Annotated in this window: 40 protein-coding genes and 2 pseudogenes; 11 read left to right on the forward strand and 31 right to left on the reverse strand. The window is 60.1% G+C overall.

Features of this window, described 5'->3' with window-relative positions:
* Positions 1 to 226 precede the first annotated feature (226 nt).
* Positions 227 to 376, forward strand: a complete 150-nt coding sequence (locus tag Q7L05_RS06895) for a hypothetical protein (protein WP_175452470.1) — start codon at positions 227 to 229, stop codon at positions 374 to 376.
* 111 nt (positions 377 to 487) lie between these two features.
* Positions 488 to 1,339, forward strand: a complete 852-nt coding sequence (locus Q7L05_RS06900) for a PA4780 family RIO1-like protein kinase (protein ID WP_303903919.1) — start codon at positions 488 to 490, stop codon at positions 1,337 to 1,339.
* Between the two features lie 42 nt (positions 1,340 to 1,381).
* Here the strand turns inward: Q7L05_RS06900 and Q7L05_RS06905 are convergent, their stop codons facing one another.
* The 11 genes and pseudogenes from Q7L05_RS06905 to Q7L05_RS06960 form a co-directional block, all read right to left on the reverse strand.
* Positions 1,382 to 1,918, reverse strand: a complete 537-nt coding sequence (locus tag Q7L05_RS06905) for a VIT1/CCC1 transporter family protein (RefSeq protein WP_303903922.1) — start codon at positions 1,916 to 1,918, stop codon at positions 1,382 to 1,384.
* A gap of 90 nt (positions 1,919 to 2,008) precedes the next feature.
* Entirely contained in the window at positions 2,009 to 4,417 is a 2,409-nt protein-coding gene (locus Q7L05_RS06910; protein WP_303903925.1) for a glycoside hydrolase family 65 protein, read from the reverse strand.
* Between the two features lie 24 nt (positions 4,418 to 4,441).
* The gene (locus Q7L05_RS06915) at positions 4,442 to 7,174 is read right to left on the reverse strand and encodes a cation-translocating P-type ATPase (protein ID WP_303903928.1); all 2,733 of its coding nucleotides are present in this window, start codon (positions 7,172 to 7,174) and stop codon (positions 4,442 to 4,444) included.
* Between the two features lie 15 nt (positions 7,175 to 7,189).
* Positions 7,190 to 7,963, reverse strand: a complete 774-nt coding sequence (gene otsB, locus Q7L05_RS06920) for a trehalose-phosphatase (RefSeq protein WP_303903931.1) — start codon at positions 7,961 to 7,963, stop codon at positions 7,190 to 7,192.
* A gap of 6 nt (positions 7,964 to 7,969) precedes the next feature.
* A pseudogene (locus tag Q7L05_RS06925) lies at positions 7,970 to 8,710 on the reverse strand (HAD family hydrolase).
* A gap of 5 nt (positions 8,711 to 8,715) precedes the next feature.
* Complete coding sequence (locus Q7L05_RS06930) at positions 8,716 to 9,702, reverse strand: type I glyceraldehyde-3-phosphate dehydrogenase (RefSeq protein WP_303903933.1); 987 nt, start codon at positions 9,700 to 9,702, stop codon at positions 8,716 to 8,718.
* A gap of 284 nt (positions 9,703 to 9,986) precedes the next feature.
* On the reverse strand, positions 9,987 to 10,919 hold the full coding sequence (locus Q7L05_RS06935; protein WP_303903936.1) for a 1-phosphofructokinase family hexose kinase: 933 nt from the start codon (positions 10,917 to 10,919) through the stop codon (positions 9,987 to 9,989).
* A gap of 208 nt (positions 10,920 to 11,127) precedes the next feature.
* Positions 11,128 to 12,249, reverse strand: coding sequence for a DUF11 domain-containing protein (locus Q7L05_RS06940; protein ID WP_303903938.1), 1,122 nt, complete (start codon positions 12,247 to 12,249; stop codon positions 11,128 to 11,130).
* Between the two features lie 405 nt (positions 12,250 to 12,654).
* Positions 12,655 to 13,862, reverse strand: a pseudogene (locus Q7L05_RS06950) (cation:proton antiporter).
* 93 nt (positions 13,863 to 13,955) lie between these two features.
* Positions 13,956 to 15,092 (reverse strand): CgeB family protein, encoded by a 1,137-nt coding sequence (locus tag Q7L05_RS06955; protein WP_303903944.1) that lies wholly within the window; start codon positions 15,090 to 15,092, stop codon positions 13,956 to 13,958.
* Positions 15,093 to 15,129: 37 nt separating this feature from the next.
* Positions 15,130 to 16,275 (reverse strand): glycosyltransferase family 4 protein, encoded by a 1,146-nt coding sequence (locus tag Q7L05_RS06960; RefSeq protein WP_303903947.1) that lies wholly within the window; start codon positions 16,273 to 16,275, stop codon positions 15,130 to 15,132.
* A gap of 171 nt (positions 16,276 to 16,446) precedes the next feature.
* Here Q7L05_RS06960 and Q7L05_RS06965 point away from each other — a divergent pair, with 171 nt between their 5' ends.
* Positions 16,447 to 16,641 (forward strand): hypothetical protein, encoded by a 195-nt coding sequence (locus Q7L05_RS06965; protein WP_303903949.1) that lies wholly within the window; start codon positions 16,447 to 16,449, stop codon positions 16,639 to 16,641.
* Here the strand turns inward: Q7L05_RS06965 and Q7L05_RS06970 are convergent.
* The 14 genes from Q7L05_RS06970 to Q7L05_RS07035 all read right to left on the reverse strand — a co-directional run bounded on the left by Q7L05_RS06970 (position 16,610) and on the right by Q7L05_RS07035 (position 33,790).
* Positions 16,610 to 17,782, reverse strand: coding sequence for a CgeB family protein (locus tag Q7L05_RS06970; RefSeq protein WP_303903952.1), 1,173 nt, complete (start codon positions 17,780 to 17,782; stop codon positions 16,610 to 16,612). The genes Q7L05_RS06965 and Q7L05_RS06970 overlap by 32 nt on opposite strands.
* Positions 17,779 to 18,906 (reverse strand): CgeB family protein, encoded by a 1,128-nt coding sequence (locus Q7L05_RS06975; RefSeq protein WP_303903955.1) that lies wholly within the window; start codon positions 18,904 to 18,906, stop codon positions 17,779 to 17,781. The genes Q7L05_RS06970 and Q7L05_RS06975 overlap by 4 nt, the downstream gene beginning before the upstream one ends.
* A gap of 20 nt (positions 18,907 to 18,926) precedes the next feature.
* Entirely contained in the window at positions 18,927 to 20,213 is a 1,287-nt protein-coding gene (locus Q7L05_RS06980; RefSeq protein ID WP_303903958.1) for a TIGR04295 family B12-binding domain-containing radical SAM protein, read from the reverse strand.
* Positions 20,210 to 22,102: an SDR family NAD(P)-dependent oxidoreductase gene (locus tag Q7L05_RS06985; protein ID WP_303903961.1), complete on the reverse strand. Its 1,893-nt coding sequence runs from the start codon at positions 22,100 to 22,102 to the stop codon at positions 20,210 to 20,212. Before Q7L05_RS06985 ends, Q7L05_RS06980 begins: the two co-directional genes overlap by 4 nt.
* A complete protein-coding gene (locus tag Q7L05_RS06990; RefSeq protein ID WP_303903964.1) occupies positions 22,099 to 23,211 on the reverse strand; it encodes an NAD-dependent epimerase/dehydratase family protein in 1,113 nt (370 codons plus the stop codon). Before Q7L05_RS06990 ends, Q7L05_RS06985 begins: the two co-directional genes overlap by 4 nt.
* Before the next feature lie 492 nt (positions 23,212 to 23,703).
* Positions 23,704 to 24,039, reverse strand: a complete 336-nt coding sequence (locus tag Q7L05_RS06995) for a Na+/H+ antiporter subunit G (protein ID WP_303903967.1) — start codon at positions 24,037 to 24,039, stop codon at positions 23,704 to 23,706.
* Between the two features lie 10 nt (positions 24,040 to 24,049).
* Positions 24,050 to 24,322, reverse strand: a complete 273-nt coding sequence (locus Q7L05_RS07000; protein WP_411293323.1) for a K+/H+ antiporter subunit F — start codon at positions 24,320 to 24,322, stop codon at positions 24,050 to 24,052.
* Positions 24,319 to 24,804: a Na+/H+ antiporter subunit E gene (locus Q7L05_RS07005; protein ID WP_303903970.1), complete on the reverse strand. Its 486-nt coding sequence runs from the start codon at positions 24,802 to 24,804 to the stop codon at positions 24,319 to 24,321. Before Q7L05_RS07005 ends, Q7L05_RS07000 begins: the two co-directional genes overlap by 4 nt.
* A complete protein-coding gene (locus Q7L05_RS07010) occupies positions 24,801 to 26,327 on the reverse strand; it encodes a monovalent cation/H+ antiporter subunit D (RefSeq protein ID WP_303903972.1) in 1,527 nt (508 codons plus the stop codon). Before Q7L05_RS07010 ends, Q7L05_RS07005 begins: the two co-directional genes overlap by 4 nt.
* Positions 26,324 to 26,659 carry a Na+/H+ antiporter subunit C gene (locus tag Q7L05_RS07015; protein ID WP_303903975.1) on the reverse strand — a complete coding sequence of 112 codons (336 nt, stop codon included), beginning with the start codon at positions 26,657 to 26,659 and terminating at the stop codon, positions 26,324 to 26,326. Before Q7L05_RS07015 ends, Q7L05_RS07010 begins: the two co-directional genes overlap by 4 nt.
* On the reverse strand, positions 26,659 to 29,466 hold the full coding sequence (locus tag Q7L05_RS07020; RefSeq protein WP_303903978.1) for a monovalent cation/H+ antiporter subunit A: 2,808 nt from the start codon (positions 29,464 to 29,466) through the stop codon (positions 26,659 to 26,661). The genes Q7L05_RS07015 and Q7L05_RS07020 overlap by 1 nt, the downstream gene beginning before the upstream one ends.
* A gap of 923 nt (positions 29,467 to 30,389) precedes the next feature.
* Positions 30,390 to 30,749 (reverse strand): DUF4168 domain-containing protein, encoded by a 360-nt coding sequence (locus tag Q7L05_RS07025; RefSeq protein ID WP_303903981.1) that lies wholly within the window; start codon positions 30,747 to 30,749, stop codon positions 30,390 to 30,392.
* 180 nt (positions 30,750 to 30,929) lie between these two features.
* Positions 30,930 to 32,303, reverse strand: coding sequence for a sigma-54-dependent transcriptional regulator (locus Q7L05_RS07030; RefSeq protein ID WP_303903985.1), 1,374 nt, complete (start codon positions 32,301 to 32,303; stop codon positions 30,930 to 30,932).
* Positions 32,300 to 33,790 (reverse strand): ATP-binding protein, encoded by a 1,491-nt coding sequence (locus tag Q7L05_RS07035; protein ID WP_303903987.1) that lies wholly within the window; start codon positions 33,788 to 33,790, stop codon positions 32,300 to 32,302. The genes Q7L05_RS07030 and Q7L05_RS07035 overlap by 4 nt, the downstream gene beginning before the upstream one ends.
* A gap of 178 nt (positions 33,791 to 33,968) precedes the next feature.
* On the opposite strand from Q7L05_RS07035, the gene Q7L05_RS07040 reads away from it, so the two are divergent.
* From Q7L05_RS07040 to Q7L05_RS07055, 4 genes are all read left to right on the forward strand, one after another.
* Entirely contained in the window at positions 33,969 to 34,316 is a 348-nt protein-coding gene (locus tag Q7L05_RS07040) for a hypothetical protein (RefSeq protein ID WP_303903990.1), read from the forward strand.
* 173 nt (positions 34,317 to 34,489) lie between these two features.
* Positions 34,490 to 34,792 carry a hypothetical protein gene (locus Q7L05_RS07045; protein WP_303903993.1) on the forward strand — a complete coding sequence of 101 codons (303 nt, stop codon included), beginning with the start codon at positions 34,490 to 34,492 and terminating at the stop codon, positions 34,790 to 34,792.
* A 296-nt stretch (positions 34,793 to 35,088) separates the two neighbouring features.
* The gene (locus tag Q7L05_RS07050; protein WP_303903996.1) at positions 35,089 to 35,982 is read left to right on the forward strand and encodes a cytochrome c oxidase assembly protein; all 894 of its coding nucleotides are present in this window, start codon (positions 35,089 to 35,091) and stop codon (positions 35,980 to 35,982) included.
* Positions 35,983 to 36,070: 88 nt separating this feature from the next.
* Positions 36,071 to 36,622 (forward strand): SCO family protein, encoded by a 552-nt coding sequence (locus Q7L05_RS07055; RefSeq protein ID WP_303903999.1) that lies wholly within the window; start codon positions 36,071 to 36,073, stop codon positions 36,620 to 36,622.
* Between the two features lie 177 nt (positions 36,623 to 36,799).
* Here Q7L05_RS07055 and Q7L05_RS07060 read toward each other — a convergent pair whose 3' ends face one another.
* The 6 genes from Q7L05_RS07060 to Q7L05_RS07085 form a co-directional block, all read right to left on the reverse strand.
* A complete protein-coding gene (locus Q7L05_RS07060) occupies positions 36,800 to 37,315 on the reverse strand; it encodes a hypothetical protein (RefSeq protein WP_303904002.1) in 516 nt (171 codons plus the stop codon).
* A gap of 356 nt (positions 37,316 to 37,671) precedes the next feature.
* Positions 37,672 to 38,466, reverse strand: coding sequence for a metal ABC transporter permease (locus tag Q7L05_RS07065; RefSeq protein ID WP_303904005.1), 795 nt, complete (start codon positions 38,464 to 38,466; stop codon positions 37,672 to 37,674).
* A complete protein-coding gene (locus Q7L05_RS07070) occupies positions 38,463 to 39,029 on the reverse strand; it encodes an ATP-binding cassette domain-containing protein (protein WP_303904008.1) in 567 nt (188 codons plus the stop codon). Before Q7L05_RS07070 ends, Q7L05_RS07065 begins: the two co-directional genes overlap by 4 nt.
* A complete protein-coding gene (locus Q7L05_RS07075) occupies positions 39,026 to 39,931 on the reverse strand; it encodes a metal ABC transporter substrate-binding protein (protein WP_303904010.1) in 906 nt (301 codons plus the stop codon). The genes Q7L05_RS07070 and Q7L05_RS07075 overlap by 4 nt, the downstream gene beginning before the upstream one ends.
* 14 nt (positions 39,932 to 39,945) lie before the next feature.
* Entirely contained in the window at positions 39,946 to 41,337 is a 1,392-nt protein-coding gene (locus tag Q7L05_RS07080) for a TonB-dependent receptor (RefSeq protein WP_303904013.1), read from the reverse strand.
* A 35-nt stretch (positions 41,338 to 41,372) separates the two neighbouring features.
* Positions 41,373 to 41,699 (reverse strand): hypothetical protein, encoded by a 327-nt coding sequence (locus Q7L05_RS07085; RefSeq protein ID WP_303904015.1) that lies wholly within the window; start codon positions 41,697 to 41,699, stop codon positions 41,373 to 41,375.
* A gap of 165 nt (positions 41,700 to 41,864) precedes the next feature.
* On the opposite strand from Q7L05_RS07085, the gene Q7L05_RS07090 reads away from it, so the two are divergent.
* From Q7L05_RS07090 to Q7L05_RS07105, 4 genes are all read left to right on the forward strand, one after another.
* Entirely contained in the window at positions 41,865 to 42,989 is a 1,125-nt protein-coding gene (locus tag Q7L05_RS07090) for a GGDEF domain-containing protein (RefSeq protein WP_303904018.1), read from the forward strand.
* A gap of 528 nt (positions 42,990 to 43,517) precedes the next feature.
* The gene (gene oxyR / locus Q7L05_RS07095; protein WP_411293324.1) at positions 43,518 to 44,414 is read left to right on the forward strand and encodes a DNA-binding transcriptional regulator OxyR; all 897 of its coding nucleotides are present in this window, start codon (positions 43,518 to 43,520) and stop codon (positions 44,412 to 44,414) included.
* A 304-nt stretch (positions 44,415 to 44,718) separates the two neighbouring features.
* A complete protein-coding gene (locus tag Q7L05_RS07100; protein WP_092994260.1) occupies positions 44,719 to 45,138 on the forward strand; it encodes a rubrerythrin family protein in 420 nt (139 codons plus the stop codon).
* 64 nt (positions 45,139 to 45,202) lie between these two features.
* A complete protein-coding gene (locus Q7L05_RS07105) occupies positions 45,203 to 46,549 on the forward strand; it encodes a heterodisulfide reductase-related iron-sulfur binding cluster (RefSeq protein ID WP_303904027.1) in 1,347 nt (448 codons plus the stop codon).
* The last annotated feature ends 114 nt before the right edge of the window (positions 46,550 to 46,663 follow it).

Here is a 46,663-nt window from a genome sequence, read left to right on the forward strand (position 1 = left end):
CAGGCGAACGGCCGGGTGGGAAGGGCCGGGGCGGTCCCCGTCGTGGCGGTCCCGGTGCCGGGCGGAGGCGCTCGCTGAGCGCCTAGCGCTCTAGCAGCCTGTTGGACTCTGGCTGCTGACGGGTGTCGGGCTGCTATCCATTGAAGCCCGACACCGACTAGGCTTGTTCGTAGGGCAGAGGCGAGGCTTCTGCCCCGAACAATGAATCACTGACAGTGAGGTATGCATGGCAAAACCCAATTTTCAATTCGCAAAACGCCAGCGCGAGCTGGAGAAAAAGAAGAAAAAAGAGGAAAAGCTGCAACGTAAGGTCGAAAAGAACAAACCTTCCGATGCAGAAGGCGAAGAGCAATCATCCGAGAATGCCGACGAGTAGCACCGGGCCGGCCGGGGTGTCGTACCCGGATTTTAGTACCGGTTTCCGCACCCTTTTATCCTGCAGTACTGTGAACATTCGCAGTCATCTCCCCAAATCATTCGGAGCACCATGAAGACCCCCAAGCGGATCGCACCCCTGATCGAGGACGGACTCGTCGACGAAGTGGTTTATCAGCTCAAAAGCGGCAAGGAAGCCTCGGTCTTCGTGGTCCGCTGTGGCGATGAAATCCGCTGTGCCAAGGTTTACAAGGAGGCGAACAAGCGCGGCTTCAAAAGTCACACCCAATACCAGGAGGGGCGCAAGGTGCGCAACAGCCGTCGCGCCCGGGCAATGGCCAAGGGCAGCCGCTTCGGGCGCGGCGAGCAGGAGACCGATTGGCAGAATGCCGAGGTGGATGCACTCTACCGCCTGGCCGCCGCCGGTGTGCGTGTGCCGAAGCCGCATCTATTCATCGACGGTGTGCTTCTCATGGAGTTGGTCACGGACGGCGACGGCAGTGCGGCGCCAAGGCTCGACGATATTATGTTCACCCATGCCGAGGCAGTGGAGTACCATCGCAACCTCATGGGGCAGGTAGTGCGCATGCTTTGCGCCGGCGTGATTCATGGTGACCTCTCCGAATACAACGTGCTGGTCGATGCGAATGGGCCGGTGATTATCGATCTTCCGCAGGCCGTCGATGCTGCCGGTAATAACAATGCGTTTCGCATGCTGGTGCGTGATGTGGACAAGATTACCGCCCACTTTGCCCGGTATGCACCGGAGTTGATGGCCACCGATTACGCCCATGAGATCTGGGCCCTCTATGAGAACGGCGAGCTGCACCCGGATACCCGGTTGACCGGAGAGTTTCAGCGCGATGAGCGCCCCGCGGATGTGGATGGCGTCTTGGAGGGCATCGAAGCTGCGCGTGAAGAGGCGGTCCTTCGCCAGCTGCAGGCGGACCTCGAAGAGCACTGATTGAGTTCGCAGAAATCGTCAGCCGTGCACGCGCTGACTGGCTTATACGGCGGTCAGGGCATTGATCTGATAACCCACAGCATACGCGAGTACGGCTGCAAAGCCGCCAATCGCCAACATTTCCAGCGCGGACCAGGTCAGGGAGCGTTTTGTCACCAGGGCGCGCAGCGCACCGACCCCGGCCAGGGCGGCAGCGGTAGCCAGTGCAGCATAAAAGAACAGTGGCGAATCGCGATGAGCCAGTAGATAGGGGAGCAGGGGCACGGCGCCGGCCAGCAAGAATGCCGTGAAGGTAAGGGCAGCTCCAGTGAGGGCGCTTCGGCTTTCCTCCAGCATCGCCCCCTGGGCTTCGCGTGCGTGCTGTTCCGAACGGCTGCCGAGGAAGTCCGATGCGGCCATGGAAAATCCGTCTGCAAACAGTGAAGCCAGTCCAATGGTGAGCACTGCGTTTAGAGACAGCTGCCCTCCGGTGACCCCCGCGACGACGGCGAAAGTGGTGATAATGCCATCATTCGCGCCGTAGACCATGTCTTTGATATAACGGCCGGAACGATTGAGTGACGGTTGCGGATTGCTCATGGACTCAATCCCATTGTTTGAAGTCCCGAAACGAGTGTTTCCGGGATGCCTATAGGAATAGTCGCCAATGAGCGGCTGTGAAATGATGGGCTATCGCCGCATTTGCACCGGGAAATAGTGTCGTTCATCCGGCCGTATAGCTTCCATTCGTCCTTCCACGCCGACTGAAATCGGTGCGGCACGGGATGGCCCGGAATGTATCTCCACGCCGTCCCTCGAGATCTTCAGATCCAGATAGTGGCCTCTATAGCGCAGAGACAGGCGAATGCTGGCCACCTCACGAGGCAGGGTCGGATTAAGCCAGAGTACGTCCTCGCGGGTGACCAGTCCGGTATAGCAGCGCTGCACCATATCGACCGTTCCGGCCATGGCCCCCAGGTGGATGCCTTCAGGGGTGGTGCCCCCCTGCACATCCGATATGTCACTCTGCAGCGCCTCGTTGAACAGGTGCCAGGAGCGCGGCCGGTCTTCACGAGCCAGAACCCAGCCGTGGACAACCCGGCTCAGGGTGGAGCCGTGCGACGTTCGATGCAGATAGTAGTCAATGTTCCGGCGCAGCATGTTGGCATCGAAGTGAACTCCGAGTCGTGTGAACAGTTCCTCCAATTCTTCGCGGGAGAGGAGATAGAACAGCATCAGTACGTCGGCCTGCTTGGAGGCCTGATACCTATTGGGCGTATCCCCTTCGGCTTTGAGGATACGATCGAGACGCTGAATGTTTCCGTACTTCTTCCGGTAGCCCTCCCAGTCAAAAGACTTCAACTGCTCGTAGCCCTCGAATTGGCTGATGATTCCATCTCCATGAAAGGGAACGAACAGCTTGCGGCTGACGTTATCCCAATGTGTCAGCTCATCCTTCCCCAGTTTCAGTGTTTCGTGGATCTCGGCGCAGCGCTCGGTAGGCAGACGGGAGAGCAATTCCGGGGCGCTGGCCAGTATCCAGGCCGCCATGATGTTGGTATAGGCGTTGTTGTTGATCCCCTGCCGATCGGCACCGGGGTAGGCTTCGTGATATTCGTCGGGCCCCATTACACCACGGATTTCAAAGCGTTCCCGAGCGGGGTTCCATTGAGCGATACTGGCCCAGAAGCGGGCAATCTCCAGGAACATTTCCGCTCCGTAGAAGGAGAGGAATTCCAGGTCCCGGGTGACTTGATAGTACTGCCAGATGTTGTAGGCGATCGCGATGCCGACATGATGTTGCAGGTGCGAGTGATCGGGCCCCCAGCGACCGGAGCGCGGGTTCAGATGCAGGCGCTGGCTCTCCTCGCGACCGTTGCTGCCACTCTGCCAGGGATACATGGCCCCGCGAAAACCCGCCGCGCGGGCATTGGCCCGGGCCTCCGGCAGTCGGCGGTAACGGTAACGCAATAGAGAGCGGGTGAGTTCCGGTAGCCGCAGGTTGAGGATGGGAAAGACGAACAATTCGTCCCAGAAAATGTGACCGCGGTAAGCCTCGCCATGGAGCCCGCGAGCGGGGACGCCCACATCGAGATCCATGCTGTTCAGCGAAGCGGTCTGGATGGTGTGAAAAAGGTGCAGCCGCAGTATACATTGGGCGTCATTGCCACTGTTGCCGGGGGCGAACTCCAGCCCTATATCGAAGTGCTTCCAGAGTTGCCGCCAGAGTCGTTGATGAGTCGCGAACGAAGCGTCGAACCCGGGGCAACGCCGCACTGCTTTGCGGGCCTCGAGTGCCGGCGTGTAGATCGCCCGATCGCGAGAACTGTAAAGGGCGGTGATTTTCTCGATGTGCAGGGTTTGGCTGCTCTTCAGATGGGCACTGAAGCTGAGCCTGGCGTACCCGTTTTCCGTATGTGCAGTTGCCTTTCCCGGCACGGCTTTACCATCGATACTCAGTATCAGGCGGACCGCCTGTGCTACCTCCAGACGGGAATCGGTCGTTCGTACCTGAAGGAACAGTCCGCCTTCGGCATCGGCAACCTGTTCCAGGTAGGTAAGGTGCTTGTTGGCCAAGCCACGGTAGCGCAGCACCCCTTCGTTTCGCACCCGGCCCTCGATGGCGGCAACCACTTCAACCTGCCCACTCCAGTTTTCGGCAGTGAGGGTCACTTCCTGGGCCGCCAGGTGGGGTTCATCGATATGCACAAAGCGCCGCTCCTGGTAACGGAGCACACCATCACCGACACGGAAATGCATCTCCCTTACCAGCAGGCCGGAGTCCATGGCCAGATGCTGATGATACACGTCGGCGCATCGGGCAGAGAGCCATTCGCCTCCCTCGGGTCGAAGTTCCAGCAGCAGCCAGTTGGGTAGCCTTACCAGGGATTCATTCTCGATCGCGTGGCCGGCGATACGCGTGGTGAGACGGTTGTATCCGCCGGCCAGGTAAGTGGCAGGATAGTGGTGCTCATCACATTTCGCCTCTGCCGCGGCCCCGCGGCAGGCGAAGTAGCCATTTCCGAGTGTGCACAGTGCCTCGCGCAAACGCTCGTGGTCCGGTTCATATTGGTTGTACTGCAACACCCAATCGTTCATGTGGACCGTCCCTGAATTCAGGATTCATTTCTTTCGCATCTTCCGCCAGATGGCTTTTTCGAGTTCAACAAGCAGAAAAATGACCAGCGCCACCGCTACGATAATGCCCCAGTGAAACGCCTCGAGAGGCGCACTGGCGAACAGGAACTGCATCGGTTCGGTATAGGTCCAAAGCAGCTGAAAAACAATGACCAGTGCCGTGGCCAAAAGCGCCGCAAGACTGCCGAGCAACCCTTTTCGGGAAAGAGAACTCCCCGTGAGCCGTCGCACATTGAACAGATAAACGATCTCCCCGGCTACCAGCATGTTGACGGCCAGGGTGCGGGCCACTTCGACACTTTCTCCCTGTCTGGTTTCCCAAAGGAAGAGACCGAACACGGCGCCGACCAACAGCAGAGAGACGAAAATCACGCGCCAACCGAGGAACCGGTCGAGTATCGGCGCCGCCGGGTCGCGCGGGGCGCGCGCCATGACGTCCGACTCCGCCGGTTCGAAGGCCAGCGCCAGCCCGAGGGTCACGGCGGTCACCATATTTACCCAGAGGATTTGTACCGGTGTGATTGGCAAAGCAGTGGCGAACAGCACCGCTCCGAGGATCGACATCGCTTCGCCGCCGTTTGAGGGCAGCAGGAAGGTGATAGCCTTTTTGACGTTGTCATAGATGGTGCGGCCTTCTTCGACCGCATTGGCAATGGTGGCGAAGTTATCGTCGGCCAGAACCATTTCGGCTACCTCTTTGGCCGCCTCGGTACCTTGAATTCCCATGGCTATTCCGACATCGGCCCGCTTGAGAGCCGGGGCATCGTTGACCCCGTCACCAGTCATGGCGCAGACGGCACCGCGGGACTGAATGGCCTCGACCAGACGCAGCTTGTGTTCGGGAGCCGCGCGGGCAAAGACGTCGATTTCATCGACACGCTGTCGTAGTTCACTGGCGGAAAGGTCTGCGATATCCGCGCCGGTGAGGGCGCTTCCGGTGTGCTGTAATCCCAGTTGCCCGCCGATAGCGCGTGCCGTGAGGGCGTGGTCTCCGGTCACCATTTTTACCCGAATGCCGGCACTGTGACATTTCTTGACCGCCTCTATGGCGGATTCACGCGGCGGGTCAAGCAGACCCGCCAGGCCGAGCAGCACCAGTCCGCTTTCCGCGTCTTTGTCCTCCAGCGTGTCACGTCCTTCATCCGGTTTTTCCGCTACTGCAAGAACACGGAAGCCGTGCTCTGAAAGGGCCCGAATCTTCGCTTTCCAGGCATTATGGTCGAGCTCGCTATCGCCTTCGGGAGATGCCAGCCGCTCGCAACGGGACAGGACGACCTCGGGTGCTCCCTTGACGTGGATGACCGCCTTCCCGCCGGGCTCCCGGTCAAGGGTGGCCATGTACTTGCGCTCCGAATCGAAGGGGATGGAATCGATGCGTTCGAACTGGCGTCGTACCTTATCCGGATCCCAGCCGGCCTTTGCGGCAGCGACAATGAAGGCTCCTTCGGTTGGATCGCCATTGATGACCCACTCCCCGTTGCGTTGCTCGAGCGTGGAATCGTTGCACAGTGTCCCGGCGCGCAGGAGTCGGCCTAGCAGGGGATCGTGTTCCGGATCGATTGGCTCGCCTTTTTGTTCCCCTTCACCGGATTCGCCGGCATGCCGAAATTCCCCCTCCGGTGCGAAGCCGACACCGCCAATTTCGATTTCACTACCGGCGAGCACAACCGCTTTCAGGGTCATCTCGTTACGTGTCAAAGTGCCGGTCTTGTCAGAGAAGATGGTTGATACCGCACCCAGGGTCTCCACGGCCGGCAATCGCCGGATAATCGCATTGCGCTGCGCCATGCGTTGCACGCCAAGTGCAAAGGTGATCGTCACCAGTGCCGGCAGACCCTGGGGGATCGCAGCGACGGCCAAGCCGACGGAAGCGAAGAACATCTCCTCCAGGTCATAGCCATGCACCAGGACACCGTAGAGTGCCATCGCCGCTGCGATGACGATAATCATCACTGCGAGGACTTTGGCGAAGCGGTCGATTTGGCGCAGCAGCGGTGTCTGCACCTGCTCGACCTCCTCGAGCATCTCTGAAATCCTCCCGATTTCGGTACGCCGGCCGGTCTCCACCCCGACCCCCCGAGCACTGCCATCGACCACCATGGTGCCGGCGAAGGCGAGTGAACTGCGGTCGGCGAGGTCCGTTTTCTCGTCGACTGGCTCGGGGCGCTTGCTGACTGCCTCGGACTCGCCGGTCAGTGCAGCCTCCTGAATGCGTAGCCGCCTGGTTTTCAAAAGGCGGAGATCGGCGGGCACGCGGTCGCCCGCCGAGAGGGCGACAATGTCGCCGGGGACCAGCTCTTCGGCTGCTATCGTCGTGCGTCGGCCGTTGCGGAATACAGTGGCCTGGGGCGACAGCATCCCCTTGATGCTCTCCAGCGCCTTCTCCGCTTTGCCCTCCTGAAAAAAACCGATCGCTGCGTTGATGAGCACCACCGCAAAGATGGCGCCGGCATCGACCCATTGTCCAAGCATGGAAGTGACGGCCGCTGCAATGAGCAGAATGATGATGAGGATGTTATTGAATTGATCCAGCAGCCGGCGCCACCAGGGCCGTTGACGCTTCTCCTGCAGATAATTGGGGCCGTGCTCCTCCAGACGGCGACGAGCCTCCTTGTCATCCAGCCCCTCCCGGTTACTGTCGACGCGCTGCAGTACCTCCTCGTCGGACAGCGTATGCCAGGGAATACGCTGTTCTGTCTTGTGGTGGGGTTCGGGCATACCTCTCCGGTCCATTCAGTAGGTACTTGCCAGCAGTCGGTCGAACCAGTGTGCCACTGCAGCGGGATCGGCCAGACGGTATCGGGCGACACTGGGACCCTCGTGCCCTCCAACCAGGATGCCTACCCCATGCGGTGGTAGCGCCTTGAAGGCATCTTCGTCGGTGATATCATCGCCGAAATAGAAGGGCGTTACGGCATCGGGGTCGACTGCGAGTGCTTTCATCAGCCAGAGTAGGGCATGGCCCTTGTCCCATGCCACCGGAGGCTGCAGCTCAATCACCTTTTTGCCGTGAGTTATGCGCAAGTTTTTGCGGTTGGCACTTGCGGTCACGCACTCTCGAATTGCCGGCTGATCCGCCTCGGAGACCCTGCGGTAGTGCACGGCGATAGAGAAGTGCTTGCGCTCCAGCAGGACTCCCGGTTTTCCATCAAAGTGCTCATGCAACTGCCGTTCGGCCGCCTCCAGGACCGGCAGGTAGTCCCGCGCCCGGGGCTGCTCCAGGCGCGTGTCCGGTCCCTGGATATCGAACCCATGGCTGCCGGCATAAAAAAGGCCGTTGATGCCGACCCGCTTTCGCACATCCTCCAGATCGCGGCCGGATACCACGGCCACCCGGAAACGCGTCGCCAGGTCTTTCAGCCTGTCTTGCATAGCCGGTTCCAGGATGGCGGCTTCCGGGTCGTCGACGATGGGCGTGAGGGTTCCGTCATAGTCAAGGAACAGCACAGGAGGACGGCGGTCGAGACCGGCGGCGATTGCATCGAAATTGGCCAGGGCATCCCGCATTCAGGCTCACCGCTTCAGTAGATCATCGGCCGTCAGCTCGTCCAGATCGTTGACGACCCGGTCTGCCCCCCCGGCCAAAAGTGCCTCGCGGTTCCGGCCACGATCGACCCCGATGACCAGACCGAAATGGCCATCCCTGCCGGCCTTGACCCCGGAGACCGCATCCTCGACCACGACGGTTTCAGCGGGATTGCACTTCAGGCGTTTCGCCGCTTCGGTGAACAGATCCGGTGACGGTTTTCCGGCCAGGCCGAGTTATTCGATGTCATTGCCGTCCACCACAGCCTCAAATCGATCCCGCAATTCACAGCGTTCCAGAATGTATCCGCAATTCTTACTGGAGGAGACCACCGCTTGCGAAATGCCGTAATCATGCAGGGAGCGGATGAGTGCCAGCGTGCTGTGGTAGAGCTGAACACCCTCGTTCTCGACCAATTCCCGGAAGCGGGCGTTCTTGGCCTTGCCGAGTCCGTGAATGGTCCAGTCTCGAGGTCCATCGGTACCGGAACCTTCAGGTAGCGTGATACCCCGTATGGCCAGGAAATCACGCACTCCATCGAGGCGCGGCTTCCCATCCATATGCTCGAGGTAATCGTCAGGGAGCGCGAACGGCGCGAATCGCTGTTCGTGCCGCTCGCCCCAAGCCCGCAGGAAGGGGTCGAATGTCGCCTTCCAGGCACGGGCGTGTGTGTCTGCCGTGCGGGTGATGACCCCGTCCAGATCCCAGATGACAGCGCAGGTAGGCAAGCCAATCAGCGTGCGAGCCGTTCCGCTTCACGCACCATCTGCGCGGCGTAGCCCCACTCGTTGTCGTACCAGGCCAGCACCTTGACCAGGTCGCCATCCACTACCCGGGTCATCCGCAAGTCGACAATGGCGGCGTGCGGATCCTGAATGATGTCGGAAGAGACGATGGGTTCGTCCGCCAATCCAAGCACAAGGTTGTAGCGATCGGAGATGTTTTCTTCGCGGAAGATGTTATTGATCTCCTCGACACTGGTCTCGCGTTCGGCGATAAAGGTGATATCGGCTACCGAACCGACCACGATCGGTGCGCGTACTGCGAGCCCGTCGAATTTGCCCTCGAACTGGGGCAGAACCTTGGCCGTGGCCTTCGCCGCGCCGGTGCTGGTGGGCACCAGATTTGCGGCGCCGGCCCGGCCCCGCTCGAGTTTTTTGGAGGGGCTATCGACGATGGATTGCGAGCTGGTGTAGGCGTGCAGGGTATTGAGGATTGCCTTTTTGATACCGATGCGCCGCCCCATGATCTCCATAACCGGAGTAATGCAGTTGGTGGTGCAACTCGCCGTGGAGAAGACGTCTTCGCTGGATTCATTGACACCCGGTACCACGAATTGCATCTCCCCGCCTTTGTCCGGGGCCGAGAGGATCGCCTTTTTGGCTCCCGCCTTGAGATGCTTTTCCGTACCTTTGCGGTTGGTGAAGGCACCGGTGCACTCGAACACGATGTCGATCCCCAGATCGCCCCAGGGCAACAGTTCCGGGTCTTGCTGGTTGAATACGCGAATAGTATGGCCCTCGATCACCAAATCACCGTTCCGGCTGGACACCTCCTTCGGATAGCGGCCATACGCACTGTCATAGCGTAATAGGTAGGCGAGCTGTTCAGGCTGTCCCAGGTCGTTGACCGCGACGAGTTCGAGGTCGGGGCTGTCCGTGATGAGTTTCAGGGTGGCGCGTCCGATGCGCCCCAGTCCGTTGATTGCCACGTTAGCCATGACGAATTCTCCCTTTTTTCAGAAATAGTCGGTAACTGGTCACTTTCCCGTCATTCCCGCGTCATTCCCGCGTCACTCCCGCGTCACTCCCGCGTCATTCCCGCGTAGGCGGGAATCCAGAGAGCAGCGGCATGGCTTCAAATGGATCCCCGCCTGCGCGGGGAAGACGAATGCCTGCACGGGGAAGACGAATGCCTGCACGGGGAAGACGAATGCCTGCGCGGGGACGGCGAATTTCCTGGACCGTGCATGATCACTCGGCCGAACAGTTAAAAGAAAAGACCTCATTCGAGCATGCTCCGATACATCTGCTCGATGGCATCGGAGCTGTACAGTTGGGTGCCGGATGTTGAAACAGCGGCAGCAGCCGCGGCAATTCCGTAGCGAAACGCCTCTACCAGGCTGCTGCCATAAGCCAGTTGATGAGTGAGTACGGCAACGAAACTGTCTCCTGCGCCCACGGGACTGACGCCTTCAATGGGCGGTGGCCGCAGATGCAGGCGGTCCCCGGCGCGACTGACCAGCAAGGCGCCATCGGCGCCTACGGTGACGATCACGACCTGGGCGAGGTCATCATTAACCATCTCCTGCATGGCATCCAGATAGGTATCATGGTTGGCGTCTTGGGGAACTCCGAACTGGCCGAATTCCTTGCGGTTGGGCTTGACCAGGAACACCCCCGCTTCCAGCGCCGGCCGCAGAGCGGGCCCTGAGCTATCCAGTATCACTCGAGTACCACGCTCGGTCGCAGCCCGTGCGGCATAGGCATAAAAATCTTCGGGGACGCCCGGGGGCAGGCTGCCGCTCAGCACCAGGTAGTCTGGTACTGGCTGGAACCCATTGACGGTTTCCAGACAGCGGCGCCACTCCTCCTCGGAGAGCGTCGGGCCGGAAAAGACAAAATGAAACAGCTTTCCGGTGGCCTGCTCCCGGATCGCGAGATCGTTACGCGTATCGCCCTGGATAACGATACGTTGCTGCTTTACCTCGCGTTCTTCCAACAGCCGTTCCAGTTCGATTCCACTCGGACCTCCCGCCGCGTACAGCGCCAGGGCATCGCCACCCAGTGCGTGGATGCCGCCGGCCACATTGATGCCGCCTCCACCCGGTTCGCGGACCTGTACCCCGCAACGGGTTTTGCGACCCACCAGCAGCCGCTCGGCGGTCCCGGAGAGATCCACGGCGGGATTCATGGTCAGTGTGACGATCGCACTCACGGATTGCTCCCTGTTCAGACGGTCACGACATTTCGGGGGTCGTCGGCCACATATCCGTGTCGGAAAGCACGACTTTCATGCCGCCTTATCCATGCAAACAACCGTAGACGACAAAGCGGCAAGGCGGTAGAGAGCACGAGTCCGGTAAGAGCCCTGCGGTGCCGGCCGTTTTCCAAAAAGGAGAAAATTGCAGGCACGGGATGCAGGATCAGAGGCGCCGGGCGGCGAAGAAAACGGGTTTAAGGAGCATGCGGGCCAACGCGGCCAGGCGAGGGTGTCGAGTAACCCGGCGTGATAGAGCCGGGCTGAAGAGATAATATGCCGCCACAAAACGGCGACCCCATGCGAAACGTTGCATGCGATCCCGAGTACGGCGCAGATGGTTCAGGTCTCGCTCCATCGACCGTCCGGCCACTAGTCTTGAAGCGATACAGCCACCGCTGATTTGATCCAAAGCGATACCGACGGCAGCACTATCGGTGGTTTCCGTATCACGGTTGTTATCGAGGTTGGGGTCGGCACGATCTCCACTCACTTCAGCGGTGGCGCTCAGGGAATCGGTGCTCTGTCGGGAAACGGTGATGAAGGTGCGCTCGGTTGCGGTCTCGATGAGGGTTCCCAGATTACAAATCACCTCGATCGGTTTATTCTCGATCCCCTCACACTCCTCACCGATACAGGTATCCCGTGGCGTAAAGCAACTGCCCTGGGTCGAACTGATTTCCGACAGTTCCGACAGCGCCACTTCATCCATTCGAAAAATGGTGGTCACGTTATCGACAGCAAGCGCACTGTTGTTGAATACTTCTAAGGTGAATTGAACGTTGCCATTGTCGATGATGCGGCTACTGAGATTCAGACTCAGATCGGCAGCGTCCTCCTCCGGTACAACGACAACGTCGACTTCATCCCCATCGTTATCGAGGACAGGGTCGTCCTCCCGAGGTTCAATGCTGGCCCGATTGGTGATGATCTGCTGGACCGGCGGAAGGTTGGTAATCGCTCGTGCCCTTGTCTGGATCTGTACTATGCGGTTTTCGTTTTCGGCTATGTTGCCGAGTAGGCAACGGAGCCGTGTGGGGGATTCAATAACGCACCGACTGTCGACCTCGATGAGGGCAACTTGTTCTGGCAAATTATCGACCAGTTCGACACGTTGGGCCGCGTCGGGTCCGAAGTTGGTGACCACGATCCTGTAGTCGATAAACCGATTTTCGACTGCCATTTCCGGTATCGCTGTTTTTTCGACGGAGAGGTCCGCCTCAGCCCGAGCTAAACTGGGGCCCAGTATCACGATACTAACGAGAGCGGCTTGCGTAGAGGTTTTCATCGCCTTTCCCTGGCTAACCAGTTTTCTGAAACGTTAGGAGGCAATTGAGAAATGTGCAACAAATTGCCTTCTTCTTTTCTTATTGCGGCTCCGCCAATACCGGCAGATGGTCGACTCTGATCTCCGGCTGGTTTGTGTCAAGCAGGACCGTGGTATCGACACTCGACTCGAATAGATGAAGGTCGAGACGACCTCGCAATCGGCGTAGTCGCCCGCATTATCGCTGTTCAACGGCTCCAAGCTGTAGCGGAGCTCATGCTGCTGGTGGAGATCGGAAAAAGCCTCTTGCTCCCACTCCTCGATTTAAAAAAAACCGCAATTGTCATGGCTGACTCTATACATCAAACGTTTCCTGTTCGATAAACGTAGAGCGATGCAGCGAATGGCTGCGATCCACTCTCTGCATCATGGATGTTGACGCCAATGGCTGATCAGCGGCCGTAACGCCAGTGGAGAGAGGACTGAAGTGGCAGCAGTCACCAGTACCATGCCGGTATATAGCGAATCCGGCACCACCTCAGGGCCCATCGCTTTCCCGTGATGCATGACCACCATCGCGATCTCCGCCCGCGGTACCATGCTGATGCCGATGAGTACCGCCCCAGTGCCTAAAAGAAACGGCCACGCCAGTAGACCGGCACCCAATAGTTTGCCGGCGATAGCTGCGAGCAACAGCACCAATCCGGGTTGCAGCCCTCCAGTGAACGCGTCTGGGTTGATGTTTAGGCCGATATTGATGAAGAAGAACGGCGAAAAGAATGCGTAAAGGTCGTTGAAGGAGGCTTCGGTCTGGACGGCTTTGGGTCGCGGCTGAAGACCAGTCCGGCAAACAGGGCGCCGATGGCCAGGGAGAAGCCGAGCCAACCGGCGATGGCGGCGATTACAAACCCGAATCCCAGTACCAGAAGCATCAGGCCGGTTTCCAGCTCGAATGAACTCCAGCTGGTCAGCCGTTTCTCCAGATATCGCGCGAACAGCAGACAGCCGGCGGCGAACAGAAAAAACTTGATAAAAAATAGCAGGGCGCCGCTGCCGACGGTGCCCCAAAGGTCACCGTTGGTGTTGCCCAATAGAATGGGCAGGACGGTAAGCAACAGGCCCATGAGGATGATGCCGACGATATCGTCGAGCTCGGCGATGTCCAGCAGAAGGCGGCCGCCAGTAGTATCGAGTGTGCCCGCCTCACGCCATATTCCCACTGACACTCCCACACTGGTGGCAACGAGGGCTGCAGCCGCGACCAGTGAAGGGACAAGCTCGAAATCCAGCCACAGGCGGGCCGTATAGAAGCCCACCAGGCCGGAAACCGCAAGGTTGCCGATGCCGATGACGCTTGCCAGCGGGAGTTCGCGCATCAGCTTGCGGGGGTTGCTCTCCAGACCGACCCGGAACAGCAGGGTGACGATCCCGATGCTGGCAAGTAGGGAGAATGCGTGCTCCACCGGCGGCGATAGCAGCGGCCAGCGCTGGTCGACCATGCGTATGGTGAAGCCGATCAGGATGTAACCTACCAGCGCCGGTAGCCGTAACTTCCGCAGCACTCCATTGACCAGCGCGACGCACACAATCGCCAGGCCGATCAGGGTTAGCCATAGTGTTGGCGTTGTTTCCATTCTGAGACTCTCATGCGGATGCTTTCGGACGGTGAGAAGCTCGTGAGAGAGTGAAGTCCCCCGAAAGTTGGTTGCTGAGAGACTGCTGGCAATCTATACCGGCTTTGCTCCCGGCTGCGCGGCGGTCGTATTGCGCTCCGGAGCAATCAATCCTCTGCTGGCAATCAGGGGCTCCACGTAGGTCTCCAGTTCGGCGGCACGGTGGGCGGCAGTATGCTGGGAAAGGATGCGATTGCGTCCGCGACGGCCAATGTTTCGCAGCTCCTCGGGATCGATTTTTTCGAGGATGTCCAGTACCTCTACCGGGGTGTCGGCAATCAGCAGTTCAGGTCCGATATCGAACAGTTCTTGGAGGCCTTCCCAGTAGTCGCTGATGATGGGAATGCCGCAAGCAGCAGCTTCGAATAGTCGAACACTGGGTGAATAGCCAAGCTGCACCATATCGGCCCGGGTGACATTCAGGGTCACGCGCTGATTATTGTAGAAGCGCCGGTGTTCGGCCGGGGGCAGGTGTTCGATGCGGGTGATGTTGTCGCTCCAGCGGATGGTATCCGGGTACATGGGGCCCGCCACCACGAAACGTCCCGACGGCCAGCGTCTCGCGGGCTCGATGAGCAGACGTTCAAGCGAGGGCTGTCGATCGGCGGCATAGGTGCCCAGGTAACCGAGGTCCCAGGCCGGTGCCATAGTGGCGGGATAATAGATTTCAGGGTCGACCGAGCAATACAGAGGCAGGGCTCGAGGGGCACCGTACTCTCTTTCGAGGCGCCTCAGTGTAGGGCCGCCCGTGAAGGAGAGGTAAAGATCGTATTCGGGAATCAGGTCGGGAGAAATGTACTCCCACTCGTTGCGCTCGAGCTTTTTCAGCGTTACCGGTGTGTCGATATCATAGAAAGCCGTGACACCCTGTGCCTTTTCCTGCACCCATCGGCCCACTTCGGCGCCATCGGTTACATAGGAGCCGACAATGACCAGGTCGGCTTCCACAACCGCTGCTTCGCATCGCTTTTTCAGATCCGCGATATTCTCGTAAAGAATGACTCGCGCATAGGGAGGTTCCGGCATATCCCGGTTCGACGCGTACCAGGGTGCGTTTCGCTCCAGGAAAAGGATGTCGTGGCCACGGGCGTCCAATTCACGGATAAGGCCCCGATAGGTCGTGGCGTGCCCGTTTCCCCAGGAGGAGGTGAGTGACAGGCCGAGGAATACGATGCGCATCGGGTCGTTCATGAATTTTTTCCTTTTCGGTTGTGTGGTTCCCTGCCATTTACCGACGGGACCCACCGGTTTGCGGACTCTCACAGGCCGAAAGATCGGTTTGCTCCCGGCTTCGGGAGCCGAGCAGTTCGGTATACAGATTGGCATAAGCGGCGGTGGTGGCTTCCAGTGAGTAACGGCGTGCCCGTTTTCGAGATGCGGTAGCCAGTCGACTGCGCAGGGCACCATCCCGTGTAAGCTGGAAAAGTCGCTCTTGGATCGCCTCCTGATCATCCGGCCGAACGAATAGCGCGGCACCATCCCATAGTTCGCGCTGGCTGGCGATATCCCCGAGCAGCAGTGCACAGCCGGAGAGAGCTGCCTCCAGTACCGATAGCCCGAAAGGTTCGTAGCGTGCCGGAAATGCATAGATCGCGGACTCGGAGTAAACGGGGCGTAGTCGTTCAGGTGGCAGATATCCCAGGAGTTCGACATTTTGCAAACGGGCGTTCGACCCATTGGGGTGACGGCTTTCACCGGCGATACGGAGCGGCCAGTCCAGTTTGCCCGCGGCCTTGGCAATGGCGTCGATATTTTTTGCTTCATCCCACAGTCGCCCGACCGACAGTGCAACGTGCCGTTTCCGGCCCGAACGGAAAAGCGCCGGATTATGTCCGTTGTAGATGACGCAAGTGCCGGGCAGTGGACCGTAGTGGGTTTGCAGGGCATTGCGCATGGCACGCGTCGGTGCAACCACCCTGTCGGCTGAGCCCAGGCCGTGCCGTACCGCACGGTAGTACCGTTCGAATCGCCGGGGCGGAGGCTCACCGTGGACTGCCTGCCACCACGATAATACGCAGGAGTGCCCGACAACGATGCAGGGAACCTGCCAGTCGAGCGAGGCGTGGGCATACCCGTTGAGATGGACGATGTCAGGACGAAAGCGTTGTTGAACGGTTTTCAGCCAGCGACCGGCCGCGGCAACATCGTCCCAGGGATCGTCCATCCACTCCAGTCGGTAGCGGCTTTCGAATATCTGCAGACGGGGAATACCTCTCACCTGCTGCCACTGCGGCCCGGAAAGCGGCGCCCCCATGGTGGCAAGGGCTACTTCCGCTCCGGCCTTGCTCAGACTCTCAGCGAGATCCACGGAATAGGTCCAGACTCCCCCGACGGTGTCGCTGGTCATCAATATGCGAAGCCCATTCGGCACCATTAATCAGCTCCCGCGCTGCTGCCGTTCTGTGGCAGGGCCGGTGGGGCGAAGTCCGGGTGAGTGGGGTTGTTCGACATTCGTACTCCGGCTGTTTCCGTATTGTTAACGATGGGTTCCGGTGCCGAACCCGCCCGGGAGCCTGTGCGAGGACATGGTTTCTTGTAGGTTGGGGTGAGTTATGCGAACCCCAACGCTGATTTTGTTGGGCCGGGTTACAGTGGAGAACAGAGCCTTTCGCCCACATCCCGGGATGAATTCTTCGACAAGTTCGAGGAAAAGAACCTCGCCTTTGTCTACCAGGAAAAAATCGCGGGCGGTGAAACCAGCCGATTCTTCAAGCTGGTGGACCGAAACCCGATCCACTGACGTGATCCGTTCCGCTTGTTGATACCGTGCTTGTCCGGACGGCGAGTTCCGCCGTTCGGGCAGCATCAAATCCTTCCAGAATGCTCTCCACCTGTTCAGCGCGCCGCGAATAGGTGTGCTCCGCCAGTACCCGGCGACGTGCAGCCTCACCCATGGTGCGAGCCTTTTCACGAGTGAGACCGTCCAGATGAGCCGCAACCTCTTCGGCACTGTGTGCCACCAGCACCTCCCGCTCCGGCTCAAGGAAGTCTTCGATCCCGAGCCACCAGTCGGAGATGAGGCAGGCACCGGCACCGGCGGCCTCGAAGATGCGGGTCGCCGGTGACCAGCCGTTTTTCGCCATACTGTCGCGGTTCACGTTAAGCACTGCACGAGGTGTGCAGTTGAAGGTGTTGTGGTCCCGGGTATAGATGTGTCCGAGGTAGTCGACGTTGCCGGGCATGGGTTTGTCCTGCCAGCCGTTACCGCCCAGCAGGAAATGCAGGTCAGGGCGGAGGGCGGCTGTTTCGAGGAAAAACCGTTCGACCCGCGTCTCCCGGTCCGGAAGACGGTTGCCGAGAAAGCCCAGGTCGGCATCGAACCGTGGATCGGGTGCGACGGGGTGGTGTGTCTCGGGATCGACGGCATTGTAGACCGGTATGCATTCACGGGCCCCAAGTTTACGGAAGGCCTCGATGACCGGCTGACCGCCACCGTACGTCAGCACGAGATCGTACTCGGGGATTAATTTGCGCATCGGGTCGTCCGCATCGGCGGCAATGCGACCCAACGTGGCGGGGGCGTCCACATCCCAATAGATGCTGACGGCATCGGTACGTTTGATCTGCGGTACCGCAGCCTCGAGCAGCTCGTCGAAGACCCCGACGCCGCTCGCCTTGACGATGACGTCGGCGTTGGCGCCATCGGCGAGGGCCTGCCATGCACCCTCTTCGGTAGGCTTGTAAACGAACACCCGTGCCCAGTCCGGGTCGGCAATGTCGCGATGTATCTGCCGGTCGTAGGCGTCCGGCTCATAGAAGGTAACCCGGTGTCCGCGTCGTGCAAGGGCATGGATGATCCCGCGGTAATAGGTGGCGGCCCCGTTCCAGTAGGCGGATACGAGACTGGAGCCGAAAAAGGCAATGTCGAGTCCGGGTGTCATGATTTTGTTTCCCCCTGATTGCGAAAGACATCGGTCATTCCCAACTCGCGACAGATGTAAAGCAACTCGTCCACGCGATGGGCACAGGTATGGCGTTCGAGCAGGGTCCGGTGCCCCTGCATGCCGAGTTCCGAGGCCATGGCGGGATCGGAGATCAGGTCACGGAGGTGACGGCGCATTTCGTCGCCGCTGCTCGCCACCAGATAGTCCGACCCGGCATGAAACAGGCCCTCGCTATCTTCCCAGGGCGAGGTCACCAGTGGTATGCCGCACGCCATGGCCTCGAACGGACGGATGGTGGGGATGCCCGGCAATGACTCCACGTAAGGCCGCCGTGGGATGTGCACCGTAACCTTGTGGCGCGCGAAGACCCGAGGAACATCGAAGTTGGCGAGCCAGCCGCCATAATCGATGCCGCATGCATCCAATTGTTCCAGTGCCGTTCGTGGGTAGCGAACGCCATGGATACGGGTACGAAGGCCCAGGTCGGATGCCGGTTCGAAAAGAAACTCTGCGAGTTCCGATGTGCGCTCATCATCTCCCCAGTTGCCGACCCACACCAGGTCGCCTTCCGGTGGCTCATTGACCAGGGGCCGAAAGACCCGGGTATCCGCCGCTTCATGCCATGTCCAGGCCCTCTCGCACCAGCCGTGCGCGAGATAGCGGTCGCGAATCACCTCACCGAATGCCAGTACACCGTCGTAGTGGCGAAGGTCATACCGGGCGATGTCCGCGTGTCTGGTCAGGGAGCGGTGGTGTGTGTCGTGGAAAAGCAGCCGATAGCCGTCATTGCGCGCCCGATGTTCACCAATGCGGGCCACCAGATCGTGTTCATTCCATTCGTGAACGATGACCAGATCAAAACCATCCAGCTCCTGCTCGAGGTCCAGTGTCGCCGGCTGGTAGAGTCGTGGTTTCAGGGTGGGGTAGACGCGCGAAAACGCGGTGAGGGCATCCGGCCCGGCATCCTGCAGCAAATTGGCGACGCTCCAGGCGTCTTCCGGTTCGAAGGGTTGCACCGTATGCCCTTGCGCGATCAGTTCCGAGGCAACGCCCCGCAGAAAATGGGCGTTGCCGTGGTTCCAGTCGGAACGGACCGAGTGATAGAACAGCGCGATGCGCATTCGATTTCCCTTGCATTACCCTACAGCGGACGAGGCAGCTCCAGCTGCTCCAGCGGCAGCGGCTGCTGTTCCTGGATGTCGGAAAACTCGCCGTACCTATCAATGTAGTAGCTGACGGCGCGTTCCCAAGCTTTTTCATCCGGGAAGCCGAAGCGGTGGACGTAACCGGGTGAACCGGGGTAGGGAAACATGGGGACCGGTTTGTTGGCCCAAACGCCGTACTCGAGGACTTCCTGACGCCATCTTTCGACGGCATCGAGGTCTTCACCGCCCGAATCAATCAGGCTGGCCTGCACGAAAGGAACACTCTTTTTGGCATGGATGAGTCGGTCGCGCAGCTGCGCACTGGAGAGTTTGCAGCGCTTGTTGAGCAGGTCGCGCCCATCATCGGAGATGCTCTCGACGCCGGCTTCGATGGAGACACAGCCCGCCTCACCGAGGCGGTCGAGCATGTCCGGTTTCCACAGATCGATCCGGGTCTGCACGCCGAACTCGATGTCACGCTTTTCGAGCGCATCCAGCAACGCGTTGTCAGGGAGCAGGATTTCGTCGACGAAATAGACGTAACCAACACCCTGTTCTATGAGTCCATCGAGTTCTTTCAGCACCGTTTCGAGGGGGCGACGCCGGTATTTGTCACGGTAATTGTCTTTGGCGCAGAAGGTGCAGGCGTAAGGGCATCCCCGGGAAATCTCCATTTCGGCGCCGAGGCCGTGTCCTCTGTCATCGAAACGGTGGTGATGGTGTTCGTGGAGCACTTCGCGAGGCCAGCGAAGTGCCGGCAGTGATGCCATGTCAACTGCCCGGGGGCCGCCGTTGATATGGATTCGGCCGTCGCTGCCACGAACGGCAAGACCTTCCATCCTCGACCAGTCGCTGCTGTCGGCTAGGCGCGGCAGGGTGGCTTCGCATTCGCCGATCACCGCCGCGTCCGCGTCGACCTTGTTCAAGAGAGCACGTGGCGTCGTCGACCCGTGGGGACCAACCAGAACAATACGGCCTGCGCTCTCCCGTATCGCCTCGGCCACCTCTTGTGGAACACGCAATTCCGGAGGCGGACAGCGCCAGAACAGGTAGGTGGGAGCTGTCCCGATCACAGTGATGTCGGGGCCGTAACCGGCCACAGCGGCTGCCAGCAGTTTCGTCGACCAGCCGAAGGCGTGAGCATCGAATAGTGCCGCGTCGTGACCTTCTGCTTCCAGCAGGGCTTTGGTGTAGCCGAGTTCCAGGGGTAAATGCCGCTCGTGGCAGCCGAAATAGATGCTGCCTTCGAAGCGCCATGGCGGATTGATAAGCGCATACCTCACAGGACCATCCTCTTTTCCCGTTTCACAACGAGCCCGTTTTGGGCTGTGAGCCAATCGTAGAGTCGGCTGACTCCCTCCGCCACGGGGATTCGGGGTTGCCAACCGGTCGCTTGAGAAAACTTGCCCACGTTGGAAACGTAGTAGCGTTGATCGCTGCTTCGCCAGTGTTCGAAGCGAACCTCGGGCGGCTCTCCCTGACGCTCCTCCAGTAAAGCCAGTAGCTGCTTCAGACTGAGTGTATTCAAGGGGCCACCGCCGATGTTGAAGGCCGTTCCGGCAATCTGCGGCATCTGCCGGTGTGCCAGCAGCATGGCGTCCACCAGATCGTCAACAAAGAGTACGTCGCGAACCTGCAGGCCGTCGCCGTAGATGGTGATGGGCTGCTGGCGGAGAGCCCGGATCAGAAAATGCGCCACCCAGCCCTGGTCTTCGGTGCCGAACTGACGTGGACCGTAGATACAGCTCATGCGGAACACCGCTGCGGGGAGTCCGAATGTGCGCGCGTAATCCAGTACATACTGGTCAGCGGCCCCCTTGGAGCAGCCGTAAGGACTGCAAAACTCCAGTCGCCGCTCTTCATCCACACCGGAGCGGCGGATGGTCCCGTCTTCAGGCTCATAACTGCTATCGGTAGCCCGGAGCGCAACATCTTCAAGGGCGCCATACACCTTGTTGGTCGAGGTGAAAAGTAGTGATGGCGGATCGGGGCAGGCCCGGAGTGCTTCCAGGAGATTCAAGGTTCCCCGGCTGTTGACCTCGAAATCACCGATCGGGTTGTCCAGGCTGGTCGTCACCGCCACCTGCGCGGCGAAGTGATATACTTGGTCAGCGTAGTCGACCGCTTCCCGAACCGCAGCGGCATCACGAACGTCGCCGAGTCGAAACTCCAGTCGTTCGGGATGCCGCTCCTGAAGCCAGGCCAGGTTCTGTTCGGTGCCGGGACGTGCCAGGTTGTCGAGAATCAGCACCCGCCGCCCCTCGGAGAGGAGCCGGTCGGCGACGTTGGCGCCAATGAATCCGGCGCCGCCGGTCACCAGTGCAACCGGTTCCGGTGCACTGGTCGGCTTTGCGGAACGTGTGGCCTGCACCGTGTTCAATACTTGATCCAGTCCGCCGACTTCGAGCAGACGGAGCAGAAGCCCGGAGTGTCCCTGCGCGTCAGCGAAACCGAAACGGCGCTTGGAATCGGAAGTTTCCTGTCGGTCGCGGGTGCTGTGCCAATAGACCCTGGCGGCGGGCGCTGTTGCTGCGTCGGCGAAGGCTTCGAGCTGCCCCCGATCTGCGTAGAGCCGTTCCGAGTAGCCGGTTGCCATCCAGAGCGGCAGGTCACAGTCGGCACGTTTCAGGGCCGCTTCGGCCTCTTCGATGCGGGCGCTCCAGCCCTTGCAGCCCGGGAGGTTTTCCGGAAACCCGTGTAGCGTTACGGCAGTGGCGGCTTCCAATGCCCCGGCGCTGGCCAGTGCGGCGATATTGGTAGCGAGGTTTTTGACGCCGAGGCCGATCACTGGTCGGGCGTTGTGTTGAAGGGCCAGCTGTGCCCGAAGCGTAGTCTCGCCGGGCGTCGGGCCGACCACCTCGACGGCCTCCAGATGTGGTGCAAAACTGCGCATGGCTTGCTCGGCAAACTCGACCGTGCCTCCGGTCAGTACCGGAAGGATTTGTGCCCGTTCCGCGGCGGCTGCCAAAAACCATTCGTACCAGCGACGCCCTTCGGTGGTATTCCAGGTGTCGACGCAGACCATCAGGCGCAAGTGACGAACACCGAGGCACTCCAGGTCGTCCAGCATGGTCTTCGTCTGCTGCTGATTGCATGGAGCACAGAAAACGCTGAGGCCCACCGTTGGCCCGAGTCCGGCAAACGGCTTGTGGTTCCCGTCCGTTAGCCTCATAGCGCCAATCCCCGTACGGTCAGTTCACGGGTGGCTTGGGTAACGCGGTCCTCCGCGCTCTGATCCTCCAGCCAAGCGCTCAATGAGCGAATGCCGGCATCCAGCCGAATTCTCGGATCGAAGCCCAGCCGTTCCCGTGCCAGTGAGATATCGGCGAAGCAGTTGCGGATATCTCCGGTGCGATACTTGCCGGTTACCACCGGCTCGATGTCGCGATCCAGAGCGGCCGCGACCCGTTGCGCCACTTCGGTCACGGTAACGTCGTGGCCGCTACCGATATTGAACGCCCGGCCGATGGCCTCATTCCGCTCAAGGGCGAGAGCGCAGGCATCGGCGACATCGTGAACGCTGACGAAGTCGCGGCGCTGGAGGCCATCCTCGAAGATTTGCGGTGGATTGTCGTTCAGAAGGCGTGAGGCAAAGATAGCCAGTACGCCTGTATAGGGATTGGAGAGCGCCTGGCGCTCGCCGTAGACATTGAAGAAGCGCAAGGCGGTGGTCGGGATGCCGTAGGTCTCACCCAGCATGAGACTCATACGCTCCTGGTCGAGCTTGGACATCGCATAGATCGATGCGATGGAGGGCGCTTTATCTTCGGTGGTGGGAACCGGGCTTAGCGGTTCACCCCCGGGACCATAGGCTTGCCAGTCACCGCTGTGCAGGTGTTCAGTTTTTCGACTTCCCTCGACCAGTTGGCCATCATCCGTGCGGTACATGCCTTCGCCATAGATACTCATGCTGGAGGCCATCACCAGCCGGTCGACGGGGTGTTTGATGAGGGCTTCGAGTAATACACCGGTAGCCGTAACGTTGGTGTCCAGGTAGTCGGCCACCTGGTACATGCTCTGTCCGACCCCCACCTTGGCAGCAAAATGAAAGACCGCATCGACGCCCTGCAGCGCCTGCTTGACCGCACCCGGATCCCGCACGTCACCGATCATCAGTTCCACTTCGGGATCCAGGTAGTCGGGGCGCTGTCGCTGTTCGCCGTGGACCTGCGGCGAGAGGTTATCGAGTGCGCGTACCCGATAACCTTTCGCTAACAGACGGTCCGCCACATGCGAACCGATGAAACCGGCGCCGCCGGTGATCAGAACCTGTTTGCTCATGATGGAAACCGTCCTCTGGCTATTGCGTCCCTGGGTACAATTCCAAGCAATGGAAGGGTGCGGTTGTTGCGGGTGCTGCGGACCTGGAAGTCGCCGGCCCGTGCCGGTGAAACAGAGAGGTAAGGGAGGTGCGTGCGAAGAACAACGGCCCCGTTCCGGATCCGGGGGGTGTCCCGAGTATATCGGCTTCGGCTAAATCGTCCACTGCAATCCCTTGCCTGGCAGCTGGTGGCTCTCCACCGCGTGTTCATGATGAAGCTGGTGAAAAAGGTAGCTTTAATAATCGGCTTTGCAACAGCCGGTTACAGCAACAGGACGGTAACAACGATTACAGCGACGACCATCCGAGGGTCCGGATCGTGCTCAATGAATGGTCGCCCGGAACCGGAGACTGTACTGTTTGGTACGCTCGTCGAACGGACCATGCCTACTGAAATCCCCCGCACCGGTCCAGATACTCGGGCGGCAGCCGGCGTCCCGCTGCCGGTATCGCTAACGACCTTCCCGGTTCTCTGACTCCACCGGATAGGGACGTATCGACCGCACCTTGAGGTGCAGTGCCGCCTTCGCCAACAGGTGTGCACTAACCGGGGCGGTCATGAACAGAAAGAGCGCCACCAGTAGTTCGTGCAAGCTGAGTTGACCGGTTTGGACGGAAAAGTAAATCATCGAGGCGATCAGCATCCCGCCGATCCCGAGTGTTGTGGCCTTGGTCGGGCCGTGCAGGCGGGTGAAAAAGTCCGGCAAACGGACGAGACCGATGGAGCCGATCAGTGCAAAGCCGGCGCCGATCAGCAAAAACAGGGAAACCAGAATCTCGATCAGCATGGGATATCACCTATTCAATGATGTCGCCGCGTAACAGGTATTTGCAAAAGGCGGCGGTACCGATGAAGCCCATCATGGCCAGTACCAGTGCCGCTTCGAAATAGACATTGCTGTCGAAGTGAATGCCGCCCAGCACCAGCAGCGCTATGGTGTTGATGAACAGCGTGTCGAGCGCGAGGATGCGATCCGGCGTGTCGGGCCCACGTACCAGACGCCACAGATTCAGTAGCATGGCCAGGCTCATCATCGCAAAGGCGATGACGATTGAGGTCTGCAGGATCATCTGAAGATCTCCTTCAGCGGCGCTTCGTAGCGCGTGCGAATTTGATGACAGAGGGCATCCCGATCGGATACGTCGAGGCTATGGATGAGCAGAGTTCGCCGGTCGATGCTGAGGTCGGCGGAAACCGTACCAGGGGTCAGCGATACCGTGCTGGCGAGCACGGTAATAGCAAACTCGTCGGTCAATTCCAGCTCATATTGGATGAACGCCGGACGCAGCCGGTCACGGGGGCCCAGTACCAGGCGTGCCACTTGAAGGTTGGCCGTGATGATATCCTTTGCCAGTGACAGCAAATAGCGGGTCAGTAGCAGAGGTCGGCGCAAGCGCGGGTGTTCGGGCCAAAAGGCGCTGGTGAAGTGTGGGATGAGGAGCCCAAACAGCAGCCCCAGCAGCAACTGCCCAAGCCCGAAGTCGTTCGCCAGCAATAGCCAGACAAGCGCCAGGGTCAGACTCATCAGCGGGTGCGGCATCCAGCGACTCATGGCAATGTCACCTGCGGGATCCCGGGGACAGTGGGGGACAGTCCGAGAACGGCCTCCACATAGGCCGTTCCATTGAGCGCCTGCAGGGCGGTCGCCTCGGCGAATCCCGAAACGGTGCCTCCGAAGGCCACCAGCAACGGGCTGGCGCTGAGCAGCAGTGCGGCCGGCAGTATGTGCAGGGCTCCCCGGCTATGACTGCTGACCGGGTCGCCCTGCCAGAATAGTGAGGAGCCGGCGCGTGTTAATCCCACCAGCACGAAAAGACTTGAGCCGAGGATGGTCCCCCAGATCCAGACTGCCCAGGCAGATGTCTGTGCGGCGGAGAGGATCAGCAACTTCCCGATAAGACCGCTAAGTGGAGGCATGCCGGCGATGGCAATCGCGCCCACCAGGAACAAAACACCTATCAGGGCGCTGTCGGGTGGGCGCGGACCCACCACGATTCGGCTTCCCTGGGGGCGTCCCCGGGCGATCACATCGGCAAGCAGGAAGAGGCCGCTGGTCACCAGAGTGGTATGAATCAGATAATAGAGAGCGCCAGTCAGGCCGGTCTCGGTACCGAGGCCGATGCCCACAAGCAGCATGCCGACCGAGACGATGATCAGATAACCCACCATTTTCCGCAAATCGCGGCTGGTGACCACTCCGATGGTGCCAACGGCCAGGGTCAACAGGGCTGCCGGGAGTAGCCACGGACCGGCCACATCAGCCAGTGGACCATCGCCGTAGCCGAAAACGAGTTCGAATACCCGTACGATCGCGTAGACGCCGACCTTGGTCATTATGGCAAACAGGGCGGCCACCGGTGCGCTGGCATTGCCGTAGGCATGGGGCAGCCAGAAATGTAGCGGCAGTATCGCGGCCTTGAGCCCGAAAACCACCAGCAGCAGCAGAGCGCCCGCGCTTGCGAGTGGCACATCACTGGCGTCGAGCGTGGCGAGCCGTTCCGTGAGATGCGCCATGTTCAGCGTTCCGGTGACTCCGTAGATGAGTCCGAGGGCGATGAGGAACAGTGAAGAGCCCACCAGGTTTATCACGACATAGTGCAGGCCTGCGCGGGTGCGCGCCGCGCCGCCACCATGGAGCAGTAATCCGTAGGAGGCCAGCAGCAGGATCTCGAAGAAGACGAAAAGGTTGAACAGGTCGCCGGTAAGAAAGGCACCGTTCAGGCCCAACAGCTGGAACATGAACAGGGCATGAAAACCGGGAGCGGTGCGGTCGGTCCCGAGCATGCCGTAGGCCAGAGCCCCGGCGGCCAAAATGGCCGTCAGCAATAGCATCAGTGCAGCCAGCCGATCCAGCACCAGTACGATGCCGAACGGGGCCGGCCAGTTGCCCACCAGATAGGCTTCGACGCTGCCGTCACCGCTATGCAGGAGCAGGCGCACGGCAATAATCAGCATCAGCACGGTAGCGCCTGTGCTGATCGCGCGATGCCAGTGCAGTTTTCGTGGGGCGCCTACCAGCAGCAGCGCTCCAGCCAGCAGTGGCACGACGATGGGTAGAATCAGCATCTCACTCACTGTTTCTCTCCACGGCGCGGGCCGTCCACCCGGTCGGTGCCCAATTCGCCGCGGGCGCGCAGGGCGAGTACCAGCACGAAAGCGGTCATGGCAAAGCCGATGACGATGGCGGTAAGCACCAATGCCTGGGGCAGGGGGTCGGTGTAGGGGCCGCCTTCGGTGATCAGGGGCGGTCGGTTGGTCACCAGCCGACCGGACATAAACAGGAAAAGATTCGTTGCATAGGAGATCAATACGATGCCAAGGACCACCGAAAAGCTGCGCGCGCGCAGCACCAGATAGACGCCGCAGGCGACCAGCAGGCCGATAACCGAAGCCAGCAGGATTTCCATCAGCGCATCTCCTCCGGTTCGGTAGGCGGTTGTGCCGACTGTTGTGTGCTGAGGCGTCCCAGGTTTTCCAGAATCAGGATCACGGTTCCCACCACGGTCAGGAACACACCGATATCGAAGGCCATGGCACTCGCCAGCTCTACCTCTCCGATGAGGGGCAGCTCCAGATGCAGTACCGCCGAGGTGAGGAACGGCCGTCCAAAGAGCAGGGAGGCGAGTCCGGTGGCCGAAGCCAACAGCACGCCGCCGCCAATGAGGGTGAAGTAGCGACGCTTCATCCGTTGCTGGGTCCACTGCAGGCCGCTGGCCAAGTGTTGCAGGATCAGGGCGGTGCCGGCCACCAGTCCAGCGATAAATCCGCCGCCAGGGGCGTTATGACCGCGCAACAACAGGAACAGCGACACAAGAAGGGCAAGCGGCAGAAGGGGGCGGGAGACAGCCGCCATGATCAGCGGATGGACATCGACCGCCCACTGCCGCCGGCCGAAACCGTGCTCGGGCAGCGGAAGATGCAGACCGCGAAGCAGCATGAAGATTCCGGCGGCGGCGATAGCAAGCACCGTGATCTCGCCCAGGGTATCGAAGCCGCGGAAGTCGACCAGAATGACGTTGACGACATTGCTGCCACCCCCAAGCGGCTTTGCATTCTCCAGGAAAAACTCCGAAATCGGAGTATGAGAGCGGGTCATTACTCCAAAAGCGAGCAGCGCGACGACCAATCCGCTGGAGCCGGCCAACAGCAGATCCCGCACTCGACGTAGCGGTGAGATCTCCAGTCGTTCTCCTCCCGGAAGGAAATAGAGCACAAGCAGGAGCAGGATAGTGGTCACTACCTCGACCGAGAGTTGGGTCAGCGCCAGGTCCGGGGCCGAGAAATGGACGAAGGTCAGCGTGACGATAAGCCCGACCAGGCTGGTCATGATGAGCGCAGTGATCCGTTGGTGGCGCATTCTCACGGTCGCGATGGCTGCAACGGCCAGAATCAGAGCGGCAGCGAGGCTGACTCCATCGATCGGCATGAGATCAGCGCCGCCGTGCAGGATGACACCGTTCGTCAGTGGCGCCGCGGCCGTGATCGCAGCAACAGCGATCAACCAGGCGAGATATCGCTGTAGCGATCTGTTGTCGAAGCTTTGCATAAAACGGCGGGCCAGCCGCAGTATTCCCCTTGAGAACCGGTAAAAAAGATCTTCGCTGCTGACGCGTGGCAACCAGCGATCATGGAGCTTGAAAAGCTGGTAGCGCAAGACATAGACGACTACCCCCCCGGTAAGAGCGACCAGGCTCATTAGCATCGGCAAAGAGAAGCCGTGCCACAGCGCCAGGCTGTAGTAGGGTACCTCACCCAAAACACCCGTTACCGCTGCATCGAGCAGACCCCGCACGGTCTGTCCGGGCATTACTCCTACCACTATGCAAAGTGCCACCAGCACTTCTACCGGTATTCGGATCCTGTGTCCCGGCTCGCGCGGGGAGCGCGGCAAATTGATGGGTTCGCCGTTGAAGAAGACATCGTGGATAAAGCGTACCGAATAGGCCACCGAGAAGACCCCGGCCAGAGTGGCGGCCGTGGGTAGAAGCCAGTCCAATGCACCCAGCCACTCGTGGTGAACGGTTTCGGCGAAAAACATCTCCTTGCTGAGAAAGCCATTCAGCAGGGGAACACCCGCCATCGCCGCTGCGGCGACCATCGCCAGGGTGGCGGTATAGGGCATGTATTTCCAGAGGCCGTTGATGCGTCGCATATCGCGGGTGCCGGTCTCGTGATCAATGATGCCTGCTGCCATGAACAGGGAGGCTTTGAAAATGGCGTGATTGACCACATGGAAAAGCCCTGCCACTGCCCCAAGGGGCGTACCCAGACCAAACAGAAGTGTGATCAGGCCCAGGTGGCTGATTGTGGAATAGGCCAGGAGCCCTTTCAGGTCGTGCTTGAAAAGGGCGGTATAGGCCCCGAACAGCAGGGTGGTCAAGCCCACGCCGCCGACCAGGTAGAACCACGCCTCGGTTTCTGCCAGGACCGGAAAGAGACGGGCCAGCAGGAACACCCCGGCCTTTACCATGGTGGCTGAGTGCAGATAGGCGGATACCGGCGTCGGCGCTGCCATGGCTTTGGGCAGCCAAAAATGCAGTGGGAACTGGGCCGACTTTGTGAATGCCCCCAACAAGATGAGCAGGAGAGTCGGGAAGTAGAGTTCATGTTCCCGTACCCGATCGCCGGAGGCGAGGACCGTCGACAATTCGAAGCTGCCGGCGATATGCCCCAGCAGCAGCAGCCCGGCCATCAGCGCCAGGCCACCTGCGGCAGTAACGATAAGGGATGTTCTGGCCCCTTTGCGGGCCTCGGACGAGTGCGGATGATATGCGATGAGCAGAAAAGAGCTCAGGCTGGTTAGCTCCCAAAATAGGAGCAGGAGCAACAGATTGTCGGACAGTACTATTCCCAGCATGGCGGTCTGGAACAGCAAAAGCAGGGCATAAAAGCGCCCCAAACGGTCGGATTTCGGCAGGTAATAATGGGCGTAGAGAATTACCAGCAAGCCGATGGCCAGTACCAAAATTACGAAAAGCAGCGCAAGCCCGTCCAGACGTAATGAAAGGTTCAGCCCCAGTTGCGGTATCCAGGACCAGCTGATGTGAGCTTCGGAGTCAGCGGTGAGCGGCAGTGCCTGCCAAAGCGTCAGCGCCAGGGCAAGCCCGCTGGCGCTGCCGGCCGACCACGCCGCGACACCTCGACCACGCTGCGCAGCCAGAGGGGATAGCGCAGCACCGAGCAGCGGGAGCAGGATGATCCAAACGAGAAACATTGGCAGTGCAGATTTCCAACCAAAAGCCCTGGAGGGCGTGAACTAGGAGGTCAGCAAATTGAGGCGCGGAAATCGCGCGCGGAATTCTTTTCGTTTAACGCTGTGCCGTTCCCGACGATGTAACGGCGACCATTGAATTCCCGCGCCCGTGGAACAATCCTGACTGCCAGGACGGTCCCGAAACCCGAAGCCGTGGACTGGCTTTCTGATTTGTAACTGCTCGCCCGGGTGATCGCGCACGGCCCGGGAAATCCGTCATCCCCGCGTAGGCGGGGATCCATTTTGAGCCATGCTTCTGTTCTCTGGATTCCCGCCTTCCCCCCCGGCCTACGCGGGGGTGACAGGGAATGACGGAGGGGGTGAGTAGTTCCTCTGATTTTTACTGTTTTATTTTGAAAAGTCGGGGTTCGAAATTTCCAATGCAGTATAGAAGCGGTATCCCTGTATCTGGCCGCGAACCTACCGCTGTAACGCTGGTCGCGGTCACGGCCTGATGTGAATCGTATCTTAAAACACGAAGGGCCGGAAGTGCCGGCCCTTCGTTCCAGCTGTTAGCAGCCTGCGGGACTCAGGCGATCGTAGCGAGGAGAGGCGGGGAACGAGTCGGATTTTTCGGTCACTCGAGATGAATAACCTTGGCTACTCACAAAAAGGATCGGGAAATCAGGCCGAATCCGCTTTTCGCAGCCGATCGGGACTACCCGGAGACGGCCAGGAGCCTGTCCGAGAATAGACGGACCTACTCGGCTCTGGCATCCGGCTTCGCTCTAACTCCTCCATCCATGGAGCCGTGCGGCCGAGCCTGATTGGCCAGATTCCCCGCCCATTTTCGTTAAATAGAACCACCTATTCGCCTCAAATGACCGAAAAATCTGACTCAATCAGTCTTGCCCTCGTGACGATCGCTATTCCCGGAGAGGCTCCTACTGGGCAGAATCAACCATGCCCATCACCTTTTCCCGCAACGCCGGGTTCTGGTCGAGCTGAGTGGCAACGTTGTTGTATTCCTCCACACTCATACCGCTCTGCTGAACGGCTTCGACCATCTGCTTCTGAACCTGCTGTTGCATTGCCCGAGCCTCTTCGTCGGACTCGATGCCTTCGAGTTGACTGGCAAAGTCCTGTTGCAGGTTCATCACTTTCCCGAACGCATCGGAGAATGTCTCGAGCGTGGCATCATCGGGCGTTTCGGCCGCTTGCCCGGCCGGGGGCGGGGCATCCGGCGCCTGCTGGGCCAGTACGGGGGAAGCCACGGTGAACAGGGTGGCTGCGGATACAGCCATGAACCATTTCATTGCTTTTGGCTTATGCATTCAGAATCTCCATGTGTCAATGAGTACGCTGGAAAGGGTTGCAAAGTGCGTGCCGGATGAATTGCCGCGTCTGGTGCCGGTTCAGACCGGGGGACCCCGGAATAATATGTGCCGATACGATACATGTAGCGAGAGGAGTCGACCATGTGGTCATCCGTCCTCTTCGAGGTAACGATAGAGAGTGCGACGACCGATGCCCAGCTGGTGGGCGGCACGGCGTTTGTTACCTCCGAGCCGGTCGAGCACATGGTGGACGTAATGCCGCTCCACCTCGCGCAGGGAAGCCAGCGACTCATTCCCAAGGCCGGGGATGGCGCCGGAGTCGTCAGGGGCACGGTCGGGATTGCGATGCCCGATGCGCTCGGGCAGGTCCCCTACATCGATCTCTCCCTTGCTGCGGAAGGCGACCGCGCGTTCTATGGCATTGGAGAGCTCCCGTACATTGCCCGGGAACGGATGAGCACGAAGGCGGGCCATGGCAGCCGAGCTGATTGCATCGACCGGAGGATTCGAATCAGCTCCAAAACGGGAGATGAAATGGGCGGTGAGCAGATCGATATCGTCTTCTCTCTCCCGCAAGGGAGGCACCTCCAGCGCAAAGGTCTCGAGGCGATAGAAGAGATCCGCGCGGAAGCGTCCTTCCGCGATCTCGGTTTCCAGATTACGGTTGGTGGCTGCAATCACCCGTACATCAAGGCGGGTCTCACGGTCGACCCCGACGGGCCGGAGCTGTCCGTCCTCGAGAATGCGCAGCAGCTTGGACTGCATCATCGCAGGCATCTCGCCGATCTCGTCCAGCAATATCGAACCACCCTCCGCCTCGGCGAATAGTCCCTTGCGTGCCTTCTGGGCGCCGGTAAAGGCCCCGGCGGCATGCCCGAACAGTTCGCTCTCCAACAGGTCGGCGGGTATGCCGGCACAATTGACCGCCACGAAGGGCCGGTGTCGGCGTTCGCTCTCTTCGTGAAGTGCACGGGCCACCAGCTCCTTGCCCACCCCGCTTTCCCCGAACAGCAGCGCGGGGCCGGAGGCGTGGGCAATGCGGCGGATCTTTTCGAAGAGATTCCGCATCGGCCTGCTCCGGCCGATCAGACCATGGAAATCACCCTTCTCGAGCACGCTTTGGTAGTGTTCAATCTGCCGCCGCAATTCGCGCCGCTCCAGCGTCCGCTCCACGCAGAGTCGAAGGTGATCCAGCTTGAGCGGCTTGGTGAGGAAATCATCGGCGCCGCGCTTGAGGGCAGCCACTGCCTGCTCCACCGTCCCGAAGGCGGTGATGATGATGAATCCGGGTGCGACCGGGCGGTCACGTACCCGGTCAAGCAGTGCCATTCCGCCTTCCCCCGGCAGACGCAGATCGCTGATCACCAGGTCGGGTGAAAGCTCGTCAATGCGCTGCAGGGCCGTCGGAACGTCGGGGGCTTCCGTTATCCGATAGCCCGCATCCTCCAGTTCCTCGCGAATCAGTTCGCGCAAAGCGGCATCATCTTCGACAACCAGAATGGCGATCTTTTCCGGATTCATTGAGTGGTCTCCATATCGGTGCGGGGGAGAATCAGGCGCAGCCGGGCGCCTCCCGATGCATTGGTTTCGATGTTGATGTGGCCACCGTGGTCGCGGGCGGCGGCATGCGCCACTGCCAAACCCAATCCAGTCCCTTCCCCGACGCGCTTGGTGGTGAAAAACGGTTCGAAGACCTGGGTGCGCAATTCCGGGGGAATGCCCGGCCCATCATCATCGATCACGTAGTGAACGGTTTCAGAATGCCACTCCAGCGCAACCCGGACGAATTCGCGGGCTACTTGTAGCGCGTTGTTGATAAGGTTGCCAAGGGCCTGTTGCAGCCGGATGGAGTCGACCGCAATCTCCGGCCCCTCGGGGGGCTTGTCGAAGACAACACGGATTCCGCGCTCCGCCGCCTCGGAAGCGGCCTGCTTCAGGGTTGTCTGCAGGGGCTTGTCGGCGGGGATCCGACGGCGGTGCAACGGGTTGGAGCGGCCGAAGTCGAGTAGCTGACGGATGATTCGCTCCATGCGTCCCGCTTCCCTCCGAATGGTGTGCATTGCCGCGGCTACGGGTTGCGGAAGGTCGCCCTTGCGCAGCAGCCGTTGCGCCTTGCCATCGATGGTACTCAGGGGGCTGCCGAGTTCATGGGCAACACCGGCGGCAAGTTGCCCGACGGCGGCCATTTTTTCCGACTGATGCAGGCGTTCTTCCAGTTCGGCTTCGCGCTGCTGCTGTTCCGAAAGCTCCCGATGGGAGCGGAGGATGGCGCTGGCCATTCGATTGACCGCAGCGGCGAGCATACGAAGCTCCCGGGGGCCCCTTAGCGGGAGCCGATGGTTGAAATCGCCATTGCGAATGCGGCCCAAACCGTCTTCGATGGCGGAAAGGTGACGTCCCACCGTCCAGCGGTGCCCGAAGAAAATGATTAGCACCAGAGAGAAGCCGGAGAGGGCTACTACGGTGAGTGTATGGGTGCGAACGGATTGGATATAGCTGTCGAAGTCGCTGCCCCGGCGGGTTACCTGCAGTAATCCGGCGATGCGTCCGCCGCTGTCCGGCAGCGGCACGAAATAGGAGAATACCTCTTCACTTCCCGCCTGCCGGAACTCGCCCTGGGTCTCCCCGCGACTGGCAATTCGGGCGGCCCGGTCGGTGCCGATCGGGGCATCCCGGGGTCCGCTCCTGGCGAGCGGATGACCATCGCGGTCGTAAACGTAGACGCCATAGACCCGATCGATACTGAAGGCCGAATCCAGGGCGCGCTGGACGGTGCGCTCATATCCCCGCTCCAGAGCATGGCTGAGCGGGAGACGGATGGCGCGGGCTACCAGTTCAATGTCCTCTTGCATGCGCGATTCTGTGCGTTTCTCGAGGTAGTCGACGCTGTACCAGGCGGTCATTGCCGTTGTGGTAAGGAAGGGGAGCAGTACGGCCCCGACCAGCGCGGCACGCAGAGACACGATGCCGGAGCGGGGTATCGGAATAATGGTCTTAAATTGGCGCATGGGTCATATTGATACACGTTTTTTTGGTGGTCAACGCAAGCCTGGATCCCGCTTTGAAGGGACGCCGGTCCGCCGTTAGCGCTCTGTTGCCCGACTGGTATAACCATTGCACAGGTTCAGACCATGGAAGCGGATGTCCCGCTATTCTAAACAACGCAAACAACGTACCGGAGTGGCTATGCGCCAGCTAATTGGAGCGATTTTGATGATGATTCTCTCGGGCGGCACGCAGGCTGCATGCCTGCACGTTATCGAGAGCGGCTTCGAGGTGGATGAGCGTGAGGTTGCCTCCTCCGTATCCTGGCATGCCGTCATCGAAAATGAGTGTGAGGTTCCTTACGACGCCGATCTCTCGGTCGTTTTCGTGGATGAAAACGGAGAGTCACTCTATGATGTCCAGGACCTGGTAACGGTGGGCCGGGGTGAGGCCGCTGAAGCCGGCAAGAAAATCTACATGCCGAGCCAATATCTTCCCCGCATAGCTGAAGTGCATATCAGCATCGAGGAGCGTGAGCGCCCGTTCTGACTCGTACACACCTCCCAAGGTACGGATTTTCACTCGCCTGAAGGTCTCCAGCCCTTCACATCTGAATACCCGGCCCGGGCATTCTTCAATCCCGCTTCCCGAGGGTAGCCTGCCAGCTGCCGGGAGCCGCCTGCTAGGCTTCGGGGTACCCGCATTCGGAAAAGGAGGTCCGGGTGAAGTATCTGGCAGGGGCGCTGATGCTGTTGGCGGCTCAGCTGCTGGTTACACTGGGGCTGCTCTATTCCGGCATCATAAGCGTTGCCGCCAGCGAGCCACATACGTCGCTGGTACGCTGGATCCTGGACACCGGCAAAGAGCAGTCGATTCGCAACCACGCCAAGGGGCTGCGACCTTCCGGTCTGGAACTGGCGGGGCAGGCAGAAGAGGGATTTCTCGCGTATAACCAGATGTGCGTGCCGCGGCGCATATTGCAACACCGAGGCCTTACCAATCGCCAGCGCCCCAAGTACACCTGAAGTGCATGGATAGCCGAATGAAGGGCACTTCTATTCATCCAACACGGTTCTGCTCGCGGCCGTTTTGTCCGCTGGCAAGGCGCAGCGAGTGATGTGTGATTGCTTCACATGAGCGAGCTGTAACGCAGTCCAGCGGGCAAAACGGTCCCGAGCCCGAAGGGTTGGGCCCAAAATCGCCGATCCCGGCGTTGCGCTGCTTGACAAGGGAGCTAGCCTTGCCTGCGCAGCGCGCCTTGGCCTCGGCGATTTTGGACCCAACAGAATCCGCGTTGGATGAATAGAAGTGCCCTTAAGCCATGGACGGTTTCATCGAACTGCTCTTTCCCTGGGAGGCCTCGCCACTGATTCTGGTGGGAATCGGGGGCGCGGTTCTGATGTACGGCATCGGTTTGGCCAGGGGGGGATCACCCGGACGCTGGCGGGCGATCAGTTTTGTTGCGGGTGTGGCTCTGTTCTACGCAGTGACGCAGACACACTTTGATTACTATTCCCAATACCTCTTCTTTGCGCATCGCGGCCAGCACCTGGTGCTGCATCACCTGGCCCCTTTTCTGGTTGCCCTGTCGGCACCGGGGCCGGTGCTGGCGGCTGCGCTTCCGGATTGCCGTATATCCGGCAGTGCGCATCGGCACGCCAAAGGTTTCGTGGCGAAGCTCTATCGAGGTTTCCAGAACCCGTGGCTGGCCGGCACGCTGTTTGTCGGCCTCATCGCCTTCTGGCTGATACCGGGCGTTCACTTCGATGCCATGCTGAGCCGCCGTCTCTACTGGATCATGAACTGGAGCATGGCTCTGGACGGGCTGCTGTTCTGGTGGCTGGTCTTTGCCCGCAATCCGGCCGGTGCGACACCCCATCTGACCTTCGGTAGCCGCGTATTGCTGCTGACGTTGATCATTCCGCCGCAAATGCTGATTGGCGCTACTCTCGCGTTTAGCGAACAGTCGCTGTTTGATGTCTACGATGTGTGCGGGCGGGCGTTTCCGATTGCACCCATGGACGATCAGCAGCTGGGCGGACTGATCATCTGGGTACCGGCGGTGATGATGAGCATGGCGGGCGTACTGATTCTTCTGGCCCGGCAGCTGGGCGACGGTTCGCACGAGAGGGCAGGCGATAACGAGTCGGTGGCACTCGGCCGAATTCGTCAAGAGCGCCACGGAGATCACGGAGCACAAGGGGGAGAAAGGTGATCAGACGGTGACTTGCGAGCCGCAAATCTCACAACGAAAACAAGACCCATCGGGTCGGTGGCGATACGGGCTTTTTTGGTTGCGCGCAGTGTTGCTGACGCTCCTTGTGGCCAGCTGTAATAGCGAGCCCTGGCAGACCAGGGATATCTCCGGACTGATGCCATCGCTCGAGTTTCAGTTATCGGCTGTCAATGGCGAGAGCTTGTCCGAGGCGGACCTGCAGGGTCGAGTCGTGCTGTTGCTCTTCGGCTATACGTCCTGCCCGGACATCTGTCCGACCAACCTCGCACAACTCGCCGCACTCAAGCGGCGCCTGCCCGCGAGCCAGGTCGAAGCGGTGCAGATACTCTTCGTTTCGGTCGACCCGCAGCGAGATAGCCCGACAACGCTGGCTACGTTCGCCGGTTATTTCGAGGCAGAGATCATCGCCGCTACCAGCACACCGGACCGATTGCGAGCGCTGAGTCGCCGTTACCGCACTACCTTCAGCTACGGTGAGGCCGATGCGGATGGTTTTTACGAGGTAACCCACTCGAGCGGCGTCTATGTCTTCGACCAAAACGGCGCAGCGCGGTTGCTATTTCGCCCTGGCGATTCGGTCGAACAGATGGCGGCCGACCTGACTCGACTGCTGAAGTGATTCGAAAAACGAACCCAACTTAGCTACGGGTGTGCCGGATTGATCTGCGACCGATCTTTGGAAAATAGCCGGGCGTCGTTGGAAAGGTGATGGGAAATTCGAGGGGCGGGAGGTGGGGAGGGGGCGACCGTTGCCTGCGTGAAGCCTCGGTCGCACCCCCTATGCAGCCTTTGCGGTTTATGACGTCTTGGGAGCAGTTTTCTTTCGACGCGAGGTCTTTTTCTTTGCAGTTCCTTTTTTGCGAGTAGCAGCGGCTTTCTTGTCGAAATCCCGCAGTGCTTTGGTTACTTCCCGTTGACGCTGCTGTTCCAGCTTGTCTTCAACCTTACGCACCGCGTCGAGTCGGCCCTTGGCGATGCGGAGTTCCTGTGCCGCCTGCCTGGCGGCCGCTTTGGCTTCCTGGACTTCCGCACGGCGTGACTGAACAGCGTTGCGGGCGTTGACTACGCTAGCCTGGTTGGGTGTCTTCGCCTTGGCACGAGCCGTTTCCAGGCGGGCCTTCACCTTGTCCAGCATCTGCTCGGCTTTTTCGCTCTGACGTTCGGCCTGATCAGCAGTCTTTTCAGCGGCGGTATACGCCTGTAGAGCCTGTGCCATTTCAGCCGATGCGGAAACAGCCGGCGCGGCTTTGCGTTTCGGTGCAACCGTTTTCTTTGCTACCGCTCTCTTTGCACTCTTTTTCTTTGCTGCCATTGCTTACTCCCTAATCGGTTTTATCATGGGCGCGGATATTGTGTGACAAAACGCAGGCAAAAAGAAAATTTTTCTTGAACAAAATGCGTTTTTTGACTGGAAAAGATCCATATAGAGAAGAATGGCTCATTGAAATCGTGTTTGTCCAATGGAAATCAGGTCTTTTCCATTGCATCGAACATGTTTGCCGTCCCCCGAACCCGTTTTCGTTTTAATGATCCTGAAGCGATTTCGTCATCCTGGTTCGCTTGGCGACTTCGTTCTCACCGCCAACTGCATTCAGGTGTCCATCGGATTCGGTCGGGTGGCCAAGATGTTGAAGAAGTTGGCAGCGAGGCGACGCATAAGAAGGTTGCCTATATTGAACGGCCTCGGGCCGTTTCGACCAATGCCATCCCGATCAGAAGGAGCGCCACTAATGCCGGTCCGAAGGGCTGATCGAAATAGAGGGCGAGGGCAAAGGCGATCAGGTATCCGAGGGTGCCGGTTACCAGCGCGATGATCAGTGTGCCACGCCAGCTTGGCGCGGTTCGGAAGGCTAACCAGGGAGGGAGGAAGACCAGGGCGAATGCGCCCATGAGGCCAACGGTCCCCGTGCCGACGGCCATTCCCACTGCTACCAGCAGATCAAATCCCAAATGCCAGCGCCAGGCGAACCGATGGTTGGCTTGCCCCTGGCCGGGGAAGAATTCCGTTCGAATCAGGTGTGGCATCAGCTTGGGAAGCAGGGCGATGGTCAATAGCATCAGGAGTGATGCGGCCACCAACTGCGCGGTGCCGGCAAAGTAGAGTTGCCCTTCGACGAGGGCGTGTCCCATTGAACTGCCGAGGGTGGTGTTGGCGGCGAGGAGCAGGGTGGTGCTCCAGCCTACCAGGATCATGGCGGCGTAAATGGTATTGCCTTGAATGCGGCCGAAGGTTTTCAACAGAGCGCCTGCGGCGGCCCCCATCGGCCCGCCCGCTACCGCCGGAATACCGAATGCGAGTCCCGCCAGGGCACTGGCGCCCGCCAAGTGGGCGAGCCCGAGTGCCGCCAGCCACTCATTGCGCAGGCGCAGCAGTACGCCGATCAACGGGAGCACTGCGGCAAGGATCAGACCGACCAGAAAGGGGATCTGAAACAGGGGATCGATCAGTGCGTCGGGATTCATGGCTTCAGCTCCAGTACGCGACTGCACGCTGCCCTGAGAAATTCACGTTCATGGCTGACGAGCAGGACCGTGCGGTGTTTCGACTCTGCACGCAGGATTTCGATGAGGAGGCTTTCGCTTTTCGGATCCAAATTGTTGGTGGGTTCGTCCAGCAGGACCAGGTCGGCGTGGCCCCCAAGCGCAGCCCAGACACTCAGCAATTGAAATTGCCCGCCGCTCAATTCATCGATACGCCGGTTGAGCCAGGACCTGAGCCGTTCGGGTGGTGATTCTCGATCGGCCCCGGCATAGTGCAGGTACTCCCGGCCGGTGAACGGCATCTCCTCCCGGCGAACCGGTCGCTGGTCCTGGAAAGCAAGGTTCAGTCCGTTCGCCTTGTACAGCGTGCCGGAAAAGATCCGGGCGCCGCCGACCAGGGATTTGAGAAGGGTCGATTTACCGGAGCCGTTCGGCCCCCAGAGTCCGACCACTTCGCCGCGGGCGAGGGTAAACGACAGCGGGCCGGAAACCGGTCCGCCGTAGCCTGCCGTCAGAGCTTCGGCCATGAGCAGTGGTCGGGTCACGGCCGGTTTGCCGCGAGCGCCACCACCCAGCGCTCGATATGGGCCAGATAGCCTTTGCCGTCCGCCTCCAGGGGCGGTTCGGTAGTCAGGCTGACCCGTTTCCAGCCCAGGGTTTGCGCCAGCTTTTCGGGGGCGCGGGATGAATAATAGGGCGCATGGATCACCATCCCGTCCCTGTCCGAGAGCCGCTCTGACAGCTTGCGGATATGTCGGGCCGTGGGAGGAACGCCGGGGACCGGCTCTATGTAGCCCAGGATGGGCACACCCAGACGGGCGAACAGGTAATCGGCATCCCTGTGATAGAGCAGGGCACCGGGCGCATCCGCTACCGCAGCCTTCCACCCCGGCAGATGCTGGTTTATTTCCCGAATGAATGCTGCGGCTCGCTGGCGGAATTCCTCTGTGTGGTTCGGCGTCAGTTCCGCGAGTCGCTCGGCGAGCGCTTGGGCGATGTCGGCCATGCGCAGTGGATCCATGTTTACATGGGGGTTGCCGGTGGGGTGTACATCACCATGAGCCCGATCGGCAGAAGCCCCGGCGCCATCCAGGGGAACTTGTGCTGCAGCTTCAAAATAGCCGCGGCGGCCGGGCAGGATTGCCGGATTCGCCGCCTGCCGGAGGGCGACCGGCAGCCAGCCGGTCTCCAGTTCCGCACCGATGGCGACCACCAGATCCGCGCGGCGCAGATCCCGAATCATGCTCGGGCGGGCCTGCAGGTGGTGGATGTCCCGGTCCGGCGGTGCCAGTACCGTCAGGCGAGTGTGATCGGCCCCCACCTCCCGCACCAGAGCGCCCATGGAGGAGCTGGTAGCGACCACATTCAGGGTTTGTGCGTGGGTACCGCCGAGCAGGAATAGGGCCAGAAGGGGCAGTACAAGGATTGGTATTTTGCGTCGTGGCATGGCCATACTCCTCTCTAAAAGGTATGGGCACCGTGGGCACCCAGGCTCATCGTGTACTGCAGGTAGACGGTATCGAAGGTCTCCCGCTCCTGTTCCACGCTCATGTCGGCCCTGGAGTATTGCAGGCGCAGCTGTGAGAATTCACTGGGCGTCCAGCTGAGGGCGGCCGTCCAGCGGCTGGAGTCGTCATACTCGTCCAGGGTGGCTCCGCCGCTCTCCTTCCGGTTTTCGAACACGCCTACCCGGTCGTAGCGCAGTCCCGCCTGCCAGCGCGGGGCAATGCCGTAGAGCCCCTGGAGATAGAAGCCGTCCTCCGTGAAGCGGCGCTCGGCACCGACTATCGAAGCATTGGATTCGTGGTAGGCCACATGCAGTTCCTTGCGTTGCCACAGGTACTCGGCCTGGAGCTTGATGTCGCCGGCACCGTAGCCGCGCCCGGCATCGTACTTGTAGATGCTATCCAGACCCCACATCGAGGCATCGCCTTCCAGGGCATGCTCCACCGGTTCCTCGTGTTCTTCCTGATGTTGGCCCGCCCAGGCGCTCCAGCCGCCGAGTTGCAGGGCGTGGTTGTAGCCCAGCTCTGGGGAGACCTTTACGAAGGCGGTGGCCAGACGCGGCCCCCTCTCCTCGTCATCGAGATTCAATGGGTCGCCCTCTTCGACGAGCGCCCCCAGTTTTTCCTGCTCGCCCTGCAGCAGCTCCAGTCCGAACAGGGTGTAGGTGTTCCAGTCGGGTAGCCAGGTGACCTGCGCCCCGGTATCCCGAAGGCCGTGGTCGCCCAGCAGATTGAGGTAGGCCAGGTTCTGGTCGACGAAATCCCACTGGTGGGGGTGCTGATTGTTGGCGTAACCGATATCGGAGAAAAACTTGCCCGCCTTCACCTTCAGTCCCGCCGGCAGGCCGCGGGTCTGCAGCCATGCTTCCTCCAGCTCTACATCGCCATCGGAGGAGATGGCCAGGTTGGCGGTTGCGTCGAAGTAGGGATCGACCGTGGCCGAGAAGACCAGCTCGGTGTCGCCGAGATTGAAGCCCTGCTCGGAGCCACCATGTTCGTGACCATGGCCATCATCATGCCCGTGGGCATCGTGAATACCGTCGGCAGCGCCAAACCGCTTCGCGCCTTCGCCGTCGATGCTGTCGGCGTAGTAGTTGCCGTTCAGGATCAGTGAAATTTGCGGGTTGAATTTCGTGCCCGAAGTCACTGCACCATAGCTTGGCCGTTCGTCGGCGCGGGAAGCTTTATACGCTTGCTGCGCTTCGAGCTCGGCGATGCGCTCTTCATAGTCGGTTCGCATCTGTTCGAGTATGCGTTTGATGCCGGTGATGTCGGCCTCGGCGTGAGCACCCACCGGTAGTGCCAGCGCCGCAGCAATGGCGGCGCTGATAAGCGTTCTGTCGTTCATGGTATTCCCCTGGTGATAAAATGATCGGTTTCCGGTTATGAACCGTGCGCCGGTGGTGCGCGGCCTTGGTAACCGGAAATCCACCGCACAATCAGGGGTGTCTGCGTCGCTGCTTTCGGGGCGACGCCGGATAGACGTGGAAAGGAAAGAGGGGAAGGGGTAGTGGAATGGGTGTGCGCCAGACCGCCGCCCACCAGGCAGATTTCACAAGCGGCTTCATCGGAGCCGCTGGAGAGGTGTTCCAGTTCATGGCCGAAAAGCCAGGACTGCGCCCCGAGCAGCGCCAACGCGAACAGCAGTACCGCCCAGCCACGGTGGCAGCGTGAGGGGCTGTGTCGGGGTGTATCCGCGAAGCGATGCATTGATTCGGGGCGGCTAAAAAATGTTATGTTATAACGTGCCGTAACTCCTGACAACAACGACCTGGAGATCGATCGTAAGCCCCGCAAGACCCATGGTTGTGCTAGTTAAACGGTAATGAGTGAGTAGGGCACAGGGAGAATGAGCGATGCAGGCGGGAGGAGGCCTTGAGGCGTGCCGTTAGTGACCTGCTGTGGGTAGTGGTCCTGGGGATCCTTTTTGAAGTGTCGTTTATGGTGCTTGGGGGCCCCCATTGGCTGCAGCAGCGGCTGGGTCCGCTTGAACCGGGCTGGTGGTGGAGCATTTTGCCGCTTTTTTCCGTCTGGGGAGTGCTGCTGGGATGGTATGCGTATCGGAGCGCTTATAGGGAACGGGACGCGGTACGCGAACTGAAACGGTTGCGTGAGAGCGAATATCGCCTCATGGAGGTGGCCGGCACGGCGGCGGAAGGGCTGCTGCTGTTGGACTCCAATGGCCTTTTGCTGTTCATGAACCCGGAGGCGGAACGCCTGCTCGGTTGGTCATCGGCGGAGTTGATGAACAAAAATATCCATCAGCTCATCCACCGCCATCAACGGGAACCGGTTCGATTGAAGGAGTGCGGTGTTCAAAGGGCCTTGGTCGAGGGGCGGACCCAACGAGTGGAGGAAGACACGTTTATCCGCAACGACGGCTCCCGGCTGCCCGTGTCCTATGCGGCCGCGCCGATGGTGCGGGAAGGGCGGATTGCCGGGGTAGTCGTTGTTTTTCAGGACATCACCGAGCGTAAGCGGCTTCGCGATGAACTCCGATATCAGGCCACGCACGACGCGTTGACGGGTTTGGTCAATCGGGTTGAACTGGAGCGGTGTCTGGTGCAGGAAATCGAGCGCGCGGAGCGTTATCAGCATTTCCTCACCCTACTGATGGTGGATATCGATCACTTCAAGGTGGTGAACGACACCTACGGCCACCGGACAGGCGATGCGGTGCTGAAGGCGTTCGCGACACGCCTGAACGAGCACGCCCGCCGTACCGATACTGTGGTGCGCTATGGCGGCGAAGAATTTCTGCTGGTGCTTCCGGAAACTCCGATCGAGGCTGCTATGGCACTTGCTGAACGGCTGCGCGTCTCGCTGAACGAGAAACCCCTTGGGGTTCCTGGCATGAATCAGACGCTAACCGCCAGCATCGGTGTCGCCGCTTATCCGATCCACGGCACAACCGATAATGAACTCCTCCGGGCTGCTGACGGGGCCATGTATGCGGCCAAGCAGAGCGGACGTAACCGGATCTGCTCTGCGGTTGACTGAACGCACAGCCGGTCGGATTGGGAGGTTTGGCTCCTACGGAGGACAGGCGCCTTTGATTCATGACTCCACTCCATGGATGAAACGCACCGGCACTGCACGTTCCTAATTATCCTGGTTAAGAGAACCTCTAAAAATTCATTTTTCGTCACTCCCGCGAAAGCGGGAGCCCAGTAAAATCAACGGCTGGGCTCCCGCTTTCGCGGGAGTGACGAATTTATAGAAGTGCCCTTCGAATTTATAGAAGTGCCCTTAAAGGTGCATCCCGTATACGGAGCACGGCCTTATCGGTAAGATTGTTTAGTGTCGAACCGTAACTACTCACCCCCTCCGTCATCCCCGCGTAGGCGGGGATCCAGGGTTGGCGGGTGAGGCTGTAATTCCTATCAATGCCCGTCATCCCCGCGTAGGCGGGGATCCAGAGGACAGAAGCATGGCTCAAAATGGATCCCCGCCTATTGACGGATTTCCCGGGCCATGCGTGATCACCCGGGCGAGCAGTTACGTCGAACTTTCCTATGGGTGTGGTCGATGAATCTGCGGGATCTTGAATATCTGGTGGCACTGGATGAGGAGCGCCATTTCCAGCGTGCCGCGGACCGCTGCTACGTGAGTCAACCGACCCTCAGCGGGCAGGTCAAGAAGCTCGAGGGTGAGCTGAATGTCTCGCTGGTAGAGCGCAGCGGCCGAAAGATCGCTATGACGGAAGCGGGTCTGGCGATTGCCGGGCAGGCCCGCCGGGTCCTCGCGGAAACACGCACCATCCGAGAGTTGGCCGCCGGCTTCCGAAATCCGATGGAGGGCGACCTGCACATGGGCGTAATCCCCACCGTGGCGCCTTATCTGCTGCCGCTGTTCATACCGCATCTGCGGCGCCGTTATCCGGCTCTCAAACTTTTCCTTCACGAGCACCAAACGGCCGTTTTGCTTCAGAAATTGCGTGATGCGGAGCTGGAACTGCTGCTGCTTGCGTTGCCCGTGGAAACCGACGAGTTCGTCGAAAGTGACCTTTTTCGCGAGCCCTTTCTCTTGACCGTGGCCGAAGATGACCCGCTCGCCAAGCGTGAGCGGGCGTCTCTCGATCTGCTGGAGGGCCTTGAGGTGATGCTGCTGGAGGAGGGGCACTGCATGCGAGGCCAGGCGCTCGATGTCTGCCTGACCGCAGGCGCCCGCGAGCATCGGGGATTTCGGGGGACCAGTTTGGAGACCCTGCGACAAATGGCCGCCGAGGGGATCGGCATCACGCTGATGCCGAAGCTCGCCACCCTGCGGGAGCGAAACCATGAGGGACCGATTCGTTATATCCCCTTTGAGGAGCCGGAACCTACCCGGCGCATCGGGCTTCTTTACCGCAAGGGGAGTTACCGGGAGGAGAGTTTCGCTGCCATCGGGGAAGTGATTCGCGAGTCCGTCGCCACCAGCCTCTAACCCTGCCAGCCTGGCCCCTGCCGGCTTGGCGGGCCCCCTCATTTCAATCATAGGCACAGCCTATCAAACCCATCGGAACATTCGATTGCAATATTTTTAGACTCATTCTATATTCCATATTGCCCATGCGGATTATTTAACCGATAACGTAACTACTCACCACCTCCGTCATTCCCGCGTAGGCGGGAATCCAGAGAACAGAAGCATGGCTCAAAATGGATCCCCGCCTACGCGGGGATGACGGATTTCCTGGGCCGTGTGCGATCGCCCGGGCGAGCAGTTACCCGATAACAAGGAGAGCAATATGGAACTGAAAGGCAGTAAGACTGAAGAGCATCTCAAAGAGGCCTTTGCAGGCGAGTCCCAGGCCAACCGTCGCTATCTCTATTTCGCTTCCAAGGCCGATATCGAAGGCTTCAACGATGTTGCCACCGTGTTCCGCTCCACGGCAGAAGGTGAAACCGGCCATGCCCATGGCCACCTGGAGTACCTGGAGGAGTGCGGCGATCCGGCAACGGGAATGGCCTTCGGTGCCACCGACGCGAACCTGAAGACGGCGGTTGCCGGCGAGACCCACGAGTACACCGACATGTACCCGGGCATGGCCAAAACCGCCCGTGATGAAGGTTTCGATGAAATCGCCGATTGGTTCGAAACCCTGGCCAAGGCGGAGCGTTCGCACGCCAACCGCTTCCAGAAAGCCCTGGATAATCTGGAAGGCTGATAATGTGCACCGGAGCCCTTTCGGCTCCGGTGCGCCTCTCGAATGCACGTGAGGAGTAAACAGAATGTCTGCACCCACCGAGTCTGTAAAAGAAGGCAACCTGAAGGCGCCGACCCGGCATCCGCTGGATTGGAAGGGGGCTGGATTCTACGACGAGGGAAACCTGTTTCAGGAGATGGAGCGCGTGTTCGATCTCTGTCACGGGTGCAGGCGCTGCGTGAGCCTCTGTCAAAGCTTTCCCACCCTGTTCGATCTGGTAGACGAGTCGGACACGATGGAAGTGGATGGTGTGGCGAAGGATGACTACTGGAAGGTGGTCGATCACTGCTATCTGTGTGACCTCTGCTACATGACCAAGTGTCCCTATGTGCCTCCACACGAGTGGAATATCGATTTTCCGCACTTGATGCTCCGCGCCAAGGCGGTCAAATTCGGAAAGGGTGACGTCAAAACCCGTGACCGAATCCTCACCAGTACCGATGCGGTGGGTAGCCTGGCGGGTATTCCGGTGGTGGCGGGGTTCGTCAACGCGGCCAACAAGGCGAAGCCCACCCGTAAATTGCTGCAATCGGTTCTCGGCGTCCATGCCGATGCCCGGCTGCCCGAATACCACTCGAAGACGCTTCGCTCCCGACTCGCGGATAGTATCGGCCGCACGGCCGAAGGTGAGCCGGCCGGCCCCACCAAAGGCAGGGTGGCCCTGTTTGCTACCTGCTACGGCAATCGCAATGAACCGGTGATTGGTGAAGATCTGGTTGCGGTGTTCGAGCATAACGGTATCCCCGTGACCATGGCCGAGAAGGAGCGGTGCTGCGGCATGCCCAAGCTGGAGCTGGGCGATCTCGAGGCGGTCGAGAAGGCCAAACAGGCTAATATTCCGATACTCGTCCGGCTGGTGGATGAGGGTTGGGATATCGTCGCACCGGTGCCCTCCTGTGCACTCATGTTCCGACAGGAGCTGCCGTTGATGTTTCCCGATGATGAGGCCGTGAAAAAGGTGGCGGCGGCCATTTTCGATCCCTTCGAATATCTGATGCACCGTCAGCGGGAAGGCAATCTCAACACGGAATTCAGGAATCCACTGGGTACGGTGGCCTATCACAGCGCCTGTCATCAGCGTGTGCAGAATGTGGGGCCCAAAACCCGCGATATCCTGCAGTTGATCCCCGGTACCAAGGTGGAAATGATCGAACGTTGCTCGGGCCATGACGGTACTTATGCAGTCAAGGAGGAGTTTCACCAGGCCTCGATGAAGATTGTCCGGCCGGTGGTGAACCGGGTGAAGAAGGCCGAAGCGGACCATTACGGGAGCGACTGTCCGATGGCGGGGCACCACATCGCCCACGGCATGGCCGACGGCAGCGAGACCGAGCACCCGATGAGCCTGCTGCGCAAGGCGTACGGGATTTAGACTAAACCCCAAAACGGATCAGCCACAGAGAACACAGAGGGTAACTACTCACCCCCTCCGTCATTCCCGCGTAGGCGGGAATCCAGAGGACAGAAGCATGGCTCAAAATGGATC

The organism is Thiohalomonas denitrificans, assembly GCF_016841685.1.
GTDB lineage: Bacteria > Pseudomonadota > Gammaproteobacteria > Thiohalomonadales > Thiohalomonadaceae > Thiohalomonas > Thiohalomonas denitrificans_A.

What these genes read in the sequence shown, in the direction of transcription:
- Q7L05_RS06895 (WP_175452470.1), top strand. Translation starts at nt 227, where the DNA reads ATGGCAAAACCCAATTTTCAATTCGCAAAACGCCAGCGCGAGCTGGAG.
- Q7L05_RS06910 (WP_303903925.1), bottom strand. Translation starts at nt 4,417, where the DNA reads ATGAACGATTGGGTGTTGCAGTACAACCAATATGAACCGGACCACGAG.
- Q7L05_RS06985 (WP_303903961.1), bottom strand. Translation starts at nt 22,102, where the DNA reads ATGAGGCTAACGGACGGGAACCACAAGCCGTTTGCCGGACTCGGGCCA.
- Q7L05_RS07085 (WP_303904015.1), bottom strand. Translation starts at nt 41,699, where the DNA reads ATGCATCGCTTCGCGGATACACCCCGACACAGCCCCTCACGCTGCCAC.
- Q7L05_RS07065 (WP_303904005.1), bottom strand. Translation starts at nt 38,466, where the DNA reads ATGAATCCCGACGCACTGATCGATCCCCTGTTTCAGATCCCCTTTCTG.
- Q7L05_RS07075 (WP_303904010.1), bottom strand. Translation starts at nt 39,931, where the DNA reads ATGCCACGACGCAAAATACCAATCCTTGTACTGCCCCTTCTGGCCCTA.
- Q7L05_RS07080 (WP_303904013.1), bottom strand. Translation starts at nt 41,337, where the DNA reads ATGAACGACAGAACGCTTATCAGCGCCGCCATTGCTGCGGCGCTGGCA.
- Q7L05_RS06905 (WP_303903922.1), bottom strand. Translation starts at nt 1,918, where the DNA reads ATGAGCAATCCGCAACCGTCACTCAATCGTTCCGGCCGTTATATCAAA.
- oxyR (WP_411293324.1), top strand. Translation starts at nt 43,518, where the DNA reads ATGAATCTGCGGGATCTTGAATATCTGGTGGCACTGGATGAGGAGCGC.
- Q7L05_RS07030 (WP_303903985.1), bottom strand. Translation starts at nt 32,303, where the DNA reads ATGAATCCGGAAAAGATCGCCATTCTGGTTGTCGAAGATGATGCCGCT.
- Q7L05_RS06900 (WP_303903919.1), top strand. Translation starts at nt 488, where the DNA reads ATGAAGACCCCCAAGCGGATCGCACCCCTGATCGAGGACGGACTCGTC.
- Q7L05_RS06970 (WP_303903952.1), bottom strand. Translation starts at nt 17,782, where the DNA reads ATGACACCCGGACTCGACATTGCCTTTTTCGGCTCCAGTCTCGTATCC.
- Q7L05_RS07105 (WP_303904027.1), top strand. Translation starts at nt 45,203, where the DNA reads ATGTCTGCACCCACCGAGTCTGTAAAAGAAGGCAACCTGAAGGCGCCG.
- Q7L05_RS06940 (WP_303903938.1), bottom strand. Translation starts at nt 12,249, where the DNA reads ATGAAAACCTCTACGCAAGCCGCTCTCGTTAGTATCGTGATACTGGGC.
- Q7L05_RS06930 (WP_303903933.1), bottom strand. Translation starts at nt 9,702, where the DNA reads ATGGCTAACGTGGCAATCAACGGACTGGGGCGCATCGGACGCGCCACC.
- Q7L05_RS06995 (WP_303903967.1), bottom strand. Translation starts at nt 24,039, where the DNA reads ATGCTGATCGAGATTCTGGTTTCCCTGTTTTTGCTGATCGGCGCCGGC.
- Q7L05_RS06975 (WP_303903955.1), bottom strand. Translation starts at nt 18,906, where the DNA reads ATGCGCATCGCGCTGTTCTATCACTCGGTCCGTTCCGACTGGAACCAC.
- Q7L05_RS07060 (WP_303904002.1), bottom strand. Translation starts at nt 37,315, where the DNA reads ATGGCAGCAAAGAAAAAGAGTGCAAAGAGAGCGGTAGCAAAGAAAACG.
- Q7L05_RS06915 (WP_303903928.1), bottom strand. Translation starts at nt 7,174, where the DNA reads ATGCCCGAACCCCACCACAAGACAGAACAGCGTATTCCCTGGCATACG.
- Q7L05_RS07100 (WP_092994260.1), top strand. Translation starts at nt 44,719, where the DNA reads ATGGAACTGAAAGGCAGTAAGACTGAAGAGCATCTCAAAGAGGCCTTT.
- Q7L05_RS07000 (WP_411293323.1), bottom strand. Translation starts at nt 24,322, where the DNA reads ATGATCCTGCAGACCTCAATCGTCATCGCCTTTGCGATGATGAGCCTG.
- Q7L05_RS06960 (WP_303903947.1), bottom strand. Translation starts at nt 16,275, where the DNA reads ATGGTGCCGAATGGGCTTCGCATATTGATGACCAGCGACACCGTCGGG.
- Q7L05_RS07025 (WP_303903981.1), bottom strand. Translation starts at nt 30,749, where the DNA reads ATGGCTGTATCCGCAGCCACCCTGTTCACCGTGGCTTCCCCCGTACTG.
- Q7L05_RS07015 (WP_303903975.1), bottom strand. Translation starts at nt 26,659, where the DNA reads ATGGAAATCCTGCTGGCTTCGGTTATCGGCCTGCTGGTCGCCTGCGGC.
- Q7L05_RS07035 (WP_303903987.1), bottom strand. Translation starts at nt 33,790, where the DNA reads ATGCGCCAATTTAAGACCATTATTCCGATACCCCGCTCCGGCATCGTG.
- Q7L05_RS07050 (WP_303903996.1), top strand. Translation starts at nt 35,089, where the DNA reads ATGGACGGTTTCATCGAACTGCTCTTTCCCTGGGAGGCCTCGCCACTG.
- Q7L05_RS07040 (WP_303903990.1), top strand. Translation starts at nt 33,969, where the DNA reads ATGCGCCAGCTAATTGGAGCGATTTTGATGATGATTCTCTCGGGCGGC.
- Q7L05_RS06955 (WP_303903944.1), bottom strand. Translation starts at nt 15,092, where the DNA reads ATGAACGACCCGATGCGCATCGTATTCCTCGGCCTGTCACTCACCTCC.
- Q7L05_RS06990 (WP_303903964.1), bottom strand. Translation starts at nt 23,211, where the DNA reads ATGAGCAAACAGGTTCTGATCACCGGCGGCGCCGGTTTCATCGGTTCG.
- otsB (WP_303903931.1), bottom strand. Translation starts at nt 7,963, where the DNA reads ATGCGGGATGCCCTGGCCAATTTCGATGCAATCGCCGCCGGTCTCGAC.
- Q7L05_RS07020 (WP_303903978.1), bottom strand. Translation starts at nt 29,466, where the DNA reads ATGTTTCTCGTTTGGATCATCCTGCTCCCGCTGCTCGGTGCTGCGCTA.
- Q7L05_RS07005 (WP_303903970.1), bottom strand. Translation starts at nt 24,804, where the DNA reads ATGAGTCGCTGGATGCCGCACCCGCTGATGAGTCTGACCCTGGCGCTT.